Genomic DNA, 57671 nt, shown 5'->3' with positions numbered 1-57671 from the left:
TTGCTGAGACTCCGCCGCCAATTGCAACTTCGTTAATACCCGTCTTTTTTACGGCGTTTTTTAGCTTATCCATTAAATAATCCACAATTGTAAATTGAATGCTCGCGCAAATATCTTCAATATTTTCAGAAATAAAATATGGGTTTTGATCAACTTCCTTTTTCACAAAATAAAGCACCGAGGTTTTCAAGCCACTAAAACTGAAATCCATAGGTGAAACTTTGGGTTTCGGAAATTTAAACGCTTTCGGGTTTCCATTTTGGGCATATTTATCAACTAATGGGCCACCGGGATAGGGTAGACCTAGAATTTTAGCACTTTTATCAAAAGCTTCACCCACGGCATCGTCAATGGTTTGGCCTATTATTTCCATTTCAAAATAATCGGTCACTTTCACAATTTGTGTGTGGCCACCGCTAATGGTCATTGCCAAAAACGGAAAGTTGGGTTCGGTCTGTCCTTCGGCTTTAATAAAATGTGCCAAAATATGCGCCTGCATATGGTTTACATCTATTAAAGGAATGCCCAAACCAAGCGCCAAAGATTTTGAAAATGAGGTGCCTACAAGTAACGAACCCATCAATCCCGGTCCGCGTGTAAAAGCGATGGCTGATAACTGATTTTTATCGATATTTGCTTTTTGCAACGCTTGGTGTACCACGGGAACAATATTTTGCTGGTGGGCACGTGAGGCCAGCTCTGGCACAACGCCGCCGTATTGTTCATGAATTGCCTGAGTGGCAACAACATTGCTTAGTATTTCGCCGTTGTTTATCACGGCGGCGGCGGTATCGTCGCACGAAGATTCAATACCAAGGATGTAGCAGTTTTTCTGTGTCAAAGCGAAAGAGGTATATTTATTGGTTGTAAAATTAAAACATTAAAAGCGTATCAAAAAACTTCGGAAAATAATAGTTCGCACCTTCGTGATCATTGTATTGCTGCTCGTGCTTATAGTAATTATTTTTTCTATACCCTCCGTTCAAACTTGGGTTGCCCAGAAAGTAACAACCAATCTTAACGAAACTTACGGTACCAATATTCAAATAAAGCGTCTTGGGCTGAACTGGAAAGGAGAGGTAGATATTCGTGAAGTTTTTATTGCCGATCACCATAATGACACCTTGATTTACAGCAAAGAAGTTCAGACCAACGTTATCAGCTTTCAAAACTTGATACAAGGAAATTTAGGCTTTGGCGATATCGCGTTGGATCACGCAAAACTATACGTTAAAACTTACAAAGGCGAAGAAACGGACAACCTTTCTATTTTTGCACAAAAATTTGACACTGGAAAACCCAGCACATCTCCTTTTTCACTTTTCAGTAATGACGTTAGTTTATCGAACAGTCGCGTTAAGATAACGAATGAAAATTTAGAAAATCCGGAGGTTTTTGTTTTAAACGAGGTGAATATTGTTGCAAACAATTTAAAAGTTAACGGCCCAGAAGTAAAAGTAAATATCAAAAGTCTTTCCTTAATTGCAGCACGTGGCTTTGTAATTGAAGATTTGGAAACAGATTTTTCATATACTACAACAAATATCACCTTAAAAAATCTGAAGTTGAAGACCATCCAATCTGAAATTGTAGGTGATATAGATTTGGATTACTCTAAAAATGGAATGGCAGATTTTGTAAATGACGTAGTGATTACAGCCAACCTGAAAGATTCAAAAATAGCAACGAACGATCTAAACGGGTTTTACAATGAATTTGGCCCGGACCAAGTTGTATTATTAAACACCGAGCTAAAAGGAACTCTAAACGATTTTACCGCGACTAATTTAAAATTTCAAACAGGAGATACAAATATTCAAGGGGATTATTCTTTTCAGAACATCTTAGACGCTGATGAAGATTATGCCGTTAGGGCTACCAACCATTATATATCTACAAATTATTACGATTTAAGAAGATTTATGCCACGCGTTTTAGGCGATGTTGTTCCTGCGGAATTAAAAGAATTGAAAGGTTTCAGTTTTAGCGGTAACACTTCAATAATTGGAAATGAATTAAATACAAAAAGTGATTTACAAACGGCGATAGGGCGGGCAATTCTAGATTTAAAAATAGGCAATATCAATAATATTGATAATGCCTATTACAAGGGAAATGTGATTCTCAGAGACTTCAATTTGGGGAAAATAGCCAATACTACTACACTCGGAAAAATGACCGCCAACCTAGATTTTGATGGTCGTGGTTTTGATAAGAATACCGTAAATACAGAAATTTCCGGAACAGTTTCTTCCTTTAATTTTGAAGGATATAATTATAAGAGCATTGTAGTTACTGGTAACCTTAAAAATCCTCTTTTTAATGGTGAACTTTCTATTAACGACCCTAATTTAAAGCTAGAGTTTAAAGGATTGATTGATGCTTCGAAAAAAGCAAACCATCTTGATTTTGAGGCAGATGTGGAATACGCAGATTTGAACAAGCTCAACTTAATAACCCGTGATAGCATCTCTGTATTTACTGGAAAAGTACTTGTGAATATGGACGGAACAACCATTGACGATGTAGTGGGCACAATTAACTTCAGCCAAACTTTTTACCAAAACGAGCGTGATGATTATTATTTTGATGATTTCAACGTTACATCTACTTTCCAAGACTCGGTGAGAACCATTGAAATAAATTCACCGGATATTATAACCGGAAACATTACAGGAGAATTTTTAATTGAAGATATCCCCAATTTATTCCAAAACGGAATTGCGAGTATTTATACCAATTACATTCCACAGGAAGTTACCACCAATCAATATATAGATTACGAGTTTGTAGTTTATAACAAAATTGTAGACCTCTTTGTTCCGCAATTAAAGCTTGGTGACAATACTCGGGTGAAAGGTTCCGTTTCTTCCGATGAGTCAAAATTTGAGCTTGATTTTCGTTCTCCGGAAATTATTCTTTTTGATAATTATATAGGAAAATTAAACATTCAAGTAGACAATGACAATCCCTTGTATAACACATATATAGCAGCTGATTCTGTTTATACTGGTTTTTATAATATTAAAGATTTAAACATAATAAACAAAACGCTCAACGATACTATGTACGTGCGTTCAGAATTTGCTGGAGGACCCAAGAAAGAAGATCTTTTTAATCTCTCGCTTTACCATACCATCAATCCAGCCGGTAAGTCGGTTATCGGTGTGAAGAAATCTGATATTACGTATAAAGGCAATGTTTGGTACCTAAACGAAAATAATAATCAATTGAACAAAGTAGTTTTTGACGACAATTTCAGGGAAGTACGTATAGATTCTTTGGTGCTTAGCCATAATGAAGAGCTTATACAAATGGCCGGTGTGCTGCGCGATTCTACCTATAAGGATCTAAAAGTTCGTTTTAAGGATGTAAATATTGGTAATATAGCCCCAGATATTGACAGTCTGCGGCTAAAAGGAAATACGAATGGTACGTTTAATTTTATTCAAAAAAATGGCGCATATTATCCCAATAGCTCAATAACTATTGATGGTGTTGAGATTAATGAAATTCCATTTGGCGATTTAAGCCTAAATATTGATGGAAACGAAGACCTTACGAAGTATCGAATAAACACTTCGCTTGTTAATGACAATGTAAAATCTATAAACGCTGTGGGAGAAATTGACGTAGCTCCCAAAAACCCACAAATACAGCTTAATATAGATTTAAACCAATTTAACATGCAGGCTTTCAGTCCGTTTGGAGCAGACGTTATTTCAGACATACGTGGATTAATAACTGGAAATGCAAGAGTTTCGGGAAATTATAAATCTCCGCATATCTTGGGACGTTTTACCTTGGAAAACAGCGGGCTAAAAGTTCCATATCTTAATACAGATTTCGATATTGAAAATAATGCGCAAATAATCGTTACAAAAAATAAACTTGAAATAGGCCGTACCAATATCAAAGACATAAAATATGAAACTGCTGGTATTCTCTTCGGAAACGCTACACATTCAAATTTTTCTGATTGGGAATTGGACCTCCACATTGAAGCTCCCGAGAGACTGCTGGTTTTAGACAAACCCCCGGAAGAGGATGCACTTTATTACGGAACTGCTTTTATAAGTGGAAGGGCAGACATAGTAGGGCCGATAGACGAATTGGTTATTAACGTGGACGCAACCACTGAAAAAGGCACCACTTTTAAAATTCCAATTAGCGATACCGAATCCATTGGAGATGATTCCTTCGTACATTTTCTTTCACCCAAAGAAAAGGAAGCCCGCATTAATGGCGAAACATTAATTACAAATGATGTAAAAGGATTATCCTTGAATTTTGAATTGGACATCAATAGAAACGCTGAAGTAGAAGTAGTTGTAGATCAGCAAAACAATTCAACCTTAACAGGTCGCGGCGCCGGAATTCTTCTTATTGAAATAAATACAAATGGTAAATTCCAGATGTATGGGGATTTTCAGGTTTATGAAGGACAGTATGATTTTAGATATGGGGGCATTATTCAACGAAATATTGGTGTGGTTCCCGGAGGAAACATTACTTGGGATGGGGCGCCTGAAAAAGCTAATTTAAATTTGAGCGCAGTCTATAAAACAGAAGCTAACCCTTCGGTTTTACTGGATAACCCATCTGCAAATACCAAAATACCCGTAGAAGTTTATGTAGCTTTAAATGGTGAATTGGCGCAACCAGAACTCAGTTTTAGTATTGACTTTCCCAGAGTTAGCTCTACGCTTAAAAGTGAGTTGCAATATAAATTACAAAACCAAGAACAGATGCAAAATCAAGCACTTTTCTTGTTAGCTTCAAATTCTTTTGTGAGCGATACCTATGCTGGTTCAAACGCATTTGCGGGAACCGTGGCCGATAGGGTTTCTGGTTTGGTGAATAATCTCTTTGCAGATCAAGATGGAAAATTTCGTGTAGGTTTGGATTATTCTGTGGGGAATAAAACGCCAGACCAGGACACCGCAGATCGTTTTGGTATTACGCTTTCTACGCAGATTAATGAGAGAATCTTAATAAACGGAAAGGTGGGTGTGCCCGTGGGTGGTGCAAATGAAACTTCTGTAGCGGGCGATATTGAAGTGCAATGGCTTATAAACGAAGACGGAAGCTTACGTATGAAATTCTTCAACCGTCAGGCAGATTTGCAATTTATTGGTGAAGACCAAATTTTTGAACAGGGTACGGGAATCTCCTATTCGGTAGATTTCAATACATTCCGGGAGTTGTATCAAAAATTGTTCAATAAGAAAATGGTTTTAGAGTCTGAGTTGCCAATTATTCCAGATGATAATAGTTACCCCGTGGACTTTAAACCACAAGCAACAAAAACTGAGGAAGACGGGGAGTAGGTTATTCAGTTCTCGGTTGTCGGTTTTAGGTTTTTTGAAGAGATTCGTGCGAAGTGACGGTATCAATTCTAAAACTTTCTAAAGCGAAGCAACCACCGAAATCTCCACATTTACAAACTTAGGCAGGTTTGCTACTTCTACGGTTTCTCGAGCTGGAGCGGTAGCCTCATTGAAATAAGTGGCATATACTTCGTTTATTGAAACGAAGTTGTGCATATCGCTTATGAAGATTGTGGATTTCAATACATTTTCAAACGTCATACCCGCTTCGGTTAGAATTGCTTTTAAATTTTCCATAACTAGTTTGGTCTCCGTCTTAATATCGTCTATTACCAAGTTTCCGGTCTTGGGATCTATCGCTATTTGCCCCGAAGTGTAAAGCATGTTTCCTTTTAAAACTGCTTGATTGTATGGGCCAATAGGAGCAGGGGCGTTAGTGGTGGTGATTATTTTTTTCATATAATTTCAATTTGTGAGTTTGTGAATTCGTATTTTTTTATCAACCATCAACCATCAACCATCAACCATCAACCATCAACCATCAACCATCAACCATCAACCATCAACTACAAACGTTTATCGCTTTCCCTTCGTTTGTCGTATTTAATATCACTAAGCACTGAAGATTTTATCCCTATAAAGAAATACCAAGCCGTATTAATACTACCAATGGGCGTCCAATTGAAACTCATCTGCCAACTTTCTAAATCGCGTTGGAAACGAAATTGCGTAAGCGTAACGCCATTATTCTTAAAATCGTAACCCGAAGAAACACCCACGGTCCATCGCGGAGCCAATTCCATATTTGTGCTCACCATTAAGGACTGGCTTGAAATTTCGTTCTGTCGCTGGCCATTGGCATAGGTTATTGTGTACGCAAAGCGCATATCCCACGGAATGCTGTAATTGTACCACTCCACATTTGTTTTATCATTGTCTTCCTCTTCTGTATCATCTTTATAAATCTGTCCATCATAAACATCGGCTGCATCCCCAAAAAGATCATCGGGGCGCCCTCCATTTCGGAAGGTTTCATTATCTATCCTATTCAAATCTTTACGGGTGCTACCGTCAAAATCTTTACTTGAGAAGGAATAGTTAATACTTACGTTTGCATTTGTTAACCGGAAAAGACTACCGCCATTGTCAATGTTAAAAACATCAATCTTTTTGTTATTGTTGTTCAGCGCGTAGGGGTCTAAAGTTCCACTAAAGTTGAAATCCAGCTTTGGAACAATCGGTATGCTTCCAGTAAATTGTAACGGGCTCCATTGCAGCGAATCTCCTGCAAGATTGTAAGCGGTAGAAAAGTTTAAATTGTTTAATAATATCACTTTCTTTGGTTCAAGGGCCATCGTGTCGCGATCGCGCACCTTTGCTTCAAAAGTGTTGCTTAGCGACATACCAATATTACTGGAATATACTTTTCCCGGAGCACCGTAAAGTGTATTTTCAAAACGCGAATATTCTACAACTTGCGCTGCTTCATCTGCCGTTTGTGGTATAATAAATTCATCGTAGTACCTATCAAATGCCGGATTGATGTTATAACCAAGGGAAGGGCGCACTACATGGCGGATGGCTTGTATCTTTTTCTCTTTTCCGAAGTTAAAGAGCCCATAGAGCGTGGTCCCCAAACTTGTTGAAAAATTATAAGTTCGATAACTTTCAAAACCTGCGACCGTATCTTTTACAATTCCACCCAAACCATTGTTGATGTTTGCATCGTAGCGTTGTCGCGTACTTTTAAGCACCCAGGTTTCTCGATAGTTTGTTCCGGCTGAAGCGCTTAAATATTTCAAAATTTTGAAATTCGTGGTGATAGGTATGTTGTGTTGTGCCCCAATCTGCGCATTGTTGAACATTTCTGGTTTAAAGAATAGCGAATCGGTGGTTTGGATTCTATTTTCTGCAGAAAGGTCATACTGAAAATTAATGTTTTGAATGATACCTTTTTTGGTGCCGTCCTTTGGAGCGAATGGATATATTCTTGAAACACTTGCGTTCAAATTTGGCAAAGACATAGATATCTGTTTCGTATTTGTATTTTGTGAATGTGTTGCCGCAACAGCAAGGTTAACCTGTGGTTCGCCTTCAAAACTTTTGGAATACGATATAGAGGAACTTAATGTGTTTACAAGCGCGCTTGCATTGTTAGTCTGGTTAATGGATTGTGTGAAATATTGACTACTACCAATATTTACCGAAGCAGAAAAACGAGAGTTGGGGCTGCTTTTGGTATCCTGAGAATGCGACCATCTTATGTTGTAAATACTGCTCTCTTCAAAATTAGGAAACCCGCGCTCTTCACGTATTAGCTTTTCAAAACGTGCGCTCACATTTCCCCTAAATTTATAACGGAGCGCGTACGATGTTTCTCCACGCAAGGCATAACTACCATTGGTATAATAATCTCCTAAAATACTCAAGTCCAAATACTCATTTATGGCGAAGTAGTATCCGCCATTCTGAAAAAAGAAACCGCGACTGTTATTATCACCGAACGATGGAATTATAAAACCGGAAGTGCGATCTTCCGTCAACGGGAAATATGCGAAGGGCAAACCAACGGGTGTGGGCACATCTGCAATGTACATATTCGTTAAACCAGTAACTATTTTCTTTTTGGGAACGAACTTGGCTTTTCGCGTGTAGAAATAATATTCCGGATCGTCAATGTTTTTTGAAGTTGTAAATTTTACATTCCGCAGATATACCACAGAGTCGTTTACTTTCTTGGTAACATCTGCAATTACCCTAAATCCATTTTGTTCCGTTCTGCTGTTGTAAACGAGCGCTTTTTTTGAATCAAAATTGTACCTTATAGAATCTGGTTCCACTTTATTGTTTGCCTGCACAAAAACTGGGCGCTGGCTGTAAACGCCGGCACTGTCTATTCCTTTGGCATAGACTTCGTTTTTGTCGTAGTCAAGAATTATCAAACCTGCATCAATACGCATATCGCCGTAGATAATGTAGGCCTTGTTATACATGTAAACCTTGTTTTCCTTTCGGTTCAGCAATACGTAATCTTCGCCGTAATAATCTACTATATCTGTCAAGGTTTCTTTTACGGGCTTTATAGAATCTGTCTTTACGGTGTCTTGCGCCTTTTCATTAATTTCATCAATAACAGGTTTCAGATTAACTGAAAGTGTATCGTCTTTTGTAGTCTTGGGAATATTGGCTTCATTCTTTGCCGGAATGTCTTGTGCATGCAAAACAGCGCTGCAAAGGAGCAGGAATGTTAAGAAGATTGTTAAGTAATGCTTGTTGGTCTGCAATGCGCTGATGCTATTATTTTGTAGATTTGGCTCAGTATTTGAAACGGTCAAAAATAAACATATTTTTTCGGTAACGTTTTTTTAATTGAAATTTTTGGAAAAAGAAAATGTAGACGAAAAGGAACCACGAAACACGACTAAAGGGAAATAAGACAATATTAATTTTGTATTTTTTTATTTTAAAGTCGAATCGTGTCGTAAATCCTGTAATGCAGCAGAAATGGTTTAAAACCTTATTTTCTCAAATCCAAATCGTTTGTGGATCTCATCCGAAAATAAATAATGATAATAGCAAATAATCAATAATAACAATCGTTAACAACTATATGAAAACGAAACTTTTTTCTTTTTTCGTATTTATTACCATAATTACACTTTTTTCTTTTGCTGTTTCCGCGGCAGAAAATCCTATTAAGCCATTCGTAGTAGTATTGGACGCTGGCCACGGCGGTCATGACCACGGAAATAAGGGCAATGGATACAAAGAGTCTGAAATATCACTAAATATCGTTCTGAAAGTAGGAGCGGAGCTGGAAAAACTTCCCAACATAAAAGTAATCTATACGCGAAAAACTGATGTTTTTATTGAACTGCGCGAACGTGCGGCAATTGCAAATAGGGCAGATGCAGATCTTTTTGTTTCAGTGCATTGCAACGCTCATAGCAGCAACGCTTTTGGCACTGAAACTTTTGTGCTTGGTTTACACAAAAGCCAAGCCAACTTTGAGGTTGCAAAAAAGGAAAACGAGGTAATTTATCTGGAAGAAAACTATCAAGAAAAATATGGTGGTTTTGACCCCAATGCCCCAGAATCATTAATTGGAATGGTATTGATGCAGGAAGAATATCTAGATCAAAGCATCCTTTTGGCAAGTTTGGTGCAAAATAATATTGTGAACAATCTTAAACAGAATGACCGCAGCGTGAAACAGGCCGGTTTTTGGGTACTTCACAACACGTATATGCCGAGTGTTTTGATTGAAACAGGTTTTCTTACAAATAAAAAGGAAGGCGCTTATTTAAATTCTGCTCAAGGACAGGCTGATATGGCTCGAGAAATAGGAGCCGCCATCAAATCTTACATCACCAGTTTATCAGTTTCAAATGAAAAACTTAAAGATCCGGAAATAGAGCAGATTCAAGTTGAGAATGCCATTGAAACTACAAAGGAAGTGATTTATGAGGGCGTAACATTTAAAGTGCAACTTGCTGCCAGCAGTAAAAAATTGGATCCCAAACCAAATAACTTCAAAGGGCTCAAGGATGTGGCTCGTGAAAAAGAGGATGGTCTTTTTAAGTATTATTATGGTGATACTTCAGACTATAATAAAATTCAGGTAATGAAAACATTTGTTCAGCAAAAAGGCTATCCTTCGGCATACATTGTTGCTTTTAAAAGAGGGAAAAAAGTTAATCTACCAGAAGTGTTAAAATCCAAAGCCAATTAGCCTGCTTTCTTTATATTTATCACTTAAATTTGTTCACAATCTAAAATTATACATTTGAAACTAACGAGAGAAGTTAAAACCGGAATCCTAGCAATAGGAGCTATCTTGCTGTTAATCTTTGGTTACAGCTTTTTAAAAGGCACTAATTTGCTGGACAAAAACCGTGAGTTTTATGTGAAATATGACAATGTGGAAGGTTTGGCTCAAGCCGCACCCGTGACCATTAATGGACTTACCGTTGGAAAAGTCCAAAACATAACCTTCGCAAACTCAAAAGGTGGTTTAGTAGTTAAGTTTACAGTAGAAAGAGATTTCGATTTTTCCACAAACAGCATTGTTAGAATATACAGCACTGGGCTAATAGGCGGTAAGTCTATGGGTATTTTTCCACAATATGATGGCAAAATTGCCCAAAGCGGCGACACTCTTCGGGGTGATGTTGAAGATGGAATGCTTACTGCCGTTACAAAAGCACTTGGGCCTTTAGAGAGAAAAGTAAATAATACTTTGGCTACTGTAGATACATTACTCTTGAGCGTGAATGCCATTATAGATGAAGAAACACGTCGAAATTTAAAGGAAGCAATAGTAAATCTAAATACCACGCTAAATTCCTTTGCTGGTGTTTCTGAAAATTTGAATATTATTCTTTCAAACAACACTGGCAAATTGGACAATACCTTTACCAATTTAGACAAAACAGCCGGAAACCTTTCCAAACTAACTGATTCCCTTGCGCAGCTTGAAGCAGGCAAATTGGTCACCGATCTTCAGAGTGTAGTTGATAAAATGGATAAAATTGTTTCAGGGGTTGATAATGGTGAGGGTTCCATTGGTAAACTTTTGAAAGACGATCAATTATACGAAAATTTAGAAGGTGCTTCAAAACAGCTTGAAGAGCTTCTGCAAGATTTGAAGTTAAACCCGAAGCGCTACGTACATATTTCAGTTTTCGGGAAAAAGAACAAAGAATATGAATCGCCAGCCAACCCAGACGAATAAAAAACCATGCAGTACATTCCGAATATACTTTTTATAATTGCCCTCGTGGCGGGTATTGGTTATTTTGCCATGAACATCCGCAAAATTATACGTAATATTAAGTTGGGCCAAGAAGTAGACGCTTCCGATAATACAGCCCAAAGATGGAGCAATGTTGTTCGCATTGCGCTCGGACAATCAAAGATGGTTGTTCGCCCCATTCCCGGTTTGCTTCACGTAATTGTGTATGTAGGTTTTATCATTATAAATATTGAAGTGCTGGAAATTATCATCGACGGTATTTTCGGTACACACAGAGTTCTTTTCTCCATACTTCCTGCAGGTTTATACAACTTTTTAATTGCTTCTTTTGAAATATTGGCTTTTCTTGTTTTGGTAGGAGTTATTCTTTTTTGGACCCGAAGAAATATTCAAAAACTGAAACGATTTTGGGCAAACGAAATGAAAGGCTGGCCGAAAAACGACGGAAATTTCATTCTGTATTTTGAAATGGTTTTGATGGTCCTTTTTTTAACAATGAATGCGGCTGATCAATCCTTACAATCACTAGGTGCGGCACATTACGTTCAAGCGGGATCATTTCCTATAAGCCAATTTATTGCACCACTTTTTAATGGACTTTCCGAAGGAACACTGATTGCCATAGAGCGCGGTGCCTGGTGGCTGCATATTTTGGGAATTCTTGTATTCTTGAATTATCTGTACTTTTCAAAACATCTTCATATTATATTGGCATTTCCAAATGTTTACTTCGGAAAGGTTGTTCCAAAAGGAAAATTCAAAAACTTGGATTCAGTTACGAATGAAGTGAAAATGATGATGGATCCAAATGTAGATCCCTTTGCCGCTCCCGCAGAAGGAGCAACCGAAGCTCCCGCAAAGTTTGGTGCCAGCGATGCTATGGATTTAAGCAGGATTCAATTGCTGAACGCATATACCTGTACCGAATGCGGACGTTGCACAGATGAATGTCCTGCAAACATAACCGGAAAAAAACTTTCGCCTCGAAAAATAATGATGGATACCCGTGACCGTTTGGAAGAAATAGGGAAGAACATCAATAAAAATGGCGAGTTTAAACCAGACGGAAAACAATTACTGGACGATTATATAACGCGGGAAGAACTTTGGGCTTGTACCACGTGCAATGCTTGCGTTGAGGCTTGCCCCGTCAGCATTGACCCGCTTAGCATCATAATGGATATGCGCCAATATTTAGTGATGGAACAATCTGCCGCACCAACAGAATTGAACGTTGCAATGACAAACATTGAAAACAATGGCGCCCCTTGGCCATACAACCAAATGGATCGTTTAAACTGGAAAGATGAAAATTAGTAATTAATTCAATTTATTGGATTAAAAATTAAACAAGATGAAGAAAGAAGAAGTAGAGAAAATGCTGCACGATAAAGTAGAAGAAGGCGAACACGTAAGCCCAATTCTTCCAGAAGGAGTTAAAAACTACTTGATAGATATAGACGGTACCATTACAGACGACATTCCGAATGAAGAACCTGAAAGAATGGCAACTTGCGAACCTTTTCCCGATGCGTTAAAAACCCTTAACAAATGGTATGATGAAGGCCATATCATTTGCTTTTTTACATCGCGTACCGAAGCCCATCGTGAAGTTACTGAAAAATGGCTAAAGAAACATGGCTTCAATTATCACAGCATGTTAATGGGAAAACCGCGTGGCGGCAATTATCATTGGGTTGATAACCATTTGGTGAAAGCAACGCGTTACAAAGGAAAATTTACCGATTTAGTAGAAAAAGAAGTAACCATCGAGGTATTTGAAGATTAATTAGAGAACAATATAAACTGTCACCCTGAGCGCAGTCGAAGGGTTGGAATCTGAAATTTTAAATAATGAGTGAACCAATAAAAGTCCCAACAATGGCCGAATATATGGCCCAGGGTAAAAAGCCTGAAGTACTGTTTTGGGTAGGTTGCGCAGGGAGCTTTGACGACCGCGCAAAGAAAATAACAAAGGCCTTTGTTAAATTGCTCAACAAAGCAAATATAGATTTTGCCGTTCTGGGAACTGAGGAAAGCTGCACCGGAGATCCTGCAAAAAGGGCCGGGAACGAGTTTCTTTTCCAAATGCAGGCAATGACTAATATTGAAGTGCTAAACGGTTATGAAATTAAAAAAATAGTTACTGCGTGTCCGCATTGTTTCAACACCATAAAAAACGAATATCCCGGTCTCGGCGGAAATTATGAAATTATGCACCACACTCAATTCCTAAAATCTTTAATGGAAGAAGGAAGGCTGAAGGTTGAAGGTGGGAAATTCAAGGGAAAGAGAATCACTTTCCACGATCCGTGTTATTTAGGAAGAGCCAATGGTGAATATGAAGCGCCGCGAGAACTCCTTAAAAAACTGGAAGTGGAATTGGTTGAAATGAAACGGTGCAAGTCTCGTGGCCTTTGCTGTGGTGCCGGTGGCGCACAAATGTTCAAAGAACCTGAACCAGGAAATAAAGATATTAATGTTGAGCGAACCGAAGAGGCTTTAGAAACAGCCCCAAAAATTATTGCCGCGGCCTGCCCGTTCTGCAATACAATGATGACCGATGGCGTTAAGGCTAAACACGCTGAAGATGATGTTCAAGTTTTGGACATAGCAGAGATGATTGCAAATGCAGAAGATTTATAAAAACCCATAAATTGTTTTCTCCATAGTCATTGAGCGAAGTCGAAATGAACAATTTGGATTGAAACAATAAGATTAATTGAAAATGCTGACAGATTTTAAAAACCTGCCCGATGATTCCAGAGTATGGATCTATCAGGCCAATAGAAAATTAAGCGACGATGAAGTTGCTGAAATTACAGAACTTACTACAGATTTTTTAACCAAGTGGACTGCCCACGGAGCCGATCTTGAGGCTGCGGTAGAGGTTAAATATAATCGTTTCATTATTATTGGGCTCAATCAGGAAAATGCTTCGGCATCGGGCTGCAGCATTGATGCTTCGGTACATTTCATTCAGTCAATTCAAGAAAAATTTGACGTAGATCTTTTAGACAAAATGAACGTTACCTTTTATTCTGGAGACTATATAGCTTATAAACCCTTGGCAGATTTCAGAAAAATGGCGAAGGATAAATCGGTTTCAAAAAATACGGTCGTCTTCAATAATCTTGTAAATACCAAAGCCGAATACCTTGAAAACTGGGAAGTTCCTGCTCACGAAAGTTGGCACAATAGATTTTTATCGTAAAAAGTTATTTACTTATGAAGAACTTATTGTTCACCTTCGTTTTTGCATTTGTCTGCCTTTCTTCCTTTTCCCAAGACAGAAATCCATTAATCGTTAAAAATGACTTTCAAAACCAAAAAAAATGGGTCGATAGTATTTACGACAACATGACTTTGGAAGAAAAAATGGGCCAACTTTTTATGGCTGATATATTTTCAAGCGATCCCAAAGAAAAGACTGATAAAATAAAAGACTTAATAACCAATTATAACCTGGGCGGAATTATCTTTTCCAAAGGTGGCCCAGTGCGTCAAGCCAAGCTGAACAACGAGTTTCAATCTCTTGCCAAAGTTCCCTTAATGATCGGCATGGATGCGGAATGGGGCTTGGCAATGCGCCTTGACTCTACGTATGCCTTCCCGTGGAATATGACTTTGGGTGCCATAACTGACAATAAGATTGTTGAAAAAATTGGTCGTAGAATTGGGGAACAGTCCAAGCGTTTGGGTGTTCACATTAACTTTGCACCGGTTGTAGATATAAATACCAACCCAAAAAACCCAATAATTGGTAACCGTTCCTTTGGGGAAGACAGAGATAACGTTACCGAAAAGGCCTTGGCCTTTATGAAAGGGATGCAAAGCGCAGGAGTTATGGGAAGTGCGAAACATTTTCCCGGTCACGGCGATACCGATATGGATAGCCATAAAACCTTGCCAACGGTAGATTTTACAAGAGAAAGATTGGACACTATTGAATTAGTTCCATATAAAAGATTGATAAATGAAGGACTCAACAGCGTGATGGTTGCCCATTTGAACGTTCCTGCTCTAGAAATTCAAATGAATTATCCTTCTTCACTTTCTTCAAAAGTTGTGACTGATCTTTTAAAAAATGAAATGGGCTTCAACGGGCTCATTTTTACCGATGCCTTAAATATGAAAGGTGCCTCAGATTTCAAAAAATCCGGCGAAATAGAACTTGCCGCATTTCTTGCTGGAAATGATGTATTGTTAATTTCCGAAGATGTGCCCAAGGCAATGGAATTTCTTATCAATTCTTACAACGAAGAAGTTATTACAGAAAAGCGATTGGCATATTCCGTAAAGAAAATTCTTTACGCAAAATATAAAGTTGGGCTGAACAATTATAAACCTGTAAACCCAACCTATTTGGTTGAAGATTTGAATTCTGTAAATGATGACGCGCTTTATGAAGAAGCGATGGACAACGCGCTTACAGTTATTAAAAACGACCGAGCGATCCTTCCGATAAAAGATTTGCAGCAAAAAAGGATCGCCTATGTAAATTTTGGTGACGATTCAGGTGAAATTTTCCTCAATGAGTTGAAAAAATATGGCGAAGTAGATTGGGTAAAAGCGAATAGTCTTGATGATTACATTCAGAAATTAAAAGCCTATAACTATGTAATTATCGGTTTCCATAAAAGCAATGCAACCCCGTGGAAGCGATTCGAGTTTTCAGAAAATGAACTTGTTTGGCTTTATGAAATTGCGCGCACAAATACCGTGATCTTGGATGTTTTTGCAAGACCGTACGCATTGCTAGATCTAAAAACTACAGCCAACTTTGAAGGCGTAGTAATGTCTTATCAGAACAGTGAGATTTCACAAAAACTTTCTGCCCAACTTATTTTCGGCGCTCGTGAAGCCAAAGGAAAACTTCCTGTTTCCTTGGGTGAAGATTTTCCCTTGAATACTATTTACAAAACAAAATCATTACGAAGGCTTCAATATGGCACACCTGAAAGTGTGGGAGTTAACAGTTATAAGTTGAGAAAAATTGACTCACTTGTAAACTTAGGAATCAGTGAGGGAATGTATCCTGGAGCACAGGTTTTGGTGGCTAGAAAAGGAAAGGTTATTTATCAAAAAAGTTTCGGATATAATGAGTACGAAAATAAAATTGAAGTGAAAGACAGCACTGTTTACGATTTGGCCTCACTAACAAAGATTTTAGCTTCCTTACCTTTAGTTATGCAGCTTGTAGATAAAAACGAATTGAGTATGAATTCGAAACTTTCTGAAATGCTTCCCGAGTACAAAAACTCAAATAAAGCAAATATTATTTTAAAGGAAATGCTTTCACACTATGCGCGTTTAAAAGCTTGGATTCCTTTTTATCGCCACACCTTTAATGATGAAAAGTCAGGAATTTCTTCAAAGTACTATTCAGATATTCCCGACAAGGATTTTAATGTAGAGGTTGCTGAAAATCTTTATATGCGCAGGGATTACATGGATACTATTTTTAAAACCATACGTGAAAGTGATTTAAACTCTCGATTGGAGTACAAATACAGCGATCTGCCATATTATATTTTGAAAAAGTATTTTGAAGAAAAATTCGGAAAACCGATGGAAATTATAGTTCAGGAAAATATTTATGAATCGCTGGGTGCAAATTACACTATGTATCATCCATTGGAAAAATTTTCAAAAGACAACATTCCACCAACGGAGCAGGACAATATTTTCAGAAACCAGAAAGTTCAAGGTTACGTTCACGACCAAGGTGCGGCAATGCTGGGAGGCGTTAGCGGTCATGCAGGATTGTTCAGCAACTCAAACGATGTTGCTAAAATAATGCAAATGTACCTATGGAAGGGTTTTTATGGAGGCAAGCGGTATTTTAACCCAGAAGTTTTAGACCAGTTTAACACCTGTTATTACTGTGACAAAAACGTGCGAAGAGGCGTGGGCTTTGATAAGCCACAGTTGGGCACTTCGGGCCCTACCTGCGGTTGTGTTTCTATGACCAGTTTTGGGCACAGTGGCTTTACTGGAACGTTTGCGTGGGCAGATCCGGAACAGGAAATTGTTTATGTGTTTTTATCAAACAGAACCTTTCCCGACGCGGAAAACCGAAAGTTGATAAGAAGCGATTTGCGCAGTAAAATTCAAGAAGCAATTTATGAGGCTATTGACTATTAACCTCTGAATGTTTTCGTGAAACTGAAAAATTTGAACTTGAAACCTTGAACTTGAAACAAGCAAAATGAAAATAGCAATAGTATGTTATCCAACCTTCGGAGGTAGTGGAGTAGTAGCCACAGAACTAGGCCTGGCACTGGCTGAGAAAGGCCATGAAATACATTTCATAACTTACAAACAACCCGTTCGGTTGGAATTGCTTTCAAAGAATATTCACTTTCACGAAGTTTCGGTTCCCGTTTATCCGCTATTTCATTACCAACCTTATGAGCTTGCACTTTCCAGCAAACTGGTAGATATGGTAAAACTGCACAAAATTGAAGTGCTTCACGTACATTATGCTATTCCGCATGCTTATGCGGGATATATGGCGAAGAAAATGCTGGAAGAAGATAATATCTTTATTCCGATGGTAACCACGCTTCACGGAACAGATATCACTTTAGTAGGAAACCATCCTTTTTATAAACCAGCAGTTACTTTCAGCATCAATAATAGCGACGTGGTAACTTCAGTTTCAAAAAGTTTAAAGGAAGATACGCTACATCTTTTCGACATTAAAAAGGAAATTCATGTTGTTCCGAATTTTATAGATATTCCAAAAAAAATCAACGCTTTTACCGATTGCCAGCGGGATTTGATGGCAGATAAAGATGAACGGATTATTACGCACGTTAGTAACCTTCGGGAAGTAAAGCGCGTAAAAGATGTTATTGAAGTTTTTGATCTTATTCAGAAGAGAATACCCTCAAAATTAATTATAGTTGGCGAAGGTCCTGATAGAGAGGCGTGCGAGCAGTTGTGCGAGAAAAAAGGCATAGAGGAAAAAGTATTGTTTGTTGGCAATAGTAATGAAGTAGATAAGATTTTGTGTTTCACCGATCTATTCATACTTCCTTCGGAAAAAGAGAGTTTCGGTCTGGCTGCTTTAGAAGCAATGGCTTGCGGTGTACCCGTTATTTCAAGCAATACCGGTGGTTTGCCGGAAGTAAACATTCAAGGGGTAAGCGGTTTTTTAAGTGATGTTGGTGATGTTGGTGAAATGGCAGAAAACGCTTTGAAAATTTTGGCCACAGATGAAACTTTGGCGAAGTTCAAAAAACAAGCAATCGAATCTGCGATGATTTATGATACTAAAAAAATTGTGCCCGTTTATGAAGAATTATACAGAGTGGCAATTGATAAAATGACCATCGCTAAACATTAGTAGTTTTTTTTTATAAATTCCATTGCATTTTCATGCATTACCCGATCCACGATCGTTTCCGCATTAATTCTGTTGAAATCATTGAGAGTTATTAAATTTTTTGAAAGATAATCTTCGGCATGGTTTAGCATTTCCTCGGCCAAATCTTTCATGTTTTCAGCAGTCCACAAACCGTTTATTGGGTTTACGATTCCATCAAAATCACTGCCGATGCTTTGGATTCCCCAACAGAAAAGTCCTTCTTTGTCTAGCACTTCAGCAATATGTTGCACTTGTCTCCAAACCAATAACGCTTTTTTCTGCAATTGTTTTCGTTTGTTAGGAAAAATCATTCTGCTTTCTGAAATAGCCTTGCTGCTGCCAATACGGCGTTCATCCAACTGAATTCCAAAAATTCCGTTGCTTCTGGCAATTCTTATTAATTCTTCATCATAAAAGTTAATATCAATATCACAGAACCAATCTTCGTGTTCGCTGAAAGTTGGTATATTCCATTGTTCGATGGAGTGTTTGCCATTGCAAGCTCCGTGACTGGCAATAACGGGAATTTTTTCAGCAGCATATTTTGTGTCAAGTAATTTATAATAAGCTTTTCGCGAAGATGTGCTCAAGTGCTTTACATCTATCGGTATTCTTTTTCCGGCTGTATCGTCAAGCAACAAATCAATCACTTCCAAACCTAGTTCCGTAATGCCTGTGTTTAAACCGCGATCCTGATTTTTCTTCAACATTCCAATAGTTATGCTACGGGCGTGCCCACAAAGCTCATTGTAAAAATGATGCGCAAGTGTTATAAACATTGGGCGGTGTTCCCAGTTTTTGATGGTGGCAATGTTGCCAATAACCTCGGTTCGGCTGGCCATATCTTTTTGCATATCGAGGCCCGTATTGAAACTATGGCCGCCTTCAATGGTGAGTATAATGTTTATAATTTTTTTGGAATCGGTTTCTGCTGTGAAATTATTTTCAATATCCTGAAAATTTCGAACCAAACGATAGGTATAGATTTTTCCGTCAATATTTACAACTTGATTGTGAAGCTGTAGATAATAATTGTACTCATCAATCAAATCAGCAAAATAATCATTGTTGCTGCGTATATAATCCATTCGCGATTGACTGATGCTTGCTGCAAGATTAACCAATACATCTGTTACACCTTTGACCCCAACAATTTCCTTTCCAAAAAAATGTTTTTCGAAAGGATATAGGGCAACCACGAATACTTTTGTCTTTGATTTTGCAAGTGCCGTTAAATCAGTCTGCGTAAATTTGGTAAGCGTAACAATTCTATTTACAAACTTTTCTAAAAAATTAGGAGGACTGTAATGCCAAATAGAATTTTTCCTGTTCGTATCCTGTGCGTTTCGTTTTGTAGGATTGTATTTAAAACTTTTGCTATACGGTTTTAAAGACGGGTGGCAATGTATATCTACGTAATGCTTTTCCATAATTCATATTATTGAATTTTATAAAATTGCAATAAAATGAGAAATTATAAAACAGGATTTTCCCTGTTTTTTTAAAAGGGAAATGCCCCTTCGTCTGTGGGGCATTTCTTTCAATATAATTATTTTTTATAATTTCTAAAACTGATAACGGGCGCTTAGGCCCACATCAAAACTAACGTCATCCCTGTAACCTAAGTTTATTTGTGGTCTAAAATCAAAGGAAACGAGCAAAGGGAAATCAAAGTTATACTCAATCCCCACATCTCCCGTTAAAAAAGCAAAAGCTTCTGAATCCTCATATCTATTGTCGCCTGGATAATCCTTATCCTTCCGGTCATAACTCACAACACCTGCACCTGCACCTGGACCCGCATACCAATTAAAACCGCCATCAATATTCCATACCCATTGATAGATTCCTGTAAGTTTAACTGCATCCCAATAGCGTTTGCTGTGAAAAGCCAAACCTAACTCTAGTCTATTATCATCGCCAACCGCTCTTTGGTAGTTAACCTCGGGACCAAAACCATCACTTTCGCTAAGACGAATCCCGATAGCGTTTTTAGAGATTTCTTGAGCCTCAGCCTGCCAGCCAAATGCAGTAACAATTGCAATTAAAAAAAATGCTTTTTTCATAATTTTTCTTTTAGTTATTAATATGTAAAAGTATCGAAATGATTATCACGATTAGTTAAAGCGTTGCCAATCTATATCTTGTTTTTTAGAAAATTTTGTTAAGGAAGTTTTTTACATTTACAGAAGTGATATGAAAAAAAAAATACAGGAATTTCAGAAAACATTTAAAGGTGAATTTTTTACCGACACTTTGCATACAGCTATCTATGCCACAGATGCATCCGTTTACCGAAAAGTTCCGATAGGGGTTGCTTTTCCAAAAGACAACGAAGCAATTAAACAGCTTATTTCTTTTGCTGGTAAAAACAATACGTCGCTAATTCCACGAACTGCCGGCACGTCGCTGGCCGGGCAATGCGTGGGCGAGGGGATTGTGGTTGATGTTTCAAAACATTTCACAAAAATAATTTCAGTAGATACTGAAAAGAGGACTGTTACTTTGCAGCCCGGCGTTATTCGCGATGAATTGAATCAATATTTAAAACCATTCGAACTCTTTTTCGGACCCAACACTTCCAGCAGCAATCGTTGTATGATTGGCGGCATGGTTGGCAACAACAGTAGCGGTACTACTTCTATTCAGTATGGTGTTACCCGTGATAAGGTTTTAAAACTGAAAACAATTCTTTCCAACGGCGAGGAAGCTATTTTTGAAACCCATTCAAAAGAAACTTTTTTGAAAAAAACTGAACTTAATTCTTTGGAAGGAAAAATCTATAAAACGCTTTACACAGAATTAATTTCCGAAGAAACACAGCATGAAATCTGGAAAGAGTTTCCAAAGCCTGAAATTCACCGAAGAAATACAGGCTACGCAGTTGATAGCTTATTGAATACTACTGTTTTTGGAGAATTTGAAGAAGAAATAAACCTCTGTAAACTGCTCTGCGGAAGCGAGGGAACCCTAGCTTTTACTACTGAAATAACACTTCAGCTAGATGTTTTGCCACCACAGTTTACCGCAATGGTGGCAACGCATTACGAAACTCTGGAAGCATGTTTAAAAGATGTGGTTGTAGCGATGCAGCACAATTTGCACACTTGCGAAATGATGGACAATGTAATTTTAGATTGTACCAAAAAAAGCAAAACCTACGAACCGTATCGCTTTTTTGTGAAAGGCAATCCGAAGGCCATACTTTTATTGGAGTTGAAAAGTAATTCTGAAAAAGATCTAGTGAAGCAAATAGCTTCTTTACTCGATTCACTTAAACTTGCTGCACATAGTTATCACAGCCCAGTTTTAAGAGGCGAAGAGATTGAAATGGCGCTGGAACTGCGTAAAGCCGGTTTAGGATTGCTCGGCAATATGGTCGGCGACCGAAAAGCTGTTGCGTGTATTGAAGACACGGCAGTGACTCTAGAAGATCTGCCCAGTTATATTACGGAGTTTTCAGCTTTGATGAAAAAGTACGATCAGCAGGCGGTTTACTATGCCCACGCCGGTGCGGGGGAGTTGCACTTACGTCCAATCCTTAATTTGAAGGAAAAAGAAGGTGTGGACTATTTCCGAAAAATCACGACCGATGTTGCTAAACTCTGTAAAAAATACAACGGTTCCTTTAGTGGCGAACACGGTGATGGTATTGTCCGCGCCGAGTTTATTCCTTTAATGATTGGCGAAAAAAATTATGAACTTTTAAAGCGAATTAAAACTGCATTCGATCCTCAAAACATATTCAATCCGGGAAAGGTTATAGATGCTTATAAAATGGACGAATCGCTTCGTTATGATATAGATAGAGAAGAGCCAAAAATTAAAACATTAATGGATTTCAGCGATTCCGAAGGCATACTCCGTTTGGCTGAAAAATGCAACGGCAGTGGCGATTGCAGAAAAACTGCGGAGGCAGCCGGAGCAATGTGCCCCAGCTATCATGCCACAAAAAACGAAAAAGACACAACGCGGGCAAGAGCCAATGCATTGCGTGAGGTTTTAACAAACAATGAAGCTGTAAACAAATTCAATTCCAAAGAACTAAAAGAAGTTTTCGATCTCTGTATTAGTTGTAAGGCCTGTGCCAGCGAATGTCCAAGTAATGTTGACATTAGCACTGCAAAAGCTGAATTTTTATATCAATATAATAAAGCAAATGGTGTTTCCTTTTCAAATAAACTATTCGGAAAAAGTACAATATTGAACAAAATGGCTTCAAAATTACCGAAGCTTTCAAACTGGTTTTTCGTGAATAGTGTTACTTCAAAAATCATAAAAAAAGTTAGCGGGATTCATCAAAATCGTTCATTGCCAAAAGTTTCTATTAAAAGTTTTAGTAAAAGTATTCAAACAAATAACAATCAGTTAATTGAGGGTAATTTAACTAAAAATAATCAAACTAAAAATGTACTACTTTTTGTTGATGAATTCAGCAACTATTTAGATGCTGAAATTGCAATGGATTCGTTTTTACTTTTAACAGGTTTGGGTTATAAAATAACCGTAATTGACACTTTAGATAGTGGCAGGGCACTTATTTCAAAAGGCTTTTTGGAAGAGGCAAAAAAAGAAGCCGATAGAAACATTACTTTCTTAAAAGATAAAGTTTCTGAAAATGTGCCTTTAATAGGCATCGAACCCTCGGCAATATTATCGTTTCGCGATGAATATCTTCGTTTGGCAGAGGACAAAGCTTCCGCAGAAAACATTTCAAAAAACACCTTTTTAATCGAAGAATTTTTAGCCGCTGAAATTGAAAACGGAAACATCTCCGCAGCGCAGTTCACTTCCGAAGAAAAACATATTAAAATTCATTCCCATTGCCATCAAAAATCGCTGAGCAATCAAAAAGTGACTTTTGATATTTTAAACCTTCCCATAAATTATAAACCAACTATTATTACTTCGGGCTGTTGCGGGATGGCGGGAAGTTTTGGGTATGAAAAAGAGCATTACGAAGTAAGTATGAAAATAGGGGAACTTAAGTTATTTCCAGCAGTTCGAAAATCTTCCGCAGACACAATGATTTCTTCAAACGGCACAAGTTGCAGGCATCAAATTTTAGATGGCACGAATCGAAAAGCGTTACATCCAGTTACAATTCTTAAGAATGCACTTTTATAATCTTAACGCAGTTTTGTTTCAAAATCTTAAATTTTGAATTTTCAACCTTGAATAATTGAACCCGAAAGTTTACATTTGTTGAAAACCAACCTATGGCAGGCAATTCCTTCGGAAATATTTTTAAACTAACAACCTTCGGCGAGTCACATGGACTGGCTATAGGCGGAATAATAGATGGCTGTCCTGCAGGACTTTCCATAGATTTTGAAACCATAATTTCTGAAATGCAGCGACGTAAACCCGGCCAATCAGCCATTGTTACTCAACGTAAAGAGGAAGACGAGGTAAAGTTTCTTTCAGGAATATTCGAAGGAAAAACCACCGGCACACCCATTAGTTTTGTTATTGAAAATACCGATCAAAAAAGTAAGGATTACAGTCATATAAAGGATATTTATCGCCCTTCGCACGCCGATTATACATATGATAAGAAATACGGAATTCGCGATTATCGCGGTGGTGGACGTTCTTCAGCACGTGAAACAGCTTGTAGGGTTGTGGCTGGAGCAATTGCAAAACAGTTGCTGCAAAATATTAAAATTACCGCCTACGTTTCTTCCGTTGGTGAAATGCAATTAAAGAAACACTATTCTGAAGTGGATTTTTCAGAAATTGAAAAAAATCCAGTTCGATGTCCCGATGCCAAAATGGCTTCTGAAATGGAAGATTTTATAAAATCAATCCGTAAAGAAGGTGATACTGTGGGTGGAACCATTAGTTGCGTTATTCAAAATGTACCGACTGGTCTTGGCGAACCTGTTTTTGACAAATTGCACGCAGAGTTGGGCAAAGCAATGCTTTCAATAAACGCCGTAAAAGGTTTTGAATACGGAAGCGGTTTTGCAGGTACAGCAATGAGAGGCAGTGCTCATAATGATTCATTCAACGAAAACGGAAGTACCAAAACTAACCACAGTGGCGGAATCCAAGGTGGAATAAGCAACGGCGAAGACATTTATTTTAAAGTAGCTTTCAAACCTGTTGCTACCATTATGCAAAAGCAGGAAACCATAGACACTAAAGGAGACAAAGCCATTGCAGAAGGAAAAGGCCGCCACGATCCCTGTGTTGTGCCGCGAGCTGTTCCCATTGTTGAGGCAATGGCCGCATTGGTTATTGCAGATTTTTATCTATTGAATAAAATTTCACAAGTTTAAAATAATTACAATTTATATGAAAAAACTAGCGCTACACTGGAAAATAATCATCGGCTTGGTTTTGGGTATCATTTGGGCATTGCTTTCCAGCCAATTGGGGTGGAGCGATTTCACTATAGATTGGATAGCGCCTTTCGGGACTATTTTTATCAATCTTTTAAAATTGATAGCCGTCCCATTAGTTTTAGTTTCCATCATCAGCGGTGTAGCGAATATCGGCGATGCTTCCAGTCTGGGGCGAATGGGAGGGAAGACGCTCCTCGCTTATTTAATCACAACCCTCTTTGCGGTTAGTATGGGGCTTTTACTAGTAAATGTTATCCAGCCAGGAAAACTCATTGACGAGCAAAGCAGAATAGATAACAGAATAAGTTATGAAATCTGGGCGGCTTCCGAGGGCCACGAAATTAAGGACGGTATAAATTATCTGCAAGAGCCAGCGTTTTTTGAACGCGCTCAAAAAATCACAGATCTTTCAAGAAGCGAGTTGAAAGATGCAGCAGTTACCGAAAAAATGGAAACGGCAAAAAAGACAAAAGAAACCACACCACTTCAACCTTTAGTAGATTTGGTTCCTGAAAATTTCTTCTTTTCGTTGACTAGTAATGGATTGATGTTGCAAATTATTTTCTTCGGAATATTTTTTGGGGTGTGCCTGTTGCTCATTCCAAATGAAAAATCGCAGCCCGTTACAACCTTTATGGACAGTGCGATGGAAGTCTTTTTAAAAATGGTTGATTTGGTTATGCAGGCCGCTCCTTTCTTTGTATTTGCACTATTAGCAGGCGTGGTAAGTAAAATGGCAGGCGATGATATTGGGAAAGTATATGAAATATTTAAAGGATTAAGTTGGTATTCACTTACTGTTTTTGCTGGCTTGATGCTTATGATTTTTATTATTTACCCATTATTGATGAAGCTTTTCGTAAAAATAATACCCTATAAAGGTTTCTTTAAAGCAATGGCGCCAGCACAAACATTGGCATTTTCAACATCGAGTAGTGCGGCGACTTTGCCCGTAACTATGGAGTGTGTGGAAGAAAACTTAGGGGTTGACAAAAAGATTACAAGCTTCGTTCTCCCTATAGGAGCGACAGTAAACATGGACGGAACCTGTCTTTACCAAGCCGTAGCTGTAGTTTTTCTTGCCCAATTGCATATGATTGATTTAACGCTAGGCCAACAATTAACCATAGTATTAACGGCTACATTGGCTTCTATTGGTTCAGCCGCCGTGCCAAGTGCGGGATTGGTAATGTTAATTATTGTTTTGGAATCGGTTGGGTTAAATCCTGCTTGGATAGCAATTATATTCCCTGTGGATCGTATTTTAGATATGTTCCGAACAGTGGTAAACGTAACTGGAGACGCAACAGTTTGTACTATTATTGCAAAAGGCGAAGACATGTTAAATTATGTGCCTCACGAAAACCCCTCAGAAACTTTTGATTTAGATTCTTGATATTTAGAATTTTAAAATTAATTATTTCAGAATTTTTTTTGGAAAATAATTTTAATTTATCTAAATTAGATTTCTCCCCAGAAAAATAGACCCAATCTATATTTCTGAATTTTAACTTCTTAGCTATGTAAATCTCATAGTTATGAAAAAATTACTTTTATTCTTCGCGCTTGCATTTATTGCAACAAATTTTTATTGCCAAGTTGGAATTGGCACAACTAATCCGTCACCTTCTTCTATGCTTGAGGTTAGTAGCACTTCTGATGGTGGTGCAACTTATAAGGGGTTTATGCCACCGCGAGTGCCAAATGTTAACGCTCGGGACGCAATAAACCCAAATGTTTCTGATACCGGTTTGCTAGTATTTGTTCAAAGCACCAACTGTTTGCAAATATGGAATGGAGTAGCTTGGGAGAATGTTTATTGTTTTACAGCAAATATAACATTTGCAGCTGTTCAGGATTTTGATGCAAATACTTCTTGGTCATATAATGTAGATCCAGCATTTTATAATGTTGGTGCGGATATTTGGGATATTGTTTCTAGCCTTCCGAACATTAGTAATGTATCAGGGAATTTTTTGGGATGTCGGGATTTAGACAACCCTAATGGTGGTGGTAATTTTTTCCATGAAATACAATTTAATAATGTGAATGTTTTAGCACTCACTAATGCCAGAGTGGCTTTTGATTATGATATCTATAGGTTTGACAATGGAGACGATGTTCAATATGAAGTATTTTTTGACAATGTTGGTCAGGGAATTGTGAATTTAATTAATGGTAATGGAGATTACAGTGAAGCAGGAACGATTATCATCAACGTTCCAATAGGAGTTGCGGATGTGCGTTTAACATTAGGAATAAATCAAAATGGTGATTTAGATTATGCTGGATTTGATAGCTTTATGGTTTATGGACAATAATGCAAATCTAATTTACGCTGACATTGAATATCAATTAAATCTAACTATGAATAATTACATTCAATATATCAAAGGTTAAATCATTTGAAAATTAAGAAAAGTTTATAAATAAATATTTCACAAAAACTTCCCCTTCAATTCCGCAGTTGGAATCATACAACTTTCCTTTTTTCCAAACCATTTGTAACGGTTGCGGGCAACATAATCGTAAACAGAATTTCGAATAAATTTTGGGAGAATGATAAACCCAAAAAGTAGGGGATACCCGCCGGAAAGCTTTTTGGCAATATAAAGTGCTGCAGAAGATTTTTCGTAATACTTATCTCCATCAATCAAAATTATAGAATCTAATTTTGAAGTATCAATTTTAAATTTTGAAATAAGCTCTAAGCCAACCTCACTTTGAAGCGCAGCAAACTTGAAGACGTTTTTTTTATCGTGCTTAATAACAAAATTGATCGAGCTGTTGCAAAGATTGCAAACACCGTCAAAGAGAATTATTTTGTGATTTTCAATTTTATTCATAATTATAATTTGTGGAGGCAGTAGCAATATTAAGTCATACTTATAACTGCCACTGAAAACTGCAACTCCTTTTAAACTTTCTCCAGCTCCGTCAAACTAACATTCGTCTTGAACATTCCATAATTTACAAAAGCTTTATTCTTTTCAATAGTATCAATGGTTCCAATGGCTTTTCCGTCTATCATTCGCACTCTGTCGCCAATTTTTAGTGTAACTTTCGGTTTTGGCGGTGGCAGTTTTTTTGCTTTTTCTTTCTCTTCCTTTTTGCGTTCACGAATTACTTCTACCTTTTGCGCTACTTCTTTTATTACCTTTTGCTCTTTGGCTTTTACTTCCTTTTTCACTTTTGGGGCAATCTTTTTGCGCTTGCTGTTTTCAATCATAACAAGCCGCATCAACTCATCCATAAGTTGTTTTTTTTGCTTGTTATTGAAATATTTTTCTGAAAGTACATCCACCTTTTTACCCAAACTTATAAGCTTCTGGTTAGCGTCAAACAATTCCTGATACCTCTCCAATTTTTCTTGAACCCGTGCATTTACTTCTTCCAATTGCTTGCCTTCAACCCTAGCTTTTTGCTCTTCATTTTTTAAAGATTCTGACGTTTTCCGAAGGTTGGAACGTTCCTTTTGAAGATTGGCTATAGTTTTATCAAAACGTACTTTGCCACGTTCAATTTTCTTTTTTGCTTTGTTAATGAGACTGTACGGAATACCGTTTTTCTGGGCAACTTCAAAAGTATAACTGCTTCCGGCTTCGCCTAAATGCAATAAATACAAGGGTTCCAAAGACTTATTGTCAAACTGCATATTCGCATTTATGGCGTGTGGCAATTCATTAGCCAACAATTTCAAGTTTGTGTAATGCGTAGTGATTATGCCGAAAGCATCCCGCTCATAAAAAACTTCCAAAAAGGCTTCTGCTAATGCACCACCTAATTCGGGATCGCTTCCTGTTCCAAATTCATCAATCAAAAAAAGTGTGTTTTTATTACATTTTTTTAGGAAATGATTCATCTTTTTTAAACGGTAACTATAGGTGCTTAAATGGTTTTCAATGGATTGGTTATCGCCAATATCTGTCAGAATTCTTTTGAAAAAACACATTTCACTTTGCGGTTCTGCAGAAATTAACATTCCGCTTTGCAACATTACTTGTAAAAGACCAACGGTTTTTAACGTAATACTTTTACCGCCAGCATTTGGTCCTGAAATTACGATAATCCTTTTATCGGGTAAAAGTTCAATGCTCTGCGGAAATGTTTTTTCTTTTCGCTTGTTGTTTGAAACGAGTAATAAAGGATGAAATGCTTTTTGAAGCGATATCTTTTTTTCTGAACTGAGAATAGGCAAAACGCCGTTAATTTTAATAGCATATTTTGCTTTGGCATAAAGCACGTCCATAACAGTTAAATATTCCTGATAGCTCGCTAAAAGTGCTGCGTACGGACGGACATATTCCGTCAATGCTTTTAAAATTCGTTTTATTTCTTCAACTTCCTCATAAATTAAATTACTAAGTTCATTAGCATATTCAAGGGTTTCTTGAGGTTCTATATAAACAATGCTTCCAGTTTTTGAACTGCCCAACACGGCTCCTTTTACTTTTCTGCGGTGCATGGCCTTAACGGCAAGCACTCTTCTGTTCTCAACAACAGACTCACGTATTTCATCTAAATAATCATTTTGTGAATATTGTGAAAGTGCCTTTGCAAAAGATGAATTTATTTTTCCTTTCACCACATTCAACCTTCTGCGAATTGCACCAAGTTCGTTTGAAGCCTCGTCCTTTATTTCACCGTATTTGTCAAGGCGCTTATTTATTTCTTCGGAAATGTTTGATGTGTAATTCACAGCTTCCGAAAAAGAATTTAAGCGAACATAAAACTCTTCAAATTTCTCGAAGAATTTCAACAGAATTCGAGTTGTTTCAGAAATGGAAAGGATTTTTCGAAAGCCTGAAATTTCAATCGAACTGTTTTCAATATCAAGCAATCGTAACTCTCTAAAGATAGGGTCAAAACCGTGGTTTGGAATACGGTTATCACCGTCAAACGACGCCGTAAATTCCTTAACGCGTTGCAATTCGGGTTCAATTTCAGTGAAATCTTGAAAAGGTGCAATAGCCAAAACTTGCTCTCGTCCGGGTCCGGTTACGCAAAATTCCGAGACCTGCCGCAGTACCGCGGGAAATTCAAGGTCTTCTAAAGTTTTACTGTCTATACGGGCTTTCCGTTTTATTTCCATTAATTTTACTTTTTCAGCAATCATACAAAAGTAAGAATAATGCAGGTAACAATCGAGCCCGGATGGAAGGCGATTTTAAAGGAAGAATTCGAAAAACCATATTTTATTGATTTGGCTGAATTTGTGAAATCAGAATATACTTCCACAAAATGTTTTCCCCCGGGAAAGGAGATTTTTTCAGCTTTCAACCATACGCCATTTGACGAAGTGAAAGTTGTAATAATAGGGCAGGACCCATATCACGGCCCAGGACAGGCGCACGGTCTTTGTTTTTCTGTTGGCGAAAATGTTGCTGTTCCACCTTCCCTGAAAAATATTTTTGAAGAAATAAGAACCGACATTGGCTCGCCAATTCCACAAAATGGAAACTTAGAACGTTGGGCGGACCAAGGTATCTTACTTTTGAATGCAACGCTAACTGTTCGTGCCCACCAGGCCGGAAGCCATCAAAATAAAGGTTGGGGAAAATTCACGGATGCCGTGATTGAAAAGCTTTCAGAAAAAAGAGACGGATTGGTTTTTATGCTGTGGGGAGGACCCGCGAAAAAGAAGGGAGCAAAAGTGGATACTTCAAAACATTTGGTATTAACAAGCGGCCATCCTTCGCCATTGGCAGCAAATAGAGGCTATTGGTTTGGAAACAAACACTTCAGTAAAACAAATGAATATTTAAAGGAAAAGGGAGAAAAACCAATTGAATGGTAATTTGAGTGAAAGAAAAGAAATGGGGATATTTCTTATTCTTCTTCGGGTACTTCTGATTCGGTGGCGTCATTGCAGCTAAATTGCAATAACAAAAAATTTGTGACTAACAACGCCCCCAAAACGATTAAAAAAGTAGTCATAATTAATGATTTTATATCAATAAGATGCAAGTTCTACTTTCGGGTTGCGTAAATATTAAGATTTTTTTTAGAAATTTTGTAAGATGTTGTTTTCCTGAATTTTATCTTTAATCAAATCCAGTTCTAACAGTTTTTGCTGAATATTTTCCAGCTCTTTTGAAGTCAATTGGCGGTCACTCCATTCTGTTAACGATAGCCATTCACGTACATCTTCAATTTTTTGACCGTATCGTTTGGCAATCAACTCATCAATACTTGGATGTGTATTAAAATTTTCAGTCACTGAGTTTATGACTTCCAAAATAGATTTTACACTTTCGGCCTCATTTTCCAAAACATCATTTCGAACAGCGATAACAAAGCTAGGCCACGGCGAAGGAGATTCGCCTATCAAACGGAACGTGCCATTGTCAACGTGAGGTTTGGTCATAAATTTTTCCCACATAAAATAATCGCCGTTTCCTTTGGGAAGACCTTCTAAAGCACCATCTAAATCTTTTATTACTTTAAAATTCAAATCGTTTTTTAAATCCCAAGCAAGATTTTCAGCATTCACGAAAGCCATTAAATGCGAACCGGAACCGTAACGACTAATCGCAGCTTCTGTTCCTTTTAAGTCAGAAACAGTTTCATAATCAGAATTCGCAGCCACGTGAATTCCCCAAAGAAGAGGGGATTTTACAAAAACCTGAATAATTTTGCTTTCGTTGCCATTAATAATATCGCGCACCATTCCTTCGGTGAGGATTACCGCCATATCAATTTCCTTTTCGCGGAGAGCGCTGCACATTTGGCCTGTTCCACCAGCGTAATCCTTCCAACGCAGGTTGATTCCTTTTTCATTAAATTTCTTATCGCGAAGCGCGATATACCACGGAAGATTAAAATGTTCCGGCACTCCGCCAATTAAAAAGTTTTTCATTCTGTAATTTTTCCTAAAGTATATTGAATAAGCGCCTCGATGGTTTTTGATGCGTCTTTGCTGAAACTTCCAGAGGCACGGTTTGCAATAATTGCATTCATTGAAACTGCGCGATGCCCAAGCAATTTAGCCATTCCATACATTGTGGCAGTTTCCATTTCTAGGTTGGTTATTTTTTTCTTTTTATATCGAAAGGAAGTAAGCTTTTCATTGAGATTTGCATCCTTCAATTTTGCGCGAAGCACTCGACCTTGTGGTCCATAAAAGCCAACGTTGGTAATCGTTATACCAGAATATGTTTTTTCCGAAGAGAATTTCTTAAATAAAGCTTTATCAGCTTCCACGGCGTAGGGCACAGAATTGTTGGGATTCCATTGAGTGTGGTCTATAAAGGATTGTGCAAAATCACGGTTGAAAATTTTATCTGTTTGGTCATAATAATGCATCACGTTATCTAAGCCTATTCCTATAGCGCTTATTAAAAAGCTATCAATTTCAACTTCGGGAGTTAATCCGCCTGAAGTTCCAATCCTAATAATATCAAGAGATGTCAACTTTTTTTTCACCTGGCGTTTTTCAAAATCTATATTAACCAAAGCATCAAGCTCGTTGAAAACAATATCAATATTATCTGGGCCAATTCCTGTTGAAATAACACTTATGCGTTTTCCCTTATAAGTTCCTGTGTGGGTTTTGAACTCTCGATGTTGAGCAGTAGTTTCAATAGTGTCAAAATATTTTGAAACTTCTGCAACGCGATCTGGATCTCCAACGGTAATGATAGTTGTTGCCAACTGAGAAGGAGCAAGGTCTAAATGATAGATTTTACCTTCTGGGGTTAGTATTAATTCGCTGGGTTTTATAGTTTCTTGTTTCAAGTTTGTTTTTTAGTTAATGAGATTAAAAGTCAAAAAAATCTTTTTTAAGAATTTTATGAATTGAAATATTTTCTCTCGCAAAGTCGCCAAGTCGCAAAGTTTTTTTCAACATTGAACACTGAACACTGCAACTATTTTCACCCCCCAACACGTTTCACCTTAAATCCTTTGTTCTTTAAAAACTGCATAATCTTATCGCGGTAATCTCCCTGAATGATTATTTGTTCGTTTTTAAAACTTCCGCCAACGCTCAATAATTGTTTCAATTCCTTTGCAAGAATCTTGAAATCACTATCTGCCCCATTGTAGCCTTCAATAATTGTAATTGGTTTGCCCTTCCGTTTTTCATATTTGCAAATCAATGGGTCATCCTGCATCCAAAGCGCAGTATCTTCCTTTGTTTCGGGAACATCTTTTGGTTCGTGATCGGGGAAAAGGTTTTTTAATTGGTCTTCTAAAGATTTCAATGTTTTTAGTTTTCAGGTTCATCTACGAACTGCCTGTGACAAGTGCTTATTTTTTTATCAATCCAATCTCCACCAAGCGTTGGTGTAGAAAGTCTCCGGCGGTAATATCTTCGTAAGCTTTTGGATTTTGCTCGTCAATACATTCCTCCAAACAATTCAATTTCATATCGCTCCGCGGGTGCATAAAGAAAGGGATTGAATATCTTGGACTGCTCCATTCTTCGCGGGGCGGATTTACGACACGGTGAATAGTTGATCGCAATTTATCATTTGTGTGGCGTTCAAGCATATCACCCACATTTATAACCAATTCGTCCTCGTTTGGAATTGCGTCAATCCATTCGCCATCTTTTCGCAAAACTTGAAGACCGCCAGCAGAGGCACCCATTAACAAAGTGATTAAATTTATATCACCGTGAGCTCCCGCACGCACCGCGCCTTTGGGCTCTTCAGTAATAGGTGGATAGTGGATTGGGCGAAGAATGCTGTTGCCATTCGTTGCCCAATGGTCAAAATAAAATTCATCCAGACCTATATATAATGATAAAGCCCGAAGCACGTAAATTCCAGTTTTTTCAAGCATTCGGTATGCTTCCATCCCGGTGTGGTTAAAATCGAGCAATTCTTTAACTTGAACGTTTTTCGGATATTCTTCCGAAAGATTAGCATCTGCAACAGCTTCTTGTCCAAAGTGCCAAAACTCTTTCAAATCGCCTTCCTTCTTGCCTTTGGCGTGCTCTTTTCCGAAGGAAATATAACCGCGTTGTCCGCCAAGACCTTCAATTTCATATTTTTCCTTTACCTCAACCGGAAGCGCAAAAAAGCTTTTCACTTCTTTATAAAGCTCATCCACCAAATCATCACTGAGGAAGTGGTTTTTAAGTGAAACAAAGCCTATATCCTCATAAGCTGAACCAATTTCATTTACAAATTTTTGCTTCCTTTTTGGGTCTTCGGAAAGGAAATCGGCCAAATCTACACTGGGTATATTTTTCATAGCAAAATAATTTTGAGCTTACAAAGATACCAAATAGTAAAAGTTTTTTCCACGTTAAAATTTGCTTTAATAATCCTTGTGGCAATAGGTTTTTTTCTACTTTTGAATCTTCTAATTACTAATGATGAAACCAGAAACAACCCCATATATTTTCTTCGATTATAACCGAAAGGATCTTGACAATGAAACCTTGCTGAAACTTTACCTTGGAATGCTGAAGCCACGGATGATAGAAGAAAAAATGCTCATTCTTCTGCGTCAGGGAAAGGTTTCAAAATGGTTCAGCGGAATAGGGCAGGAAGCAATTTCCGTAGGTATTACGGCGGTTTTGGACAAAGATGAGTACATTTTGCCGATGCACAGAAACCTAGCTGTTTTCACCATGCGAGATATTCCGCTTCACAGATTGTTTTCGCAATGGCAGGGAAAAGCAAACGGTTTTACAAAAGGTCGTGATAGAAGTTTTCACTTTGGAACGCAGGAATTCCATATTATTGGGATGATTTCTCATTTGGGGCCACAATTTGGCGTTGCCGATGGAATTGCATTGGCAAACAAATTAAAAAATAATAATAAAGTCTGCGCGGTTTTTACAGGCGAAGGCGGGACCAGCGAAGGTGATATTCATGAAGCATTGAACGTTGCTTCTGTTTGGCAACTTCCAGTTCTTTTTTGTATTGAAAATAATGGATACGGACTTTCAACGCCCACAAACGAGCAATACAACTGTGAAAATCTTGCTGACCGCGGCAAAGGCTACGGCATGGAGTCGCATATTATTGAAGGAAATGATATTTTGAAAGTTTATACAAAACTGAAAAGTCTGGTAGAAAGTGTGCGGGAAAATCCGAGACCAATACTTTTGGAATTTAAAACCTTCAGAATTCGCGGCCACGAAGAGGCGAGCGGTACAAAATATGTTCCAACAGATTTGATTGACGAATGGGGTCTGCGCGATCCATTATTAAATTACGAAAGCTATTTGCTAAATGAAGGAATTCTTTCGGAAGAGAAAATACAGGAGTTTAAAGATGAGTTTAAGCATGAAATAGATGAGAATCTGGATATCGCTTTTTCCGAACCAAAAATAGAATCTACTGAAGCTATTGAATTAAATGATGTTTACAAAGAGTTTGTATATCAAGAAGTTAAAGAAAATTTAGAAACAGAGAATATTCGATTAATCGATGCAATTTCTCAAGGCCTGAAACAATCAATGGAGCGTCACGACAACCTTGTGATAATGGGGCAGGATGTTGCGGAATACGGCGGGGTATTTAAAATAACCGAAGGATTTGTGGAGCAATTTGGTAAAGATCGTGTTCGAAATACGCCTATTTGTGAGTCTGCAATAGTCTCTGCAGCGATGGGACTTTCTATTAATGGATTCAAGGCTGTAGTGGAAATGCAGTTTGCAGATTTTGTTACTTCGGGCTTCAATCCAATCATTAATCATCTTGCAAAAAGCCATTACCGCTGGAGTGAAAAAGCAGACGTGGTTGTACGGATGCCCTGTGGTGCAGGAGTGGGAGCAGGACCTTTTCATAGCCAGACCAATGAAGCTTGGTTTACGCATACGCCGGGATTAAAAGTGGTTTACCCAGCATTTCCGTATGATGCCAAAGGATTACTTGCTACAAGTATTGAAGATCCAAACCCAATAATGTTTTTTGAACATAAGGCTTTATATAGAAGTATTCGTCAAGATGTGCCGACTGATTATTACACCCTTCCTTTGGGAAAAGCTTCTCTTTCAAAAGAAGGGAAGGATGTTACCATAATAACTTACGGCGCAGGCGTACATTGGGCGTTGGAAACTTTAGAACAGAACTCTGAAATAAGTGCAGACTTAATTGATCTGCGAACTTTGGTACCATTGGATACAGAAGCTATATACAAATCTGTTGAGAAAACAGGAAAAGTGATTATCCTTCAAGAAGACTCTATGTTTGGCGGGATAGCCTCAGATATTTCAGCATTGATAATGGAAAACTGTTTTGAATATCTGGACGCTCCTGTAAAGCGGGTTGCTAGTTTGGTAACACCCGTTCCTTTTGCTGCAAATTTAGAATCTGCCTATCTTCCTAAGCATAAATTCAAAGAAATCCTATTAGAATTACTGTCTTACTGATAATTTAACATTCGTTGTTAAACTTTAGATAAAGAAAATCCAAATGTTAAAATTGTTGTTTACTTTGGTCTCATACTAATCATTAACACTTAAATTATGATACGCTGGATTATTATTTTCTTAGTAATTGCAATCATTGCAGCAATTTTTGGATTCGGGGGCATCGCTGAAGGTGCAACTGATATCGCAATGATTATTTTCTGGATTTTCTTAGTGCTTCTTGTACTATCATTACTTTCTAGATTATTCAAAAGATAAAATTTATCTAACACTTAATTTTTTTAACACACATTAATTTTATGAAAAAATTCCTCATTTTGGCTGTTATTGCAGCTACCACATTTGCTTGCGGAACTCCAAAGACCGTTCAAGAATCCCGAAAAGTTATTAAAGGATATTGGTCATTGGACAATATTTCCTATGACTCTTCCGGAACGTTCAACGTTACATTATTCAACGATACTTCGGTGGAGTGCATGGAAGGTAGCGATTGGAGATTCATCCCTAACAATAATAGCGGAAACTACACGATAGATAATTCCAACTGTCCAACAGGTCAGCGGGATTTCATCTTTACAATTCAAGAATTGGATCCTACCTCAGGACTTTATGATTTCCTTTTAAAACCAACGAATGCTAAAGGTAAATCAGACACCAACGCTGGTTATAGGTTGCGTTTAGCGCAGCTTAACGAATCCTCAATGCGTTGGGAACAAACCGTAAATTTGGACGGTAAACCTTTCAAAATAAACATGAACTTTTCTAAAATTCAAGACTAAATATTATGAATAAATTTTTTAAACAAATCACACTAATTGCATTAGCATTCACGCTGGTTATAAGTTTAGGTAGCTGTGAGGCCACTAGAAATGCAAACAATAAACAAAAAGGCGCCGTAATTGGTGCCACTGGAGGAGCCGTACTGGGCGCTATACTTGGAAACAATATTGGCAAAGGTGGAAATGGTGAGCTAGGTGCAGTAATAGGAGGCGTAGTAGGTGGTGGAGCCGGCGTTCTTATCGGAAATAAAATGGACAAACAAGCCCAAAAGATTGAACAGGAAATTCCTGGAGCTCAAGTAGAGCGTGTAGATGATGGTATTGTTGTAACGTTTGATGAGAATAGTGGTGTTTATTTTGACACTGCCAAATACAATGTTAACCCTTCATCTCAAACTATGCTTGATAAATTAGCAAATGTTTTAAAAGAGTATCCAGATACTAACGTTCTTGTGGTAGGTCACACCGATAGTGTGGGTGCGGATGAGATGAACATGACCCTTTCAAAAAATAGGGCGCAATCAGTTACTGATTATTTTGTGCAAAGTAAAGGCCTAAGCTCTGGAAGGTTTACAACTAATTGGTATGGTGAAACCGCACCAGTAGCAGACAATACAACTGCTGCAGGTCGCGCTAAGAATCGTCGCGTAAATCTTGCCATCATTCCAAATGAGAAGATGAAAAAAGACGCCCAAAGAGAAGCTGGCGAATAATTGCTGAACTAATTTTATAAATCCCGTGCCATCTTTGGACGGGATTTTTTTTACCTTTAAGTGAAAAATGACCAATAAACGCAAGTGGGATATAATAATAGTTGGTGGCGGACTCGCTGGTCTTACCACTGCCCTTCACCTTGCCAAAAAAGATGTTTCAGTCTGTTTAATTGAAAAAAACGAATACCCCAACCACAAGGTTTGTGGAGAATATGTGAGCAACGAAGTGTTACCGTATTTACAATCTTTAAACATTGATCCCTTTTCAGTAGGCGCAAAAAATATCTCGAAATTCAAAATCACAGACATTAAAGGCAATCCAATAAACGCCAATTTACCCTTAGGCGGTTTTGGGATTAGTCGTTATGCGTTTGATCAACTTATCTATAATGCAGTCAAAAATAAAGTACACATAGTTTTTGATACCGTTGAAAAAATAATTTTTCAAGAAAATCAGTTCTCAGTTACAACACAAGCCAAAGATTCCTTCTTATCAGAATTTGTTGTGGGAGCTTTCGGAAAACGATCAAATATCGATTCATTTCTGAACCGTAAGTTTATGAAGGAAAAATCGTCATGGTTAGCTGTGAAAGCCCATTATAATTATGATTTTCCTGAAGATACGGTTGCATTGCACAATTTTGAAGGTGGTTATTGTGGCTTAAGTAAAACCGAAAAAAATACAGTAAATGCTTGCTATTTGGCGACTTTCAAGTCTTTCAAAAAGTATGGGGATATCGATTCCTTTCAAGAAAAAGTGCTTTCGCAAAATCCATTTTTAAATAATTTTTTCAGTAAAGCAGAAGCTGTTTCTAAAAAACCTTTGACTATCAGTCAGATATCATTTCATAAGAAACAACCTGTAGAAAATCATATTTTTATGGTTGGCGATAGTGCCGGGCTCATCCACCCATTGTGCGGCAACGGCATGGCTATGGCCATAAAAAGTGCCCAAATCTTTTCTGAATTGTTTCTTGAATCTTTCCAGAGAGATAATTTTATTCGCGCTACCTTAGAAAAAAATTATACCAAACATTGGCTAAATGAATTTGAAGGCAGATTGAAAACAGGAAGATTCATTCAAAAGATTTTAATGCACCCCGGCGCATCAAAAGTAGGATTTGCGACAATGAGAATGATCCCATCGCTTGTGCCGCATATTATTAAAAGAACCCATGGAAGCTCAACCTTATGATTACCTTCAGCAACAAACATAGATCGAAACAGCCAGAAATAATGGATGATCTGAATTTCCAAGGGGCTGAAATGAAAGATCTTTTGCGTGATTTAAAAATTGTGAACAAATGGTTGGGAGGAAATGCCATAACTATTGACGGAATTGAAAAATTGATGCAAGATCATTCCAAAACTGAAAAAATTATCATTCTGGATATTGGCTGCGGCGATGGCGAGTTACTGCGGAAATGTGCAGATTTTGGAAAACGAAAGAATTATAATTTTGAATTGATTGGATTGGATTTCAATGGGAATATTCTAAAGTTTGCAGAAGAAAAGAGTAGTAATTATCCAAATATTAAATTCCAAAAAGTTGATATTTTTTTAGACGAAAATCTAATTCCTAATTGCGATATTGCACTGTGTACGCTAGTTTTACATCATTTCAACAATGAAAAGATTGAAACTCTTTTAAAAATTTTAATTCAAAAAACACGTATTGGCTTAATTGTAAACGATTTACAAAGAAGCAAACAGGCATTTAATTTATTTAAGATGGCCAGCCAACTACTTTTGAAAACTAAAACCGCAAGGCACGACGGACTTGTTTCCATCGCCAGAGGTTTTAAAAAAAGTGAACTGGAGCATATTTCAAAAAAAATACCAAATCAAATGAGCGTAATCCGCTGGCGCTGGGCTTACCGTTACCAATGGATACTCAAAAAAGACATATGAGCGTTAAAATAACCACAGTAGCAAAACAATTACCAAAACACAGCCGGAATACAGAAGAAGTAATTCCGTTTGTAAAACAATGGATGCACGGCCAAGAAAGCCGATTTCAGAGAAAAGTGATCAAAATTTTTGAAGGCGCGGGTGTGGATAAACGCTATTCTATTATGGATCCCATTGAGGTTTTTACAAATACCAATTTTCAGGAACGCAATGATATTTACATTCGTGAAATCAAAAAACTCGGAAAGCAATGTCTTGAAAAAGCACTGAATAAAGTGGACTGGAAACCTACCGAAATAGATTTTATTATCACGGTTAGCTGCACGGGCATTATGATTCCATCTGTAGATGCCTATTTAATTAACGAATTGCAAATGAAGCAGGACATAGTTCGTTTGCCAGTTACTGAAATGGGCTGTGCTGCAGGAATCTCGGGCATTATTTACGCAAACAATTTTTTAAAGGCAAATCCGGGAAAACGGGCGGCAGTAATTGCGCTGGAAGCTCCCACGGCTACTTTTCAACTAGAGGATTTTTCAATGGTAAATATTGTAAGCGCTGCTATTTTTGGTGACGGTGCCGCTTGTGTTTTAATGTCCTCAAACGAAGAAGATATGGGGCCAGAAATTCTTGCTGAAGAGATGTATCATTTTTATGATGCTACTAATATGATGGGGTTTAAATTAGTAAATACGGGACTTCAAATGATACTTGACAAATCAGTACCCGAAAAAATTACAGAGCATTTCCCGGCAATAATCCATCCATTTCTACAGAAAAGCAACTTAAAAATTGAAGATATCGATCATCTTATTTTTCATCCCGGCGGACGCAAAATTGTAGAAACGGTTGAGGATTTATTTGGCAGTTTGGGAAAAAACATTGATGATACCAAAGAAGTGCTTAAATTGTACGGTAATATGAGCAGCGCAACCGTGCTGTATGTTTTGGAAAGATTTATGGACCAAAAACCCGCAAAGGGCGATCTGGGATTGATGCTCAGTTTTGGACCGGGCTTTTCCGCGCAGCGCGTATTATTGAAGTTTTAATTATGAGCGAATTCAAAAATCAGTGGGCAATTATACTTGGTGGAAGTAGCGGCTTGGGCCTTGCAAGTGCAAAAAAATTAGCTTCCGAAGGAATGAATATATGCATCGTTCACCGTGACCGGAAAAGTAAATTGGAAGCTTTTGAGGGGGAAGTGATAAAGATGAAATCTTTTGGTGTAGCAGTAAAAACATTTAATAAGGACGCTTTAAGTGAAGAAGTTAGAAATGACGTAATCGAACAATTTTCAAAGAACAGTGTAAAACTCTTACTTCACAGCATAGCCAAAGGCAGTTTAAAAAGTATGAATGCTGCAACGAGCGAAAAATTATCAAAACAGGATTTAGAAATAACCATTCACGCGATGGCAATTAGCTGGTACGAGTGGGTTCAAGCTTTGGTAAAAAACGATATTTTTTCAAATAAAGCGCGCAGCATCGCTTTTACTAGTGAAGGAAATTCAAGAGTTTGGCCGGGTTATGGAGCCGTATCTGCGGCAAAGTCTGTCTTGGAAGCATTGATGCGAAATATGGCCGTAGAACTAGCTCCTCTGAAAATTACAACTAACTGCATACAAGCTGGAACTACGGAAACACCCTCCTTTTCAGCAATTCCGGATAGTGAAAAATTAGTTGAAATGGCAAAACTTCGAAATCCTTTTAATAGATTAACAAATCCCGAAGATGTTGCAGATGTAGTTTATTTACTCTGTAAAAATGAAGCCAACTGGATAAACGGAACGATTCTGAAAGTTGATGGTGGTGAAAGTTTGAGATAGAATTAAAAATATGAATAGCCAAGAAATACTAAATCAACTTCCATATTCTGAACCTTTTTTATTTGTGGATGAGATAATTTCTATTTCGGCAGAAGGCATAAATGGAGAATATACTTTCAAAGGTGATGCCTATTTTTATGCAGGTCATTTTAAAAATAATCCTGTTACACCCGGTGTAATTCTAACAGAATGTATGGCACAGATTGGCTTGGTATGCTTTGGAATATTTCTTATAAACGAAGAACAAATAGAAAGAGTAAATTTCGCACTGAGTAATACTGAAATTGATTTTTACATTCCTGTATTTCCCGAGGAAAAGGTAAAGGTCATTTCAGAAAAAATATATTTTAGGTTTAATAAATTGAAGTGTAAAGTAAAAATGCTTAACGCTAAAGATGAAATAGTTGCGAAAGGAACCATCAGCGGAATGATAATTAATAACAATCAGCAATAAAATACCAAGAAATAAAAAATTCACCACCGATTATAAATATAACTCACTATACTTTTTAACCCATAAACTCTATAACTTTAAAATGAAGAAACGCGTTGTAATAACTGGTCTGGGAGTAGTTGCACCGAATGGAGTTGGAATTCCTGCTTTCTCGGAAGCCATTAAAAAAGGGATTTCAGGTATTAAGTTTTTTCCAGAATTACGCGATTTAAATTTTTCCTGCCAATTGGGCGCAATGCCAATTATTTCCGAAGAAAAAAAACGTGAATATCTTTCTGATCTCCAACTTCGTAATTTCAATAGCAGTGGTATTTTATACGGTGTAATCGCCGGAATGGATGCGTTAAAAGATGCAAAAATTGAAGTTGCAAAACCCGAAGACGAACCATTGTGGGATTTAGGAATAATCTTCGGAACCGGAACCAGTGGCATTGAAAAATTTCGCGAAGCTATTTACAGAATAGACGATAAAAATGTGCGCCGTTTGGGCAGTACTTCTGTGGCACAAACTATGACGAGCGGGGTGAGCGCCTATTTGGGTGGATTAATTGGTGCGGGAAATATGGTGACTGCAAATTCCTCTGCCTGTGCAACTGGCACAGAAGCGCTTTTAATGGGTTACGAACACATTGTAAACGGGAAAGCGAAATATATGCTTTGCGGTAGTACGAGTGATTCTGGCCCATATATTTGGGGTGGTTTTGATGCAATGAAGGTAACAACCTATAAATACAACGATTCGCCAGGTGAAGTTGCCGGCCCAATGAGTGCCGAAGCTAGCGGCTTTGTTCCCGGAAGTGGGGCAGGAGCCTACTTGCTTGAATCTTTGGAAAGTGCGCAGGAAAGAGGAGCCACTATTTATGCCGAAATACTTGGCGGAGCAGTTAACAATGGTGGTCAAAGAGGTGGTGGGAGTATGAGCGCGCCCAATAGTAAAGCCATTCAGAAATGTATTACAGATGCGCTCAAAAATTCTGATGTTACAGGAGAAGAAATTGACTATATAAACGGCCATTTAACAGCTACCATTAAAGATCCGGATGAAATTGAAAACTGGAGTATTGCGTTAAATAGAAATGGAGATGAATTTCCCTATATAAATTCGCTTAAGGGAATGGTGGGCCATTGTTTGGCCGCGTGCGGAAGTATAGAGATTGTGTCAGCCATTCTCCAGCTGCACGAGGGCTTCATCTTTCCCAACGTGAATTGTGAAAACTTGCATCCCGAAATATCTTATTTGATTGCTTCGGAAAAAATTCCGACCAAATTTCAGAAAAAATCGTTGCAAATCATTGCGAAAGCAAGTTTTGGTTTTGGTGATGTAAATGCTTGTGCTATCTTTAAAAAAAATTAAAAAATGACTTCGGAAGAAATATACAGAAAGCTTGAACCTATCATAAAAACTTATTTGCCTGAAGATATATCTGCAAAGGAAATTAACCGTTCAAGCGACTTAACAAGAGAGCTGAATATAAATTCTGCGCATCTGGTTGATATTATTTTGGATATTGAAGATGTATTCAATATTGAATTTAAGAATGAGGATATGGAACAGCTTCGAAACGTGAATGACGCGATCTTGTTGATTCAGCAGAAAATTTCAATTTAGATTTTAATCGGCATACATTTTAAAAAACCTCATTTCATTTTGTTAACTGATAATGTTTGAGCCGTTAAAGTGAGTTAAAGTACTTGCCATTAAACAAGAAATTAATTATTTTCAATGAAACTCAAATTGAAAAAATCATGAAAAAATTAGTTGCAATCGTATTATTATTTATAAGCTTTTCAGCATTCTCACAGGATCCATATCTTCAGAAATCAAATGCTACTGCAAAAGAAGAAGCGGTAAAAATTACAGATAACTACAATCTAGAATTGTCTTTAACAGGTGAACAACAGCTTTTATTTCAACAGAAAGTTGAAGAATTTTTGATACGTCGTTATAAAGTTGAATCTGAATTAAAGGGAAGAGAAAAACTCACCGTTCTTTATCAACTTCAAAACGAAGAAACAAAAGAGATGAATAATATTTTAACTAGGCCACAGCTGGAAGTGTACAAACAGGTTAAGCCTAATATTCAACCTTTAGAAAGAGTATCAAAAGAATAATCAGTTATCTTTTTCAATAAAGTTTTCCTTTTCTGTTGTTCTTTCAATATCAGGTTGGGTATCGTTTGATGGGCTCTGCTCAAGCCCTGCGGAATCTACTTCAAAAAATTCCATAATTTCTGTCGGATTGCCAATTTGCTTTGTCCTTTTGCCCTTTATTGCAATCGGTCTCGATATTACAGAATCATTTTTCTGAATTATCTTTAGCCAATCATTTGAATCAAATTCCGCGGTACTTTGAACATCTATGTCGAGAGTCCTTTTATCAACTAAATCTCCGATTTTCACTCCCAGTGAATCGGCAATTTCTGCCCATTGGGTATCCGAAACTTTTGTTTTTGCCAAATCTATGGCTAAATATCTCTCATCAATGCCTGTTAAATAACTTAGCGTGTGGGTTCCCACGCGCGTATTACTACTATATATAAGTGTTAATTGTTTCTCGTCTCGTGCTATAACTCCCATTTCTTTCATGATTAGTGTGCTTTTAATTTTTCCTTGCGTTTTTGAAGTTGTGACCGAAGCTCCGTAATTACTTTAGCTATAGAAGCTTCAAAAGATCCAGTTGATGTTTCAGCAAAAATGGTAGGTCCTGGCATACCTAAACGTACACTGCAAATTTTACCAATTTCTGGATTGGTTGTATTTTCTTTTTTAAAATAGACGTCGGCGCTAACAATGGAATCGTATTTCGATTCAAGTTTGTTTAATTTTTCGGTTACCAATCCTTCCAACCTTGGACTTGCTGCAACCTCGTGATATTCAAAATTTATATTCATAATTTGTAGATTTTAGTTATCAATTTTAAAGATACGATAGCAAAAAAACCATTCCAAATTTTTAGTAGGATATTATGAAATTAATTCTCTTCAATAGCTGATGGATTGGGGTCTGGAATTAGGATGGAAGCAATAATTCCAGAAGCGAGTGATACGCCGATCACACCAAGCGATAACCATTCGGGGATTTCCACATTGTGGGTAAAAATCATTTTAAGACCCACAAAAGCAAGTATTACAACTAGGCTGTAGTTAATATATCTAAATTTGGTAAGCATTCTGGATATTAAGAAATACATAGAACGAAGCCCCAAAATAGCCAGAATATTAGAGCTAAAAACAATAAAAGGATCTATTGTAATAGCAAGTATGGCAGGAATACTATCCAGAGCAAAAAGTATATCAGTTAATTCAATTATAATCAGGGCAACAAATAGTGGGGTAGCAGCACGAATGCCCATGCGCTTAATGAAAAACTTATCCCCGTCCATTTTGTAGCTTACGGGAAAGAGTTTCTTAAGAAAACGAAACATTTTAGATTTCTTCGGGTCAAATTCAGATTCTTTATGGACTAACATTCTGTAAGCAGTAATCAATAAGAAGGCTCCGAACACGTAAATTATCCAATCAAACTTATTGATAAGGGCCACACCAAAAAAGATCATTAAAGCTCTAAAAACAATAGCTCCCAAAATTCCGTAGAACAAAACCTCGTGTTGATATTTCCGGGGAATGGCGAAAGAAGAAAAAATTACGGCAATTACAAAAACATTGTCAATGCTTAGAGAAAGTTCTATTAAATAACCGGTTATGTATTTTAGAACTGCCACGTCTGGAGCCAGGTTGGATGGGTTTTCTACAAGTCCATTGCTGAACAGCCAGTAAATTACACCTGAGAATCCTAAGGCCACGGTTACCCAAACGGTAGTCCAAATTGCAGCTTCTTTTGTTTTGATTACGTGCGGAGTGCGGTTGAAAACCCCTAAATCCAAAGCTAAAAATAAAATGATAAATGCTATAAAAATAATCCAGACCAACATTAATTTAAATTTTTGAGCAAAAATAAGTGCAATCCTTGTTTAAATAAGGTATTAAAATGTTAATACTCTAAAGGAGCGTTAAAACTTTTTTAAAAGCTTTTCATAGCGCTCCAAACTCGGTATATTTAAAAGAAAAAACATGAAAAATACTGAAACCGTCAATAAGACCACACCTTTGGATCATCCCATTTTAGAAAGTTTAAAAAATAGATGGAGCCCACGGGTTTTTGCTAATACACCAATCACAGAAGAACATGTGAAAAAATTATTGGAAGCTGGCCGTTGGGCACCCAGTGCTTCAAACATCCAACCTTGGCGAGTTATTTGGGGCATCAAAGGTACCGCCACTTATGACCGTATCTTTAACTGCTTGGATGAATTTAACCAAAGTTGGGCGGGCAATGCGCAGCTTTTATGGATCAATGCTTTCAAGAAAACGATGGAAAAAAGTAAAAAGGAAAATTTTCACGCCCTGCACGATTTGGGATTATTTATGGGAAATGTAGTTCACCAGGCAAACAGTATGGATATTGCCGTGCATCAAATGGCTGGTGTGCAGTTTAAAAATGCCCAAAAGGAGTTTCACTTCCCAGATGATTACCATGTTACAACTGCTGTGGCCTTTGGATATTATGGTGGTAATCCAGATGATTTGCCAGACGATTTAAAAAAGCAGGAACTCAAGGAAATGCGTCAACGGAAAATACAGGAAGACTTTGCTTTCAACGGAAATTTTAAAAACTAAAAAAAACTAGACAATGGAAAACAAAAAGAAACACGCGGATTTTCAGGACGAATATAGAAAGTCGTCCAATTTCGGCAAAAGCGAAAAAAAAGATAAGTTAAAAATAAAAGGTGATGGTGAGCTTAAAATGGAAAAAGACACCGAAATGAAATCGAAAGCAGATAAGCAAAAAATTTCTGAAACCTTCAAAAAAATCAATTCAGAAGAAGAATAGAATTAATATAGAAAATAAAAATTATGATGAAAATAGGAGTAATAGGAAGTGGAAATATAGGAGGGAATTTAGGTAAACACTGGGCCAAAGCAGGCCATGAGGTTTTGTTTACCTCAAGACACCCAAAACAATTAAAGCAATTGGTGCAAGAAGCAGGAGGGAAGTCTAAAGCTGTAACCCTTGATGAGGCTTGGGAAGCTAATGTTGATGTTTATTTACTCGCCGTACCATTTAAAGCGATTGATAAACTGGCCGAACTTTACGCTGGTGAGTATGGAAATAAGATTATTATTGACGCAACCAATCCCTATCCAGAGAGAGATGGTGAAATGGCACAAGAGGTTCGCGACAGTAACCGAAATGCGTCGGAATATACCGCCATGAAATTTGGAACCGCCAAAACGGCTAAAGCCTTCAATACTATACAAGCAGAACATTTAAAAGATAGAGCATTTCGCGATACGGATAAACTGGCTATTCCATTTGCGGCGCAGGATGAAGAGAGCAAAATGGTTACCCAGCAGCTCATTGAGGATATTGGTTTTGAGGCAGTTTATATTGGTGGACTTGAAGACACGCATATAATGGATCCCGATCAAAAAATTTATGGCAAATCAACAAATAGGCAACATTTGGAAGAAATGATGAATAAATAAAAGTGCAGTTTTATAAAATAGAGGTTTCGTTTCAGATATTATAAATAATTATATCTTAGGAGAACGAAACCTTTTTGGTGTCACAACATTATATTTCAGAATATGTCAGCGGAAGAAACCAACAAATCAGAAGAACAGAAAAATATTGATAAGGAGTTGAAAAATTCTGAAACCTCAGAGTTGACTACCGCAAAATCCCACGGTGAAATTCTAAAACAACAGATTATAGAAGGGCAGGAGACCTATGATAAAAACTCCGTAAGTATTTTGCTCAGCTCATTAACGGCCGGCTTGGAAATAGGTTTTAGTTACTTATTGATATCTACACTTTTTTATTTTCTACACGGTAAAGTTGAAGAAGATACGATACTAAAGTTGATTTCTTTTGTATATCCAGTCGGATTCATAATGGTTATTTTGGGTCAATCCATTTTATTTACCGAACAAACTTCACTGTTGACGCTTCCTGTATTAAATAAGAAAAGAAGCCTGGGCAGCCTTTTAAGATTATGGGGGCTGGTTATATCAGGCAATTTGATAGGTGGTTACCTTATAGCTTTCTTACTAGTTTGGATAGGTCCGCAGTTGGAAATCTTTGATCTAAAGACTGTTGAAAAAATAGCGCTGCATGTAACAAATTACGACAAGACAATAATTTTTGTAAGTGCCATTTTAGCTGGCTGGCTAATGGGTCTGCTTTCTTGGCTGATTGCAGCTTCAAAAAGCACACTCAGTAGAATTGTGTTAATATTTATGATAACGGCGGTCTTATCTTTTGTCGGCCTTCATCACAGTATAGTAGGCAATGTAGAAGTATTTGCTGGCCTTATAAGTTCTCCGGCAATAACTATTGGTGGGTATCTAATATTTATTTGTTTAGCACTTTTCGGAAATGCCCTTGGTGGAGTCGTTTTCGTTGCACTACTTAAGTATCGTGCTTTCGTTTATGATGTGAAAGGTTAAAAATTCATTTCAAGATAATTTTCATTTCATAATCAAAAGCGCTCATTTAGCTTATTTGAAATAATATTTCAGCCCAAGTAAGAAATTATTATTGTAAAAGTTTTTTAGCGTATAAAATACCGCAATTCCGGTTACATAAAAATAATCCCAGAGAGGTTGTTGAAACTGGGCGCGATAACGCTGGAAATCTCCACTAAAACTAGCTAGAAAATAGGACGCGTCAAGGTCTAATTGTTGACTCGTTTTTAAATTTCTATACATATAGTTAACTCCAATACCCCCATAAACACGTTCTTTTATAGTCCAATATGGATAACCATTAGAATTATCGCGATTGCCAAGCATTCCGGAAACTTCTGTTAAAGGTGCTATTTTACCGTATTGTTCCCACTTCCATTTTCTGGCAAAACGACCCAATAATAGTAAATCTTTGGCACCGTCAGTAAACATATTTGCTTCCAAAGAAAGGACACCTGTATATTTATTTGCAATTTGAAGCTCTTCATAAATGGAAAGTTGCGCCCTATAAATATTTAAATTGTAGACGGGTGCTGTAATGGCTGGCTTGAAAGAGAAAGCGGCAGCGCTGTATAAACTATCTACTGTAAAATTTAAGCTGAATGCAAACTGATGATTCCAAAGATCCCTTTATCAAATTCCTGAAAACCCATTTTTTATCGTAATTTAATTTTAAATTTATATGTTATGTTGAAATTTGTTCAAGACCAAATCCCAAAGTTGGATTTCAAAAAAGCAAAAAAAAAGCCTATCTCTATAAAATGTGTTCAAATTGACGAGCCTTTTGAGGTGGAAACTATGGAGGGAAGAATGAAGGGAAAACCTGGAGACTGGCTAATGGTGGGTGTAAACGGTGAGATGTACTGCTGTGACGCGGCAATTTTTAAGAAAACGTATGATTTGTGTACGGACGAGAAATAATATTCAAAATGCTATTGTTAAAAATATACAAAAGCAATAATAAATAAAAATGGTTCAAGGCACTATATTTTTCAGCTATTCACGGGACGACTCTGAGTTTGTTTTGAAGCTTGCGAAAGATTTACGTGTGGCAGGAGCTACCATTTGGTTGGACCAGTTGGATATAAAGCCTGGCTCACGCTGGGACAGCTCGATAGAGAAGGCATTACAGGAATCGTCCACTCTTTTGGTAATTCTGTCCTGTTCTTCGGTGAAATCAAATAATGTGTTGGATGAAGTTTCATATGCACTGGAGGAGCATAAAAATGTTGTCCCGGTGCTCTTGGAAGATTGCGAAATTCCTTTTCGATTGCGCCGATTGCAGTATGCAGATTTTAGTGGCAACAGGGAAACGGGTTTAAAAACGCTTGTAGATGCGCTCCAACTGGAAAAAGAGGTAGCTAAGAAGTTGGTGGAAAGGGAAGAGGAACATCTCAAGTCTTCACCTACACCAGCGCCATTAACTCCTAAATCACGGCCTGTTCAGCCACAGCAGCCAATCCATCCGACACGTCCACCACAACCTCAAGTGCCGTACAAAAAGCAAAACTTTACCACTTATTACATTTTAGGCGGCTGTTTTCTTTTTGTACTTATCGCGATCTTTATTTTTATGATGATGGTTTACTACTATTCAGATGAATCTGGATATTATGATTATTAAATAGGGTAAATATAGAGTCTTGATGTTACTGTTAATAGCCTTATCTTCAAATTATAAAAAAAGTTTTCAGTACATTAGCGTCTATAACACAAGTACATAGCAATGGCAGAAGGCACGATATTTTTTAGTTATTCACGGGATGATTCAGAATTTGTATTGAGCCTGGCTAAAAGCCTTCGTGAAGCTGGCGCAAAGGTTTGGCTGGACCAGTTGGACATTAAACCTGGCAATAGGTGGGACAATAGCATAGAGAATGCGCTGAAAACTTCGCATACGCTGTTGGTTGTCCTGTCAAAATCTTCCGTTAAGTCGAATAATGTTTTGGACGAGGTGTCTTATGCCTTGGAAGAGAACAAAAAAGTGGTGCCAGTGCTTTTGGAGGAGTGCAAGATACCTTTCCGATTGAGACGTTTACAGTATGCCACCTTTGCAGAAGGACATAAAAAGGGGATAGACAGCTTGGTAAGTGCGCTTCAACTTGATGATACCGTAGCAAACAGGTTGGCAGACGTGGCCGAATTGCCCATACTGCCTAAGCCAAAACCCATACCACCCACACCAGATCCAATCTTAGACCCGATAGAACAAGATCTACCAAACTATTATAAGCCTAAAAAGACGAGCAATGCCTGGATGTACATACTGAGCGGCCTGGCAGTTTTAGCGGTATTAGCTGTGGTATTGATACTATCCACAAGCGGCGATACAGATAAAGAATTACATATACCCGACGAACAATACAATAACCAAATAGTAAACACTAATGACAACCCAACCAATACGGAATCGGCAATAGCACAGGATTGGGCGTATGCCACCAATACGAATAACATTGAAGGTTATGTACAATTTGTGAGAACACACGGAAAAAACAATACGTATTACAATGATGCCTACACACGGATGAAGAATATGTTTTCTGAAAATGGCTATGTAAAATACGGCATTGTAAACGTGGAACAATACTTTAACAAAACGCTGTATTTTGATGGCAATGAATTGACAATACCCGTACAGGGCGATTTTATTTCACCCAAAATGGAGAACGAAATATGGAAGAATAATTCTCCCACAGGGTATTATGTGCAACCCGGAAGGTTCTATCTTGTGATGGATGTGGCTACGGATGCCAACAATGTTGTTTGGGTACACTTGGCTATTTAGGTTTGGGTGGTATAGCAGTAACTTTTTGCGAAATATATTTATAGTAGGAGTTGTGTAGAGCAATGGAGGGAATAAAGTATTGTTGTGGGTTATCAATTATTTCATTTTACATAATATAAATTATAGAACAAAAAGAGCATTCCGTTTTACCCATTAAAGAGTGTGTTATGATGCTATAATTAGCCGTTATGTAAAATTGCATCGCTCATTGTGCTTGATTGATTAATTCTGCTCTTTCAGATTATTCTGTTATGGTTTTATTACTTGTTACTCTTAAGCCAGCCGCGCAATAGCAAACATTCTTCTTAAATAATTATTTGGTTTTAATAAGAATAATATTGCTGTAAAAAGTTTTGAGGAACATTTAGGATAGCTTTCCTTAAATGTGAAAAAATTTAATCCTGCACACCAATCAGCATAATTTTCTGCTAAAAGTTTTTAAACAACCCACTTAAATCTGAATACCTCTTGGATACCGGGATTAAATTTCCTTTTACCACCACATTTTTAATATTGAATTTATCAATCTTGGTTTTATTTACTACAAAGGCTCTATGCGTTTGTATAAAAGTGGCTTCGGGTAGGGTTTCCAATACTTGTTTGATGGTGGAACGGCATTTGTAAACCTTCTTTCCTGTGTAAACCAGCAGGTAATTGCCTTCAGATTCTATATAATCTATTTCATTTATAAAAACCTCAACGTGGTATTCGTTGTCTTTTAAAAGAATGGTAGGCTCTGGTTTGCTCTTTTTGGATGATTGCTGTAAGGCTATTTGAATGGCGGCTACCAAATCTGCATTTTTGAATGGCTTGGTTAAATAGGAATAAGGCGAAGTTGTCGCAGCCCTATTAATTATTTCTGCAGTTTCATAGGCGGTAAGATAGATGAACGGAATCTTGAATGTATTTTGTATTTGCTGCCCGAGGTTTATACCATCTTGTTCAAGCTTGCCGAGATTGATGTCCAATATTAGCAGGTGTACCAATTGACTTTCTAATATTTTAAAAGTTTCTTCGCTGTTTTTGGCTTCGGCAACATTATAGCCGTTTTCGGTCAAAGCTTTTTTTGTTACGCGCCGGTTCAGGAAATCATCTTCTACCAGTAATATTGTTTTTTTCTCCATTCAATCTGTTTTTAAAACGAAATGGTTATTTCGAATCCTGCGTTGTTTTTACTATCTATTTCACCATTTAATTGATCAATCAACCCTACTATTATTTCCAGTCCCAATCCTTTTTTAGAAGTGGTGTTAAAGTCGAAACCGTTTCCATTATCTGCATAGTACAATTGGGTTTTTTGTGTGCTTTCATCCTTTGTAATAGCTATAGTTATAATTCCGACAGCACGATCTTTGAATGCATGCTTTATACTGTTGCTAAGCAATTCAACAATAATCAAACCTGTGGGAAGTGCATTTTCAATAGTTATATTTTCTACCTCGCAGCTTATATTTAGCTGTATTTTTTTATTGTATGTATCGTACGATTCTTTTACCAATTCCGAGAGTTCAGTAACATATCTTTTCAGGTCTATGTCATTTACACTTTCAGAAATGTTCAATTTTTTATGGAGCAACGCCATGGAATGAATGCGGTTTTGGTTGCTGCGTATTACCTCATCTATATTGTTGAAATCTATAGATTCTTTCTGTATTTCAAGAATGCTTATTACATGTTGAAGATTGTTCTTAACCCTATGTTGAAGCTCTGATAATAGTACTTGTTTTTGGTCTAGGGTTGTGACTAATTCTTCCAGCTGTTTGTTAATGGTTTTATTTTGTGTATTTATCTTTCTGTTTTTTAGAATTAACAGAACGGATGCGCCTGCAATTACAATTACGAGTATTAAAATGAAGATTAATAGCTGGTTTTTGTTTTTTATAATCGCTTCTTTTTTATCATTTTGAAATTGTTCTTCTAGTTTTTTAGTTTCGCCAACCTCTTCCAAATTATATTTTTCTACTACATCAACATAGGCTATTTTTAAATAATGATATGCAGAATCTGTTTTTCCCATTGCCTCAAATATGTCTGCTCTATTTTGTGGAATTATATATTTGTAAAACAAATTCACATTATCATAAGACATATATGACGAATCGTTATACTTTAAGGCGGTATTAAAATCTCCACTTATTAGATAGTTAACGGCGATATTGCGATACAGAGCCCCTATATTTTCTGTATTATTCAGTTTCTTGTCATAGCGCAATGCTTTCAAAAAATATTCTGTTGAAAGTGAAACATTATTTTTTCTATTCTTGCCGTAAAGGCTACCCAATGTAAGATAACCATCCTTAAGGTCGCTTACATTATTAAACATAGTTGCGTATTCAATACTCTTGTCTGCATAATAAACGGCAGAATCTATACTTCCTATAAAACCTTTATCCAATAAACGCTGGTTTAATCCTTGGTTAACATTAGTGTCTTCTACATCTCCAATATACCTGTGCAGAAAAGAATATCTTATATATATTTTACTATATAAATCTGTAAATTTATATTTATCAGCAATCTTTCGGGCAGCTTTTATATAATCGTAAGCCAAGTAAAAGTTGTCTGTTTTTTCTTGTTGTAATGCAATTTTGATATAACTGATGCAAAGAATGCGATATAAATTATTGGTCTCGGCCTTTTGTGCAACCTCTAAAAAAATTTCAAGTGCTTTTTTGTGTTCAAATTGATTGTCGAATATAATGCCTTGCTGAAGACGTACTTCCAATCTTTGTTCTAATACTTCTCCCCTATTAATTTTCACCAAAACCTGGTACAAGCTGTCTGCTTTTTTTCGGGCCTTATCATACTGATTGTATTCTATAAGGGTATCTATTTTTTGAATTTCTTTGTCCACCGCTATATTCTGGCCAATTGAAACTTGGCAATAAATAATAAGTAATACTACAGAAATCTGTTTGAACATTCTCATTGCCTTAATTGTGATGTATGCGAAATATAAAACAGGTGTAATATAATTGAAAAATGGTTGGCGATTTAGAACAAAAAATAAAAGGCAGAATGTAAACAGAAATATGTTATTCTTTGCCGGTTTAAAAAAACGTTTGCGTGCCATAGAGACACGCAAACGCTAAATTTTTATTATTTACTGCTCCAAACAACACCGCCGTTGGCATTGTATAGATTTAAGATGCCATTGTCTTCAAGCACTAATAAAGAACCAACCTCTTTGATGTCGCCTCTATACGTGTCTGTGCTCCAAATATGACCACCCGTTGTGTTATAAAGGCATAAATTGCCATCATCCTGTAAAATAAGCTGTGCAGTATTCTTGCCGTTAGTCATTGTACACCAAACAAAATCTTTCTTGTTCTTGTAGATACATAGATTTCCGTCGGGTTGTAAAATTAAATTGTACTGTCCGTTTTTAGAAACAAGTTCTTGATTTACAGTTAAGGATTGCGTTACACCTAAAAACTCATTAGCAGATTGATTCCTGACCATTTTTTCATTTTTAATAGGTTCAAAAAGCCAGGTTGCATCTTGGCGATATACAATATCCTTTCTGGCATTATCTGTTGCTTGGGTAACTTTTAACTGAAAACCTTGGTGACGAAGAAACCATCCCGGAAATGCTACAGATTCAAATGAAACATACTTTTTTGAAGAGCCTTCTTTTTCCTCAGGATTGCGAATTATGAAATGGTGTCTGTTAGTATTACCAGTAATAACTGCAATGCTTACGTTTTTGTTATCTCCAATAACCAAAAATGAACTGGCGCCTGGCGCATTGGTAACTTTAAGGGCAATAATACCTTTAGCTTTGTCGATATCTACTTTTTCAACATCTAATACAGTTCCGGTTTTTGCATTTAGTATTCTACCTACTTTTGAGGCACCAGCTTCATTTGGATTAAAACCCATCCAATAATCACTACCACTTTCAACACGTTTGCCGTTAATAGAATATGCGTGCAGTCTAAAGGTATCGGGAAGCGTCACTGAAGTAGCTTCAGCCATCATAACTTCTTCTTTTATGGTAACCCGCAAGCCAGATAAATTATTGCCAGGTGAGCATTGATCGTAATGGATAACCACAATGCGGTTTTCTTCTCCTTTTACAATCCAGTCTTTAATATCTATAACAAAAGGACCTCGCTGTGAAACTTTTATTTGGTCTTTAGACTGATCAAACTTCCCATTTGGATATTTGCTGTTGTAAATTGCTATACGGTTAGCATCATCTCCAGCATTATATGTTACTGCAAATGAACTTATATTCACGTTTGCTGGCACATTTGCGAGTAGTTGAAAATAGGTAAAGTCAACTTGTTGCCCGCAAGATTTTACATCAGATGTCTTTTTAAAATTTACCCATCCGTTTTTATCCTTTTCAAGATTATTCCAAGCTTGATCATTTTGTGAAGGAACTGTAGCGCTGTTAAATGCTTCGCTGCGTTGCGCATCGCTTGAGGTTGGAATTTTCAAAACACCTTCTGAGCCGTCATTAACTTGCCAAGAACTCATTGTAGTTTGTGCAATTGAGGTTGCTGAAAAAATGATAAGCAACACAAAAAGCGAAATAAATGTATTTTTTTTCATGGTTAAAATTGTTTTGTGCCTACTCTAAGAAAAGTATTTTCGGCTTACTACTTTTTACAAGGAATTTTATCCTGATATAAAAGTAGCAATAGCTTTAACTGCGAAAAAAAAATTGGGATAGAAGCGAAATTTAAGGGATGAAAATGGAGTTGGATATACTAACGATTTAATATATAAAAATTAAATAACTTTTTTTAAGTTTCAAAATCATGAACTTGATACTACAGTTAGCCAATAATTTTAAACCTAAACATTTGTGTACGGTGATTAACACTAATATTTCTATATAAATTATTTTTATTTGTTTGATTTTTTAAATAGATATTAAAAGTTTATACAAGTATTTAACCAATTGAAAATTTAAATATTAGACCATTTATAAAGAAAAAAATAAAGTATTTATTGATATTCAACATAACAAACATTTCATAGAAATTATTCATTCCTCATTTAGCATTTTGAATATAAAAGCGTTTCATTACCAAATGGAAAAAACTAAATAAGAAAAAAATAGAAAAAGCAACTACGCCCATTTAAATGGTCTACAGATAGTATCTTTGCAATAATTAATATAATTAGTGCATTCAATTACAATCTCAATACTTTCTATGCCTTTTAAAAAATTACATCCTGAAATACAAGAGCGGCTAGCGACTCTAGAAATATCAACCCCTACTCCTTTTCAGAGTAGCAGTATTCCTGTAATAAAAAGTGGTGCGAATGTGTATTGCGTATCCCCAGCAGCTAGCGGGAAAACCACCACGATTATCCTTACTACAATGCACGCATTAAAATGTAGAGAGATCGGAAATGCCCCAAGGGCGGTAGTTCTTGTAGAAAATAAGGAAAAGGCCATGGAGTTATATGATGCTTTTTTATTGTACACTAAATATACTTCCTTGCGAGTTTATGTAGGCTATGAAGAGCTTCATATTGATGTGCAAAAATCTGAAATCGCTATGGGGGTTGATATTCTTATTTCCACACCAAAGTCAATGAACAAGTTGTTTTTAACAAATGGGGTTAGTATCGCTGACTTTAAAATATTTAGCATAGACGACGCTGAGTTTCTAACTCAAAAATCAACCTATGAGGCTATTATGTCCATCACTCAAAGTATTCAAAAATGCCAGTATGTGCTGTATTCAGAGAAAATGCACCCAGTACTAAAACGCTTTGAATCCTATTTTATGGAATATTCTAAAGTAGTGAGAATTGAGAATTGAGTATTGTGAATTGAATATTAAAAAAATATGATACCTAAACTACATTATATATCCCAAGGGAGTTCGCCGGTAGCGCATTTGGAGAATATTCAGAAGGCTTGTAACTCTGGTGCGGAGTTGGTGCAATTGCGTTTAAAAAATGTTTCAGAAAAGAACTTTTTAAAAACAGCCCATGATGCTAGAGAAATCACTTCCCATTTTCAAACAAGATTGATTATAAATGATCATTATAAAATAGCAAGAGAAGTTAAAGCAGACGGTGTTCATTTGGGAAAAATAGACTCCTGCCCTACTATAGCTCGTAAACATTTATACTCGTGGCAAATTATTGGTGGCACGGCAAATACGATGCAGGATTGCGAAACACTGCTTGACAAACAAGTGAATTATATTAGTTTAGGTCCCTTTAGAGACACAGCAACTAAAGCTAACTTACCGCCAGCTTTAGGCTTAGCGGGCTATACTGCCATTACGGATATATTGAAAACCGGCACACCTATTATTGGCGTTGGAGGTATTACAACAGCAGATGTTACAGCCATATTAGAAACGGGTATTTCTGGAATTGCTGTTTCCGGCGAAATTACCCGCGATTTTAATACTATAAAAGTACTTAACCAATTGCTTAATGCATCTTCTACTGCGGAGCAACGGTATACGTTTGAGTGAATTGGAAGTACGAGCTACGAACGACAAGCTATGAACGACGAGCGACGAGATTATGAATTATGAAAAATTCGTCTTCT

The 57671-nt window shown here is 37.2% G+C and carries 53 protein-coding genes (1 of these 53 only partly in view); 35 read left to right on the top strand and 18 right to left on the bottom strand.

From position 1 onward, the window contains the following. Positions 1-841: the 5' portion of a tRNA (adenosine(37)-N6)-threonylcarbamoyltransferase complex transferase subunit TsaD gene (tsaD, locus tag ESV24_RS12460; RefSeq protein ID WP_111815959.1), read on the bottom strand. 182 nt of this gene lie to the left of the window's left edge; the window shows 841 of its 1023 coding nt (coding positions 1-841); it begins with the start codon at positions 839-841; its stop codon lies beyond the left edge, outside the window. 85 nt (positions 842-926) lie between these two features. Here tsaD and ESV24_RS12455 point away from each other — a divergent pair, with 85 nt between their 5' ends. Further along, positions 927-5330, top strand: coding sequence for a translocation/assembly module TamB domain-containing protein (locus ESV24_RS12455; RefSeq protein ID WP_235004022.1), 4404 nt, complete (start codon positions 927-929; stop codon positions 5328-5330). Positions 5331-5408: 78 nt separating this feature from the next. Here ESV24_RS12455 and ESV24_RS12450 read toward each other — a convergent pair whose 3' ends face one another. Together ESV24_RS12450 and ESV24_RS12445 are read right to left on the bottom strand one after the other, a co-directional pair. Continuing rightward, on the bottom strand, positions 5409-5789 hold the full coding sequence (locus ESV24_RS12450; protein ID WP_111815960.1) for a Rid family detoxifying hydrolase: 381 nt from the start codon (positions 5787-5789) through the stop codon (positions 5409-5411). Between the two features lie 107 nt (positions 5790-5896). Continuing rightward, a complete protein-coding gene (locus tag ESV24_RS12445; RefSeq protein WP_111815961.1) occupies positions 5897-8665 on the bottom strand; it encodes a putative LPS assembly protein LptD in 2769 nt (922 codons plus the stop codon). A 275-nt stretch (positions 8666-8940) separates the two neighbouring features. Between ESV24_RS12445 and ESV24_RS12440 the strand changes: the two genes are divergently transcribed. The 8 genes from ESV24_RS12440 to bshA all read left to right on the top strand — a co-directional run bounded on the left by ESV24_RS12440 (position 8941) and on the right by bshA (position 18439). After that, on the top strand, positions 8941-10062 hold the full coding sequence (locus ESV24_RS12440; protein WP_111815962.1) for an N-acetylmuramoyl-L-alanine amidase family protein: 1122 nt from the start codon (positions 8941-8943) through the stop codon (positions 10060-10062). A gap of 54 nt (positions 10063-10116) precedes the next feature. Continuing rightward, positions 10117-11064 carry an MlaD family protein gene (locus ESV24_RS12435; protein WP_111815963.1) on the top strand — a complete coding sequence of 316 codons (948 nt, stop codon included), beginning with the start codon at positions 10117-10119 and terminating at the stop codon, positions 11062-11064. A gap of 6 nt (positions 11065-11070) precedes the next feature. Next, a complete protein-coding gene (locus ESV24_RS12430) occupies positions 11071-12402 on the top strand; it encodes a 4Fe-4S dicluster domain-containing protein (RefSeq protein WP_111815964.1) in 1332 nt (443 codons plus the stop codon). Between the two features lie 37 nt (positions 12403-12439). Then, positions 12440-12874, top strand: a complete 435-nt coding sequence (locus ESV24_RS12425) for an LNS2 domain-containing protein (RefSeq protein WP_111815965.1) — start codon at positions 12440-12442, stop codon at positions 12872-12874. A gap of 65 nt (positions 12875-12939) precedes the next feature. Beyond that, entirely contained in the window at positions 12940-13731 is a 792-nt protein-coding gene (locus tag ESV24_RS12420) for a (Fe-S)-binding protein (RefSeq protein WP_111815966.1), read from the top strand. Between the two features lie 82 nt (positions 13732-13813). Then, complete coding sequence (locus ESV24_RS12415) at positions 13814-14299, top strand: ABC transporter ATPase (RefSeq protein ID WP_111815967.1); 486 nt, start codon at positions 13814-13816, stop codon at positions 14297-14299. Positions 14300-14313: 14 nt separating this feature from the next. Then, positions 14314-17232: a serine hydrolase domain-containing protein gene (locus tag ESV24_RS12410; protein WP_111815968.1), complete on the top strand. Its 2919-nt coding sequence runs from the start codon at positions 14314-14316 to the stop codon at positions 17230-17232. A gap of 64 nt (positions 17233-17296) precedes the next feature. Next, positions 17297-18439, top strand: coding sequence for an N-acetyl-alpha-D-glucosaminyl L-malate synthase BshA (gene bshA / locus ESV24_RS12405; RefSeq protein WP_111815969.1), 1143 nt, complete (start codon positions 17297-17299; stop codon positions 18437-18439). Here the strand turns inward: bshA and ESV24_RS12400 are convergent. After that, the gene (locus ESV24_RS12400) at positions 18436-19890 is read right to left on the bottom strand and encodes a membrane dipeptidase (protein WP_111815970.1); all 1455 of its coding nucleotides are present in this window, start codon (positions 19888-19890) and stop codon (positions 18436-18438) included. The two genes, bshA and ESV24_RS12400, sit on opposite strands and share 4 nt — an antisense overlap. Positions 19891-20025: 135 nt before the next feature. Next, on the bottom strand, positions 20026-20526 hold the full coding sequence (locus ESV24_RS12395) for a hypothetical protein (protein WP_111815971.1): 501 nt from the start codon (positions 20524-20526) through the stop codon (positions 20026-20028). Between the two features lie 130 nt (positions 20527-20656). On the opposite strand from ESV24_RS12395, the gene ESV24_RS12390 reads away from it, so the two are divergent. From ESV24_RS12390 to ESV24_RS12375, 4 genes are all read left to right on the top strand, one after another. Then, the gene (locus ESV24_RS12390) at positions 20657-23587 is read left to right on the top strand and encodes an FAD-binding and (Fe-S)-binding domain-containing protein (RefSeq protein ID WP_111815972.1); all 2931 of its coding nucleotides are present in this window, start codon (positions 20657-20659) and stop codon (positions 23585-23587) included. Positions 23588-23679: 92 nt separating this feature from the next. Beyond that, positions 23680-24744 carry a chorismate synthase gene (gene aroC / locus ESV24_RS12385; protein WP_111815973.1) on the top strand — a complete coding sequence of 355 codons (1065 nt, stop codon included), beginning with the start codon at positions 23680-23682 and terminating at the stop codon, positions 24742-24744. A 16-nt stretch (positions 24745-24760) separates the two neighbouring features. Continuing rightward, positions 24761-26206: a dicarboxylate/amino acid:cation symporter gene (locus ESV24_RS12380; protein ID WP_111815974.1), complete on the top strand. Its 1446-nt coding sequence runs from the start codon at positions 24761-24763 to the stop codon at positions 26204-26206. A 142-nt stretch (positions 26207-26348) separates the two neighbouring features. Continuing rightward, on the top strand, positions 26349-27131 hold the full coding sequence (locus tag ESV24_RS12375) for a hypothetical protein (RefSeq protein ID WP_111815975.1): 783 nt from the start codon (positions 26349-26351) through the stop codon (positions 27129-27131). Positions 27132-27248: 117 nt separating this feature from the next. On the opposite strand, the gene ESV24_RS12370 is transcribed toward ESV24_RS12375, so the two are convergent. Continuing rightward, a complete protein-coding gene (locus tag ESV24_RS12370; protein ID WP_111816106.1) occupies positions 27249-27656 on the bottom strand; it encodes a thiol-disulfide oxidoreductase DCC family protein in 408 nt (135 codons plus the stop codon). Between the two features lie 71 nt (positions 27657-27727). Next, a complete protein-coding gene (locus tag ESV24_RS12365) occupies positions 27728-29902 on the bottom strand; it encodes an endonuclease MutS2 (RefSeq protein WP_111816107.1) in 2175 nt (724 codons plus the stop codon). A gap of 39 nt (positions 29903-29941) precedes the next feature. Between ESV24_RS12365 and ung the strand changes: the two genes are divergently transcribed. Beyond that, on the top strand, positions 29942-30607 hold the full coding sequence (ung, locus tag ESV24_RS12360; protein WP_111815976.1) for a uracil-DNA glycosylase: 666 nt from the start codon (positions 29942-29944) through the stop codon (positions 30605-30607). Positions 30608-30814: 207 nt separating this feature from the next. Here the strand turns inward: ung and ESV24_RS12355 are convergent, their stop codons facing one another. From ESV24_RS12355 to ESV24_RS12340, 4 genes are all read right to left on the bottom strand, one after another. Next, positions 30815-31669 (bottom strand): substrate-binding domain-containing protein, encoded by an 855-nt coding sequence (locus ESV24_RS12355; protein WP_111815977.1) that lies wholly within the window; start codon positions 31667-31669, stop codon positions 30815-30817. Further along, positions 31666-32547 (bottom strand): nucleoside phosphorylase, encoded by an 882-nt coding sequence (locus ESV24_RS12350; protein WP_111815978.1) that lies wholly within the window; start codon positions 32545-32547, stop codon positions 31666-31668. The genes ESV24_RS12355 and ESV24_RS12350 overlap by 4 nt, the downstream gene beginning before the upstream one ends. A gap of 137 nt (positions 32548-32684) precedes the next feature. Beyond that, a complete protein-coding gene (locus tag ESV24_RS12345; protein WP_111815979.1) occupies positions 32685-33014 on the bottom strand; it encodes a translation initiation factor in 330 nt (109 codons plus the stop codon). Between the two features lie 46 nt (positions 33015-33060). Further along, the gene (locus tag ESV24_RS12340) at positions 33061-34011 is read right to left on the bottom strand and encodes an isopenicillin N synthase family dioxygenase (RefSeq protein ID WP_111815980.1); all 951 of its coding nucleotides are present in this window, start codon (positions 34009-34011) and stop codon (positions 33061-33063) included. A 121-nt stretch (positions 34012-34132) separates the two neighbouring features. On the opposite strand from ESV24_RS12340, the gene ESV24_RS12335 reads away from it, so the two are divergent. From ESV24_RS12335 to ESV24_RS12280, 12 genes are all read left to right on the top strand, one after another. Then, positions 34133-36142 (top strand): alpha-ketoacid dehydrogenase subunit alpha/beta, encoded by a 2010-nt coding sequence (locus ESV24_RS12335; RefSeq protein WP_111815981.1) that lies wholly within the window; start codon positions 34133-34135, stop codon positions 36140-36142. A 96-nt stretch (positions 36143-36238) separates the two neighbouring features. Next, positions 36239-36400, top strand: a complete 162-nt coding sequence (locus tag ESV24_RS12330) for a DUF1328 family protein (RefSeq protein WP_111815982.1) — start codon at positions 36239-36241, stop codon at positions 36398-36400. A gap of 41 nt (positions 36401-36441) precedes the next feature. Next, positions 36442-36921 (top strand): lipocalin family protein, encoded by a 480-nt coding sequence (locus tag ESV24_RS12325; RefSeq protein ID WP_111815983.1) that lies wholly within the window; start codon positions 36442-36444, stop codon positions 36919-36921. Between the two features lie 5 nt (positions 36922-36926). After that, complete coding sequence (locus tag ESV24_RS12320; protein WP_111815984.1) at positions 36927-37634, top strand: YiaD family glycine zipper/OmpA-like lipoprotein; 708 nt, start codon at positions 36927-36929, stop codon at positions 37632-37634. 67 nt (positions 37635-37701) lie between these two features. Continuing rightward, entirely contained in the window at positions 37702-38829 is a 1128-nt protein-coding gene (locus tag ESV24_RS12315) for an NAD(P)/FAD-dependent oxidoreductase (protein ID WP_111815985.1), read from the top strand. After that, positions 38826-39545: a methyltransferase domain-containing protein gene (locus tag ESV24_RS12310; RefSeq protein WP_111815986.1), complete on the top strand. Its 720-nt coding sequence runs from the start codon at positions 38826-38828 to the stop codon at positions 39543-39545. Before ESV24_RS12315 ends, ESV24_RS12310 begins: the two co-directional genes overlap by 4 nt. After that, complete coding sequence (locus ESV24_RS12305) at positions 39542-40594, top strand: type III polyketide synthase (protein WP_111815987.1); 1053 nt, start codon at positions 39542-39544, stop codon at positions 40592-40594. The genes ESV24_RS12310 and ESV24_RS12305 overlap by 4 nt, the downstream gene beginning before the upstream one ends. A gap of 2 nt (positions 40595-40596) precedes the next feature. After that, on the top strand, positions 40597-41370 hold the full coding sequence (locus ESV24_RS12300) for an SDR family oxidoreductase (RefSeq protein WP_111815988.1): 774 nt from the start codon (positions 40597-40599) through the stop codon (positions 41368-41370). Positions 41371-41380: 10 nt separating this feature from the next. Next, positions 41381-41824, top strand: coding sequence for a 3-hydroxyacyl-ACP dehydratase FabZ family protein (locus ESV24_RS12295; RefSeq protein ID WP_111815989.1), 444 nt, complete (start codon positions 41381-41383; stop codon positions 41822-41824). 82 nt (positions 41825-41906) lie between these two features. Then, on the top strand, positions 41907-43178 hold the full coding sequence (locus ESV24_RS12290; RefSeq protein WP_111815990.1) for a beta-ketoacyl-[acyl-carrier-protein] synthase family protein: 1272 nt from the start codon (positions 41907-41909) through the stop codon (positions 43176-43178). A 3-nt stretch (positions 43179-43181) separates the two neighbouring features. Next, positions 43182-43433 (top strand): acyl carrier protein, encoded by a 252-nt coding sequence (locus ESV24_RS12285; protein ID WP_111815991.1) that lies wholly within the window; start codon positions 43182-43184, stop codon positions 43431-43433. 137 nt (positions 43434-43570) lie between these two features. Beyond that, on the top strand, positions 43571-43936 hold the full coding sequence (locus ESV24_RS12280; protein ID WP_146743155.1) for a hypothetical protein: 366 nt from the start codon (positions 43571-43573) through the stop codon (positions 43934-43936). On the opposite strand, the gene ESV24_RS12275 is transcribed toward ESV24_RS12280, so the two are convergent. From ESV24_RS12275 to ESV24_RS12265, 3 genes are all read right to left on the bottom strand, one after another. After that, a complete protein-coding gene (locus tag ESV24_RS12275; RefSeq protein WP_111815993.1) occupies positions 43937-44410 on the bottom strand; it encodes an arsenate reductase family protein in 474 nt (157 codons plus the stop codon). A gap of 2 nt (positions 44411-44412) precedes the next feature. Then, positions 44413-44715: a ribosome hibernation-promoting factor, HPF/YfiA family gene (gene hpf, locus ESV24_RS12270; protein ID WP_111815994.1), complete on the bottom strand. Its 303-nt coding sequence runs from the start codon at positions 44713-44715 to the stop codon at positions 44413-44415. A gap of 80 nt (positions 44716-44795) precedes the next feature. Then, positions 44796-45755, bottom strand: a complete 960-nt coding sequence (locus tag ESV24_RS12265) for a TerC family protein (RefSeq protein WP_111815995.1) — start codon at positions 45753-45755, stop codon at positions 44796-44798. 139 nt (positions 45756-45894) lie between these two features. Here ESV24_RS12265 and ESV24_RS12260 point away from each other — a divergent pair, with 139 nt between their 5' ends. From ESV24_RS12260 to ESV24_RS12245, 4 genes are all read left to right on the top strand, one after another. Beyond that, positions 45895-46500, top strand: coding sequence for a nitroreductase family protein (locus ESV24_RS12260; protein WP_111815996.1), 606 nt, complete (start codon positions 45895-45897; stop codon positions 46498-46500). A 13-nt stretch (positions 46501-46513) separates the two neighbouring features. After that, entirely contained in the window at positions 46514-46714 is a 201-nt protein-coding gene (locus tag ESV24_RS12255; RefSeq protein ID WP_111815997.1) for a hypothetical protein, read from the top strand. Positions 46715-46737: 23 nt separating this feature from the next. After that, entirely contained in the window at positions 46738-47370 is a 633-nt protein-coding gene (locus ESV24_RS12250) for an NADPH-dependent F420 reductase (RefSeq protein WP_235004023.1), read from the top strand. 102 nt (positions 47371-47472) lie between these two features. Then, the gene (locus tag ESV24_RS12245; RefSeq protein WP_111815998.1) at positions 47473-48333 is read left to right on the top strand and encodes a formate/nitrite transporter family protein; all 861 of its coding nucleotides are present in this window, start codon (positions 47473-47475) and stop codon (positions 48331-48333) included. Between the two features lie 51 nt (positions 48334-48384). Here the strand turns inward: ESV24_RS12245 and ESV24_RS12240 are convergent, their stop codons facing one another. Next, positions 48385-48783 (bottom strand): hypothetical protein, encoded by a 399-nt coding sequence (locus ESV24_RS12240; protein ID WP_146743156.1) that lies wholly within the window; start codon positions 48781-48783, stop codon positions 48385-48387. A gap of 255 nt (positions 48784-49038) precedes the next feature. Here ESV24_RS12240 and ESV24_RS12235 point away from each other — a divergent pair, with 255 nt between their 5' ends. From ESV24_RS12235 to ESV24_RS12225, 3 genes are all read left to right on the top strand, one after another. After that, positions 49039-49272, top strand: a complete 234-nt coding sequence (locus ESV24_RS12235) for a hypothetical protein (RefSeq protein WP_111816000.1) — start codon at positions 49039-49041, stop codon at positions 49270-49272. 49 nt (positions 49273-49321) lie between these two features. After that, positions 49322-49975, top strand: a complete 654-nt coding sequence (locus ESV24_RS12230) for a toll/interleukin-1 receptor domain-containing protein (RefSeq protein ID WP_111816001.1) — start codon at positions 49322-49324, stop codon at positions 49973-49975. 102 nt (positions 49976-50077) lie between these two features. Next, entirely contained in the window at positions 50078-51139 is a 1062-nt protein-coding gene (locus tag ESV24_RS12225) for a toll/interleukin-1 receptor domain-containing protein (RefSeq protein ID WP_111816002.1), read from the top strand. A 428-nt stretch (positions 51140-51567) separates the two neighbouring features. Here the strand turns inward: ESV24_RS12225 and ESV24_RS12220 are convergent, their stop codons facing one another. The 3 genes from ESV24_RS12220 to ESV24_RS12210 all read right to left on the bottom strand — a co-directional run bounded on the left by ESV24_RS12220 (position 51568) and on the right by ESV24_RS12210 (position 55699). After that, positions 51568-52263, bottom strand: coding sequence for a LytR/AlgR family response regulator transcription factor (locus tag ESV24_RS12220; RefSeq protein WP_111816003.1), 696 nt, complete (start codon positions 52261-52263; stop codon positions 51568-51570). Between the two features lie 11 nt (positions 52264-52274). Continuing rightward, entirely contained in the window at positions 52275-54068 is a 1794-nt protein-coding gene (locus tag ESV24_RS12215) for a sensor histidine kinase (protein ID WP_160110603.1), read from the bottom strand. 170 nt (positions 54069-54238) lie between these two features. Beyond that, a complete protein-coding gene (locus tag ESV24_RS12210) occupies positions 54239-55699 on the bottom strand; it encodes an AbfB domain-containing protein (protein WP_111816005.1) in 1461 nt (486 codons plus the stop codon). A 608-nt stretch (positions 55700-56307) separates the two neighbouring features. Between ESV24_RS12210 and ESV24_RS12205 the strand changes: the two genes are divergently transcribed. Both ESV24_RS12205 and ESV24_RS12200 read left to right on the top strand, forming a co-directional pair. Next, the gene (locus tag ESV24_RS12205) at positions 56308-56925 is read left to right on the top strand and encodes a DEAD/DEAH box helicase (RefSeq protein WP_111816006.1); all 618 of its coding nucleotides are present in this window, start codon (positions 56308-56310) and stop codon (positions 56923-56925) included. Positions 56926-56952: 27 nt separating this feature from the next. Then, on the top strand, positions 56953-57594 hold the full coding sequence (locus ESV24_RS12200; protein WP_111816007.1) for a thiamine phosphate synthase: 642 nt from the start codon (positions 56953-56955) through the stop codon (positions 57592-57594). The last annotated feature ends 77 nt before the right edge of the window (positions 57595-57671 follow it).

Source organism: Aequorivita lipolytica (genome assembly GCF_007997135.1).
Classification (GTDB): domain Bacteria; phylum Bacteroidota; class Bacteroidia; order Flavobacteriales; family Flavobacteriaceae; genus Aequorivita; species Aequorivita lipolytica.
Note: the sequence above shows the minus strand (reverse complement) of the source record. Positions and strands in the feature narration are given on the sequence as shown.

What these genes read in the sequence shown, in the direction of transcription:
- ESV24_RS12450 (WP_111815960.1), bottom strand. Translation starts at nt 5,789, where the DNA reads ATGAAAAAAATAATCACCACCACTAACGCCCCTGCTCCTATTGGCCCA.
- ESV24_RS12440 (WP_111815962.1), top strand. Translation starts at nt 8,941, where the DNA reads ATGAAAACGAAACTTTTTTCTTTTTTCGTATTTATTACCATAATTACA.
- ESV24_RS12430 (WP_111815964.1), top strand. Translation starts at nt 11,071, where the DNA reads ATGCAGTACATTCCGAATATACTTTTTATAATTGCCCTCGTGGCGGGT.
- ESV24_RS12425 (WP_111815965.1), top strand. Translation starts at nt 12,440, where the DNA reads ATGAAGAAAGAAGAAGTAGAGAAAATGCTGCACGATAAAGTAGAAGAA.
- ESV24_RS12420 (WP_111815966.1), top strand. Translation starts at nt 12,940, where the DNA reads ATGAGTGAACCAATAAAAGTCCCAACAATGGCCGAATATATGGCCCAG.
- ESV24_RS12415 (WP_111815967.1), top strand. Translation starts at nt 13,814, where the DNA reads ATGCTGACAGATTTTAAAAACCTGCCCGATGATTCCAGAGTATGGATC.
- ESV24_RS12410 (WP_111815968.1), top strand. Translation starts at nt 14,314, where the DNA reads ATGAAGAACTTATTGTTCACCTTCGTTTTTGCATTTGTCTGCCTTTCT.
- bshA (WP_111815969.1), top strand. Translation starts at nt 17,297, where the DNA reads ATGAAAATAGCAATAGTATGTTATCCAACCTTCGGAGGTAGTGGAGTA.
- ESV24_RS12400 (WP_111815970.1), bottom strand. Translation starts at nt 19,890, where the DNA reads ATGGAAAAGCATTACGTAGATATACATTGCCACCCGTCTTTAAAACCG.
- ESV24_RS12395 (WP_111815971.1), bottom strand. Translation starts at nt 20,526, where the DNA reads ATGAAAAAAGCATTTTTTTTAATTGCAATTGTTACTGCATTTGGCTGG.
- ESV24_RS12390 (WP_111815972.1), top strand. Translation starts at nt 20,657, where the DNA reads ATGAAAAAAAAAATACAGGAATTTCAGAAAACATTTAAAGGTGAATTT.
- aroC (WP_111815973.1), top strand. Translation starts at nt 23,680, where the DNA reads ATGGCAGGCAATTCCTTCGGAAATATTTTTAAACTAACAACCTTCGGC.
- ESV24_RS12380 (WP_111815974.1), top strand. Translation starts at nt 24,761, where the DNA reads ATGAAAAAACTAGCGCTACACTGGAAAATAATCATCGGCTTGGTTTTG.
- ESV24_RS12375 (WP_111815975.1), top strand. Translation starts at nt 26,349, where the DNA reads ATGAAAAAATTACTTTTATTCTTCGCGCTTGCATTTATTGCAACAAAT.
- ESV24_RS12370 (WP_111816106.1), bottom strand. Translation starts at nt 27,656, where the DNA reads ATGAATAAAATTGAAAATCACAAAATAATTCTCTTTGACGGTGTTTGC.
- ESV24_RS12365 (WP_111816107.1), bottom strand. Translation starts at nt 29,902, where the DNA reads ATGGAAATAAAACGGAAAGCCCGTATAGACAGTAAAACTTTAGAAGAC.
- ung (WP_111815976.1), top strand. Translation starts at nt 29,942, where the DNA reads ATGCAGGTAACAATCGAGCCCGGATGGAAGGCGATTTTAAAGGAAGAA.
- ESV24_RS12355 (WP_111815977.1), bottom strand. Translation starts at nt 31,669, where the DNA reads ATGAAAAACTTTTTAATTGGCGGAGTGCCGGAACATTTTAATCTTCCG.
- ESV24_RS12340 (WP_111815980.1), bottom strand. Translation starts at nt 34,011, where the DNA reads ATGAAAAATATACCCAGTGTAGATTTGGCCGATTTCCTTTCCGAAGAC.
- ESV24_RS12335 (WP_111815981.1), top strand. Translation starts at nt 34,133, where the DNA reads ATGATGAAACCAGAAACAACCCCATATATTTTCTTCGATTATAACCGA.
- ESV24_RS12330 (WP_111815982.1), top strand. Translation starts at nt 36,239, where the DNA reads ATGATACGCTGGATTATTATTTTCTTAGTAATTGCAATCATTGCAGCA.
- ESV24_RS12325 (WP_111815983.1), top strand. Translation starts at nt 36,442, where the DNA reads ATGAAAAAATTCCTCATTTTGGCTGTTATTGCAGCTACCACATTTGCT.
- ESV24_RS12320 (WP_111815984.1), top strand. Translation starts at nt 36,927, where the DNA reads ATGAATAAATTTTTTAAACAAATCACACTAATTGCATTAGCATTCACG.
- ESV24_RS12315 (WP_111815985.1), top strand. Translation starts at nt 37,702, where the DNA reads ATGACCAATAAACGCAAGTGGGATATAATAATAGTTGGTGGCGGACTC.
- ESV24_RS12310 (WP_111815986.1), top strand. Translation starts at nt 38,826, where the DNA reads ATGATTACCTTCAGCAACAAACATAGATCGAAACAGCCAGAAATAATG.
- ESV24_RS12305 (WP_111815987.1), top strand. Translation starts at nt 39,542, where the DNA reads ATGAGCGTTAAAATAACCACAGTAGCAAAACAATTACCAAAACACAGC.
- ESV24_RS12300 (WP_111815988.1), top strand. Translation starts at nt 40,597, where the DNA reads ATGAGCGAATTCAAAAATCAGTGGGCAATTATACTTGGTGGAAGTAGC.
- ESV24_RS12295 (WP_111815989.1), top strand. Translation starts at nt 41,381, where the DNA reads ATGAATAGCCAAGAAATACTAAATCAACTTCCATATTCTGAACCTTTT.
- ESV24_RS12290 (WP_111815990.1), top strand. Translation starts at nt 41,907, where the DNA reads ATGAAGAAACGCGTTGTAATAACTGGTCTGGGAGTAGTTGCACCGAAT.
- ESV24_RS12285 (WP_111815991.1), top strand. Translation starts at nt 43,182, where the DNA reads ATGACTTCGGAAGAAATATACAGAAAGCTTGAACCTATCATAAAAACT.
- ESV24_RS12280 (WP_146743155.1), top strand. Translation starts at nt 43,571, where the DNA reads ATGAAAAAATTAGTTGCAATCGTATTATTATTTATAAGCTTTTCAGCA.
- ESV24_RS12275 (WP_111815993.1), bottom strand. Translation starts at nt 44,410, where the DNA reads ATGAAAGAAATGGGAGTTATAGCACGAGACGAGAAACAATTAACACTT.
- hpf (WP_111815994.1), bottom strand. Translation starts at nt 44,715, where the DNA reads ATGAATATAAATTTTGAATATCACGAGGTTGCAGCAAGTCCAAGGTTG.
- ESV24_RS12265 (WP_111815995.1), bottom strand. Translation starts at nt 45,755, where the DNA reads ATGTTGGTCTGGATTATTTTTATAGCATTTATCATTTTATTTTTAGCT.
- ESV24_RS12260 (WP_111815996.1), top strand. Translation starts at nt 45,895, where the DNA reads ATGAAAAATACTGAAACCGTCAATAAGACCACACCTTTGGATCATCCC.
- ESV24_RS12255 (WP_111815997.1), top strand. Translation starts at nt 46,514, where the DNA reads ATGGAAAACAAAAAGAAACACGCGGATTTTCAGGACGAATATAGAAAG.
- ESV24_RS12250 (WP_235004023.1), top strand. Translation starts at nt 46,738, where the DNA reads ATGATGAAAATAGGAGTAATAGGAAGTGGAAATATAGGAGGGAATTTA.
- ESV24_RS12245 (WP_111815998.1), top strand. Translation starts at nt 47,473, where the DNA reads ATGTCAGCGGAAGAAACCAACAAATCAGAAGAACAGAAAAATATTGAT.
- ESV24_RS12240 (WP_146743156.1), bottom strand. Translation starts at nt 48,783, where the DNA reads ATGTTTACTGACGGTGCCAAAGATTTACTATTATTGGGTCGTTTTGCC.
- ESV24_RS12235 (WP_111816000.1), top strand. Translation starts at nt 49,039, where the DNA reads ATGTTGAAATTTGTTCAAGACCAAATCCCAAAGTTGGATTTCAAAAAA.
- ESV24_RS12230 (WP_111816001.1), top strand. Translation starts at nt 49,322, where the DNA reads ATGGTTCAAGGCACTATATTTTTCAGCTATTCACGGGACGACTCTGAG.
- ESV24_RS12225 (WP_111816002.1), top strand. Translation starts at nt 50,078, where the DNA reads ATGGCAGAAGGCACGATATTTTTTAGTTATTCACGGGATGATTCAGAA.
- ESV24_RS12220 (WP_111816003.1), bottom strand. Translation starts at nt 52,263, where the DNA reads ATGGAGAAAAAAACAATATTACTGGTAGAAGATGATTTCCTGAACCGG.
- ESV24_RS12215 (WP_160110603.1), bottom strand. Translation starts at nt 54,068, where the DNA reads ATGAGAATGTTCAAACAGATTTCTGTAGTATTACTTATTATTTATTGC.
- ESV24_RS12210 (WP_111816005.1), bottom strand. Translation starts at nt 55,699, where the DNA reads ATGAAAAAAAATACATTTATTTCGCTTTTTGTGTTGCTTATCATTTTT.
- ESV24_RS12205 (WP_111816006.1), top strand. Translation starts at nt 56,308, where the DNA reads ATGCCTTTTAAAAAATTACATCCTGAAATACAAGAGCGGCTAGCGACT.
- ESV24_RS12200 (WP_111816007.1), top strand. Translation starts at nt 56,953, where the DNA reads ATGATACCTAAACTACATTATATATCCCAAGGGAGTTCGCCGGTAGCG.